The following is a 57,671-nucleotide window of genomic DNA, read 5'->3' on the forward strand; positions in this document are numbered from 1 at the left end:
TGTAGTCTCCATGGAGAAACTCCCTTTGTTCATCCATGGAAAGCCGATCACAGATCAGGGCAGGAAGGACAACGTGGGAGTGGAACATCGGTTACGTTTCACTGTCAATCAGCATCCAAAATTCACCCCTTATCGGCGTCCAATTTTGGCTCTGACGCACATTTGGTGCAATTCTCTCATGACGCGCCGATCAGGCGGGCTTGAAGCAGATCAAGCTTTCCGCGACCGTACATCTGGCGCTTCACCAGTTTAAGCTTGGTGATCTGCCCCTCAGTTTGTCCGTTGGACCACGGTGAGACGATCGCTGCCCGGACTGCCTGTACGTCTTTCGCAACGCCGTTGCCAAAGGAGGCTATCAGACTTTCGCGAGCGCGGTCGATCCACGGCGCAAGCTCGTTTTCCGCCTTGCGCCGGATCATGCGATGGAAGTCAGCAATGATGTCGCGAGCTTTAACCAGCAAGGGTACACCGCCTTCTATTGCAGCGATGGTGACGGTCTCGGATTTCGTCAGGTTGTCTCTGCTGGTTGTCAAAAGGCGGGCAATCGTTCGGGCAGAGGGGATGCGGGTCAACGATTCAGCATCGGCCTTTTCGGCCCGCTTCCGCCGAGTGACCCATTCACTCACGACCCGACGCGAACCACGAAAGCCCTGTGTTCTCAATCGCCGCCATAGCTCAGTGCCGTTCCGCTTGCTAGCCCATTGCGCGTCGAGCCATTCGAGATAGGGCTCCAACGAACTTTCTCTTGACCGAAAGACATCGTTGCGGTGCCCTCTGAGCACCTGGCGGACCAAGCCGCGGCTATGACCGGTACGGCGCACAATCTCCTTGATCGTGACACCGTCCTTTGCAAGCGCCTTGATCGCCGCGTTGGTCTGTTCGCGCTGGAGATAGCCTTCGTATTGAAGGCGTTCGGCCGCGGTCAGAAGTTTAGGATTGACGCGCGTTGAACCGAGCGTCTTGCGGATTTGCCGCATCGATTTGCGGACGGAATCCAGGAATGCACGGCTGGCATTCTCCATCAGATGCCATCGATCAGCGACTTGCACTGCATCGGGCAACGCCTTTGCCGCCGCCAGCCCGTAAGCGCCGCCGCGGTCGCGAGCAATGATTTGGATTTGGGGATTGCCGCGTAACCAGGCCTCTGCCGTCGCTGGCTCACGATCGGGCAGCAAACTGATCGGCCGCCGACGTTCCAGGTCACACACGATCGTGCCATAGCGATGATTGCGCCGCCAGGCCCAGTCGTCGATGCCAATCACCGCGGGCGGGATTGACGGCGGCAATCCTTGCCTGCGGATGACGCGGAGCAAGGTGTCGTTGCTTACGGGAAGCATGAGCCGCTGTGCAAAACGCGCCGCCGGGCGTCCTCCAAGCGCGAGGGCCAGATGGTGGACGAGATGCTCGAGACGCCCGGTTCGTCGGGCGTAGGGAGGTAGCACATCCCCGAACCGCTCGGCGAATATCTGCCTGCCGCAGAGCACCGCATCACAGGTGAACCTCCGCGTGCGGACGAGAAGTCTGACGCGCCTTCCCGACAGGGGGAGGTCCGCGACTTGGCGGCAATAGCGGCTTCGAACCGTTCGCGACATTCGTCCGCATGCCGGACATGACGCGGTAGTGCCGGCTCGGGAAAGCAAGATGCAGGTCTCATCGTCAATGTGGGTGATGCGTTCGGCAATGAAGCCAGCCGGTACCAAATCAGAGGGGCGAAACTTGGTGCTCATCAGGCTGATTCCTTTGTGGAAACCAGCAAAGCAGCATCGTTACAATTGCATCAAAACTGAGTCAGACCCAAAATTGCACGCCGAAACACACACAACATCATCCGGAGCGCGTTTGAGCGCGGGCTGACCTTCTATGACGCTGCCGAAGCCTACGGACCGCACGAAGTCGAGAGGATTCCCGGAGAGGGCGTGGAGCCGTTCCGCGACCAGATCGTCATCGCCACAAAGTTCGGTTGGAACATCGATCAGGAGACCGGGGAGCGCAAGCCGGGACTGAACAGCCGTCCCGAGCATATCAAGATCGTAGTCGAAGGCATGTTGAAGCGGTTGCGCACCGACCGCATCGATCTGCTCTATCAGCATCGCGTTGACCCCCAAGTGCCGATTGAGGACGTCGCCGGCGCGGTCAAAGACCTCATGTCGGAAGGTAAGGTTCTGCATTGGGGACTCTCGGAAATGGGATTGCAGACGCTGCGGCGCGCGAATGCCGCTGTACCCCTTACCGCTGTGCAGAGCGAATATTCCATGCTGTGGCGCGGTCCCGAGAATGGCGCGATTCCGGTTTGCGAAGAACTCGGCATCGGCTTTGTGCCGTGGAGCCCGCTTGGCGTCGGTTTCCTGAACGGAGCGATCGATGCCAAGACAACGTTTGCGCCAGGCGACATCCGGAGCATTGAGGGCCGCGTCTCCCCCGAAAACATCCCCCACAATCTGGCGCTCGTAGAACTCCTGAAGGTATGGGCCGACCGAAAGCAGGCGAGGCTCGGTCAAATTGCTCTGGCGTGGTTGTTGGCGCAGAAGCCATGGATCGTGCCGATCCCTGGCACCACCCAGATGGCCCACATGGTCGAAAACATCGGTGCTCCGGCCATCCAGTTCTCGCCATCGGAAATTGCAGAGCTGAACGCCTCCGTCGCGGCGGTCAAGATCGCCGGAGCGCGGCTGCCAAATGCGGTCCAAGCCTATTCGGATGTGGAAGCGCCACGGAGGTCGTAAGCCATCATTAAAACTGGCGACCATACTTGCGCCCAAAGCGATTGCCGCTTTGGGCCCAAAAGCCGGGAGTTATCGCCTTGAAAGGATCAGAACCAACGACCCTGTTATTGCAAATTTCCGTTGGAAGATCCGTAGTCGAGCTAATAACTTAGCCTGGTTGGGATGACTGATTTGGGGCCGGAGCAGACCGGCAGATTTTGGGCCGTGAAAGCACAATTGCAGCCATTCATGCGACGGAAAGATCAAGTTATCAACGGCAGCCGCTTCGCTGCTTCTCAGCTTTGCGTTCCCGAAGCCCCTCTCGACGATCATTCAGCGAACAATCTCGCCGTCATCGAAGAGAAAAGTGCTCTTTTGGATTAACTTAAGCTCATCGTAACTTTTTTCTCGACACCAAATTTTGACATCCGCTGTCCACCCCACCTTTAGCCCGAAACGATCCGCGGCGGTAATTATATCGACGGGCCGCATTTCGCTAACGGAACCGCAGCGCGTGTTGCCGCCCTTTGGATAAAGGTAAGTCCAGTGATCGTTCCAAGTCGTCCAGCGTCCAATTGTTTGACCATTCATCTCGGTGAGAATTCCACCGCCTCTGCAGTGATAAGAAATAACCTCATTGAATGCGTAGCTCGCTGGTAGGCTCAAACCGAGGTGAAATAGATCGCCCATCCAATAGCCGAAAGGGAATGGGAAAATGTCGACGCAAAAAGGCAATCGTGTGCCCCGCGAGGTCGGCGGAGCGTAGTCATCGACTCCGAGTTGGCGTGGCTGACCTGCAAAAAGCGATCCAGTTGGAAGATCCCAAGCTGTTGTGCGGAGATCTGCAATGTCCGTATCAGGGACGGGTACAAAGTCTTCGCTCAGGAGCGCGCATGACAGCGTCAGAGAGGAAAACTCCGAAATTTTCAATGAAAGCGGCGTCCTCAAGTGGACTGGAACTAAGCCATCAGATTTCGTCGCTGCCTTCAGAATCTCTTTCATGATGGACTTGAGCGGTGCATTGTCTGGAGCGCACTCATCCGGGAGTTCTCCGAGCCAGTGGGGCCGATCAACTGGTCCGATGTCGACTAGACCGCGATTGAGCGGCAAGCACTTGGTCGCGGCCTCGCAGGCCTCTTCCAAAGGCATGCGCCAAATATCGACCGCGCAATGAAGTGTTCGCAGATAGGCCGACCGATAGATGTCGCCTTGACGCTGATCTAGCTGGGCTGACACGCCAGATTGCTCCAACGCCGCCTCCAGGAAATGGTACGGAAATCCGGAAAGAGGTGCGTCCGTCGAGGTTTTCGTGTGCTCCCATTCAAAGGCCCATTGTTTCAAGAAGGGTAGACCGGACAACCGTTCTAGCCGGAGAAGTTCTGCCGCGAGCGACGGAGGTATTTGATCTCGTTGATGACGCAAGAAATATTCGCCAGGTTCGAACGAAGGAGGCGCTCGACCCGAATGACGTGAGGCCCAACTGCCGCTAGGAGCGGCCGGCCCATAGATCTCCTTGAGCATGTAATCGGCGAGTATCGACGGGCATGGTAGATTTTTCGAAAGGACGTCAACGCCCGGAAGGTAGTTGGTGCTCGCGGCGAGCAAAACAGCAAGCCCCGAGCAGACCTCGTTTTCGGTTTGACGCTCCGAAAGCCAGGTCAGGTACATCTGAAGCGCAACCGCTCCGAAGGATGGGTCAGCGAACAGATTTGCGTATTCACGCGCGGCTTGCAGCCTCGCAAGGCGAACGGGCCAATTCAGACGTTCGAGAAGAAAACGTGCCGAGTCCATCACCGATACCACGGGCACGGCGGGAGCGGCTGGTCTGAAACCTCGGCGACCAGGATTTCAACGAAGTTTTTCGTTAGATCGAAAGCGAGTTCCTTCTGTTCGACGAGAAGCAGAAAGCGCACCAGGTAGCGATAATCAATAGCAAATGAGAAGCCTGCGCGTTCCCAGTAGGGAGCTTGATCGGAAGTGTCGTGAATGTACTCCTTCCATTTTTCAGGGAAGTGTTTTGCGGCTGCATCAAGTCGACGATTGATCTCTGTCTCAGAGGTCCAATTCGATTGCCAACCGTGCCGGGCAACATGGGCGCGCACCAGCCAACGATACGACTCCTCACGGTCCTCCACGCCGAGACTGGCATCAAAAGCATCGTTGAGTAGCTCCTCAGCGATGCTGCTGGATTGGCTTGTACGTGTGGCGTCTAGATACCCGCGAATTGCATTGAGAGCTTGCATTGCGCGACCCTTGACCTTCCAGTGATGCAGCCAACGCTTCGCCGCCGCTCGTTGTTCTTCGTAGCCAATTCGGTGGTCTGACAAATCCGCAATCAACTTGTCGAACTCAGCTACTTTGTATTTCGTCGCATCCGGAGCGTCGATTCTCTGCAAGTCGGAGCTGCTGTCCTTCGGATGATACGTATGATCGGTGGGTATTCCACCGAGCAACCGAATTTGCTGGTTCGTGGCGGCCTGAGCTGCGGGATCGGTGCGCTTCGCAAGCGTCGCCAGATCACTGAACTCGACCAATGCTCGTGCGAGTGCACGTGAATCGGGTGCTGCGAAGTCAATTAGCTCGATGTGTTTCTGAAGGGCGACTTCCGCAAGATGATGGTCGTCGTTCGCAATGTGGTGTGAATAAAATCGAATGAGACGTTCGGCTAATACGAGCAACCTTCTCGATTAGGGCGACTCTCGCGTGGTTGGTGCCTTTCCCATCAGTGAACTCAGTAATCATCTCAATGATTGGGACAATCTTATCTAGCAGCGGTATGACATTCGCGCCGCCGAGGTGGACGTCCTCGATGCTATCCAAGACGTCGTAAATCCATGGATCCTTTCTCCATCCATAACCGATAAGACTGTTGGCGGCTCGTGCCAAAAGTGACGTTGCCGGCAACTCATACAGAAGTGCATACCTTGCAAGCTCGATCCACCGATCTGCCCGTTGGTTGGATTCAGTGACCGACCGAGCTTCCACCGCAACAGCGGAGTCCAACGCAAGCTGCGCCATCGAGGTTTCAAGCAGGGCAAGACCGCTCTCGATCTGAGCGGCCATCCACGAATCTTCGTTCCAATGTTTCGAGGAGCGAGCCGTGCGTATTTCATCCGAGGACACTCTCAGGGTACGACCCGCTGGGGTTTTTATCGCATGCAATCCAACGGCGATGTCACTGAGTGCATGGACAAAGGAAGAGTACTGCGTGCCTTCCGGATTGGTAATACGATCGTTGCGAACTGGCTCAATGTCGCGTGCTGCGTAATAGGGCGCAGCGAAGGATAATTGCGCGCGGCCCGCAGCAATGTCCTTCGCGAGATTTGTTAAATTCTCAAATGCCTCCCCCGCCCATCCATCGGGGGCCGTACCGGCGACCTCGTGGCCATGAAGGCAGTTCGCGAGAGCAGTGAAGAACACGGAAACGAAATAATTCTCGGCGTCTGGGTTACGTCCGTACTCGTGCTCTTTGCGGATAGAGGCGGATGGATCGGGAAGGCTTACATGGCGCTGTTTATCTGTCGATTTATGGAAATGGCGCCAGCACGATAGAAGTGGGCTGACCTGGGAGCGCGGAGCGTACGCCTTGGAGACATCTTGTCCCGTTGTCGATGCGACAATCACGAGAGCATCTTCAATTTGCAGACGCCAGGAAATGTCCTTCTCCCCGTTGAGTGCCTTCGCCGCACGAATGAGAAGGTCGCTCCTTTTCTCTCTGCGAAGGAAAGCCACAAAGGTCCTGAAGGAGCTATTTCGGCTTCCATCTACCCGAAATCCCTTTAGAAACCTGATCGCGCGGGTTACGTCGGTCTGCGGATAGATCGCTGCAACCTCAAGGAAGTGGCGGACCAAGAGCTCGAAGTCACTGTCAGGGCGATGGCGTAGCTCGATCCAAAGATTTACACGGCGCCGCAGTTCCTCAAAAGCATCCTCGATGATGTCGGATGAGCGATCAGGCGTTGTCTTAACTAAAGTGACGATCTCGTCAGATCCCAATGAGCCAAGTTGGTCTGCCGAAAAGACGACACTTTCAATGTTTGAGGCGGTGCGTATGGCGACCTCGCAGAACTGTCCAAAATTTTGAACCTGAAACTCTGGCCCGTTCTCGACCCGCGTTTTGAGAGTGCGAAGTTCGGTCGTGCGAACGAAGTCGTCGCGCGAGAAGGCCAGTTCCTCGGCGCGCGAGAGAATTTCTACAATTTGCTCGGACGGCCATCCTTCAACGAGTGAATTTATAGCCCACTGGCGCGTCGTAGCATTGAGCAGGTCCTGTTCGTTCCCATTCAGTGCCTGGATGATCCAGAGCCATCCCCATCTCTGAAACTTGGGTGCATCGCTCTTAAGCCACGTTTCGATTCTCGGCAGGAGAGCTTTAAACGACGCGGAATGGTCACTTCGCTCGCTAGCAAAGGCTAGCAAGCTTCCATGGAACGGGGCGACGCCAGAACGCTGAAATTCAAGGAGATGGTCAATCTCCTCAATGGGACCAAAGCATCTTCGCAACCCGTCTTCGGTCCATCTGAAGCCGGAACCGGCAATTGCGTGAATGGTCTGCTTGGCGGAAGGGGACAATTCGCGCCACAATCCCGCGTAGTACTTTCTGATATCGCCCTCAGGACAACTTGGAAGCCGTCCGATCTCTTCCGCATCGAATGCGAGACCTCCTCGAACCATCGCTTCGAACGAATATATCAAATGCAGCGGGTGGCCCATCGAGATGTCGTAGAATGCGTCTCCAATCGAGCCGAGCTCGTGTTGCTCGGTGCGGTTTGAATGTACGTCGCTCAGCAGAACACGCCCGGCTTTATGCTGCATGATGATCCAACGATGAACAGCATCGCGGTCCATCGACGGAACTTCGATCCACGACTCGTCGACAGAATGTTGCACCAGCCGAAAAGGAAGGTGGGAGTCAGCAACCTTCTGCGTACCGACCAGCACCGTGACGTTGGGCGGGCAAGGAAGCAGTGCGTTAAATAGCTGATTCATTTGACCGAGATCGGCATATTCCCTGGCTACGTGATCGAGCCCGTCGATAACGACGACAAACGGCTTCGCTTGCATCGCGAAATGTGCGCCACAGGCCTCCACCCATTTTCTCAGTTCGGTTGGAGCCTCCTCGAGACCCTTCACAGCCTCGCCATAGCGAACGACCATCTGGTCCATCAGCGAGGACGCGATGTCCGCGAAGTAGTTTCGATCACCACTATCGGCTAGCGATAAGAAGTAATGGTGACGTATTGCGGGGATGTCGTGCGCACGCAATTGATCCACGGCGTAGCTGAGATATGTGCTCTTTCCGCGGCCGGGTGAACCCCAGAGCACCCAGATGCCGGGCCGATCGGCCACACGCCTCATAAGGTCCTCATGGAACTGCAGACTGGGCGGCTCATATCCGGGCGGGATGCGAAAATCCTGCGAAAGAGGCTGGGGTCTGTTTCGGGAGATGATCTGCGTGAGATGTTTGTGCGTGATTCTTCCGTCGGGCTGCGGTTCGTTTCGTAGCGATGCCCATCGCCTTGCCTGATGAAGGAGAAGCAGCCAACCCTCGCTATTCGTAGATGACGGTACCAGTCGGCCACGGAGGGTGGCCTCCAACCGATCAATCATTTTCTCCGAATGCTTGAACTCAAAGTTGCTGAAAAAGCTTGAGGTCTGATCAACCCCGCCAAGCTGCCCCTCGATCTTCGTTCTCACCGAGGCGTCCAAGGCATCGAGATCGATAACCGTGTTGCGGAGCGATTTCTCGAAGTCGACGTCCGGCCGCCGGTTTGTTCTAAGGCAAGCGGATTTCACTTTGCCCTTAAGGGTTAGCGCCTGCAGGGACGCTGCCCACTTTTGAAGACGAGACGTACCCCTGGGCTTCTTTTCAAGAAGCCATTCCCAATTGAGCGGGTAGATATCGGGTCGCGGCGTGAATTTGACCTGGGCTAGTTCGAAAGTTCCGTCCGGCAACGCGGCCACTACGTCCTCCAGCGCGCCGAACTCGCTGTCTTCCGATTCCAGTTGCACCCATTCGTATCTATCCGGATCGCGATAGTACTCAATCAGGATCTCAATCCCGATTAGGTCCTGATAATCGTATCCAGTGCGCGTTATCGCTGCGTTTTTTATTGATAGCTCAGACAAGAATCATGATCATTGATGAGATTGCCGACACACAACCATTGTCTATTGACGATTGCATATCAACGACAGTTTTAAGGCAGTTTGACACAGCCACAAGCTTCTCCCCATCGGCTTTGCGCTCCTAGCGGAGGTGATTTCAAAAGGAGTCTGGGCATCTGATGCCGCCGCTCTAATAACCAACCTGACATTGAACAACCCCGGCACGCTCTTCGACGAGGTTCTGAATAAAGTCGATGAATGGGCGTCGGACACGTATTTTTCACCGACCGATCCCGGTCTCGGTGGAAGTGAGCGCCTCTGTGTCACTACACCCTAAAAAGACCCGCGGTCGGCCGACTAACCCGCCTTGACAAGAATCGAACCGGAGCTGCAACCATTCCGCACAATCGAATGTGGAGGCAGCTTCCCTAGCTTTCTCCACTTTGATACACCTGCAGCAAAAGCAGCGAGGCTCACAGTGCAGATCGAACGCGTTCAGGAGCTACTACTCACTGTCAGAAACCAGGCGACAGCCCGGTTTTCCGGCCTAGGGATAATCATAAGCGACATTCCTTGCCACCTGCCGATTACTCCTCTTCGCCCAAAAATCCAACTAGAACCATCCCTGCCGACCGTCGACGCGCTTTTGAAAGTCTCCGACCAAACGACTGAGTATCACGATGGATTTCACGTCCTTTCATCCAGTCTGCAGCTTCAGCTAATTTCTCAATATTTTTCTCCGCCGATCGCCGCGGTGTCTTTCCCTCCAAATGACCGCGTTGTTGGCGGACGCTATGCGGCTGCTATGTTCGGCTCGACCTTAACGGGCGTCATTGCAACTGGGGTGGTTAGCAAATCTTACGGAATCGCACTGTTCGTCGATGGTACAGAGGTATTCGTCGCGGCGCCAAATATTGTTGGGTCTCCCGAATGACTTCCGGCGAAAATCGCTCCAAGATTCAAAGCACGCTGCCCGATCTCTCCGGCGAGTGGAGCATGAAAATCCACTGGCAACGTGGCGAAGCAACCGGCACTGTCATCGCTTCAGCCAGTATAAGGCATAGTCCGGCGGGAGTGGCGCTAATTGTGCGCTCTCCAGGTTCCAATTCGCACACTGTCCTGTCTCAAGCCGGGTACGATGCGTCCGGCCTTCCAGTTTTGCACTATATATACGAGGTCGAACCCAAAGCGATTGGATCCGATGCTAAGGGCACCTACAAGGGGGCAGCAATTCTCCGCTTCTACGATAATGACGAAGAACTAAGCGGCAACTATTGGACCGACCAGCTGACAAAAGGTCACTTCCAACTCAACCGGAAGCCACCTGGAACTCAAGGCGTGACCGAAAAAATCGATGTTTTATTAGTTACGGCGATTCCCTTGGAGTATGAAGCCGCAAAAGTGGCCTTCTCAGAAACGTCTCCGGGCAACGGAGTGCTAAGCTGGGAAGAGCGAAATGACGTTAGCGCGCCTTATACGGTCGGCAACTACGTTAGAGGCGAAAAGGAGTTATTTCGACTCGCGCTCGCCAAGCCAGATCGCATGGGTTCAATTGAAACAGGCAGGTTGGCAGCCGCCTTGATCGAGCGCCTTTCGCCGCAGTGTCTAGTCATGTGCGGTGTCTGCGCAGGTAATCCTGGAGAAGTCGCGCTGGGAGACCTTGTTATATCTGAATTGGCGTACCAGCACGATGAGGGCAAGCGGGAGACCAACAGCTTTGTCGCTGATCACCGCCAGTTCCCTGTGTCTGTTGCGTGGAAGCGAGCCGCTGAAGATCTTAAGGCAGAGGATTTGCCTAGCTACGGCCCGCCGTCTGATCGTGACGCCCGATTTTGGTTGCTTGAGCGACTCCTCGCAGGCGACGATCCAAGGAATCATCCGGCCCATAATCGATACTTTAAGGACGGTGATTGGAAGAGGCTAATTGAGACCCTTGAAAAGCAAGGATTTGTCGAGCTCGTCGATGGAGTTCTCGAGCTCACCGCGCTCGGCAAGGAGGATGTCCAGCGATCAACTTACCTAGACACCGAACCACCAAAAAAACTCCCAATCGCACTGAAGGTGGGACCTATCGCTAGCGGCAACATGGTCGTGAAGGATGGTGTCACGTGGGAGCAATTAAAGCAGTTAGGAGTTCGCAGTGTCGTGGGGCTTGAGATGGAGGCCGCCACGATCGCCGCGGTTGCGCGGTCGAGTGGGGTTCCCGATTGGCTGGTGATCAAAGGCGTGATGGATCACGCAGATCCTCGGAAGAGCGACCGATACAAACCGTTTGCCGCCCGCGCCTCCGCTGAGGCGCTAAGATTGTTTCTGGATCGAAATTTCACAACATATCATCGTGACGGACAGCCCGTTCCAGCTGAGGTCGGAACGCGGACCTAAAGTGGAAGTAATCACATGTCGACGGTGTTATCGCACTTAAGTGAATTCTGGCGCCTCAGGCCGATGATCGAGAAACTCTATCAACCTGGGCGAAGCCGCGATATCTTGGTAGGAAGCGTCGGCAAGCGCGAGCAACGTTTCTCGACGATTCTCATTCGCGATGTCCAGTCCGAGGTCTGAAGACTGCTCAGTAGACGGTTCCCGATCGATCCGAAAATATCGATCACCTAATTGGTGCCCTATCATAAAGGTAACCAGTTGCTGCTGTGTCGTCATGACAGTCGAGAGCAAGCGGTCGTTTTTTAACCAGTCCAAGGCTCCGAGGTCGCGACCTATCGAATTCGGAAGCGAAAATTTCATCGACGTGGTGCCTATGCTGAGGACATGGACATTCTCGATGTTCTGCCCGCAAAACTGCATCGCTTCGTGAACCGCGCATAGATCGGGGGCGTTCGCCATTAGCCCTCCATCGACGTAGTTCGAATTTCCGATCCTTGCCATAGGAAAAAACGTAGGAGCAGCCGATGTTGCCATCGCGACATCCGCTGCCAATAGATGTTTGTCTTGGACGAGCCGCGAATTGTGCGGTGTCTTGAACATCTGAACCTGACCTTTGCTCATGTTTACGGCTGGGACAAGTAGTCTCGTCCTTGCATCGCCAAGCAATGCATCGCGGCCAATCACATCATCGATTGCAGAACGCAATTCGGCATTCTTGTACTTGGGTCCAGTCCTCAATTTCGACAGCAGTCTCAGCGCCCTGGATTCGCTCCTGGGAAAGATTTTTTCACCGCGTTCGAGGAAGACACGTTCGATATGGTCTGCTCGCTTACCAAGCGCCAAGCCAATGGCGATGATGCCCCCAATCGATGTGCCCGCGATCATGTCGAAGCAGTCCCCGATCGGCCTGCCAGCTTGCTGTTCCAAATGTCTGAGAATCGCGACACTATACAACCCGCGATATCCGCCGCCGCTGAGGGATAGGATTCTGAAGGCCACGTTTGATTTCCCTTCCGGTTTACACTAGATGATGTGTGTATATTGCTTATTTAACGAGTAACAGTACTATTGGTAGTTATTCCGAATCGAAGTGCCCGATCACCAGGACAGGGAATTTATGGCCAACGTATCAAAGCTGCTCTACACTACGGTTGCAAACGAATGTTTCCTTTTGGGGATCGATCCGGAAGATGAAGCCAAGAAGGCTCTACTGCAAGCCAGAACTAAAATCCGGCAACGGCTAAGGGAGGCGTTCGCAGAACGAAGCCACGATCTCTTCGGCAGGGCGATCACGCCTCGTTTTTTCACGCAGGGAAGCCATTCCTACAAGACGCTGAATGACCCTGCCTGGCCACCAGAACAACAGATGGATCTGGATGACGGGTGCTACTTGCCAATGTCGTTCGTAAAGGGCGCACGTCCCTCTCAAGCCTCTGCGCTGTTTTTTGAGTTTGTTGACCGCGTCCTTCGCGAGATGGCCACGGAAGAGGGCTGGGAGTACAAAGAGAAAGACACGTGCTGCCGTCTTGTCATCAGCCGCAACGCCCATATCGACGTGCCGCTTTACGCGATTCCGGATGCCGAATTCGTAGTGCTGGAAAAAGCGATGGATAGCCGTCACACCGCTTTCTCGGATCGCGCACGGCCAGATACCTGGGAAGCACTGCCCTCAGATTGCGTATTGCTAGCTCATCGGAAGGAAGACTGGAAAGTTTCTGACCCCAGGAAGATCAAGACCTGGTTTCTGGGTGCGGTGGACATTTACGGGGAAAAGCTTCGGCGTGTTTGCCGTTACCTCAAAGCTTGGCGCGATCACCACAACGCAGAACTTAATGAAGTGTCGTCCATATTGCTCATGATCTGCGCGTGGCAAGCGTTCGAAGCAACTCGGCGAGCGTTTATACCTGACCGTGAAGATGAAGCCTTGTTGACGGTGCTGGAAAAGCTCCCAGCCTATCTAGAGGGGAAGGTTGCGAATCCTACTGATCCGGATGAAGACGTAAATCGAATTTCTTCCGACGGCCGCAAGGTTGCGGTGCAGTGCGCGAAGGATTTCGCCGCTCAGCTTCGCAAGACAATCTTCAGCGTGACCGAAGAGAACGAAGCGGTTACTGCCATGCAGACATCACTCGGGAAACGTGTCCCATCACGTCCCGATTTGGTTAGCATTGCCGAAACTGCGAAGGTTACCATCCTGTCGCAACCTCAAAAGGTAGTGGCAGCGCCTGTGGTCGGAAGATCGCAGAGTGGATGAACACAATATTGGTTCCCTTCGTCAGGTGCACGACGCCTTAACCGAGCGGGGTTTCGAGCGCCTCTGGGGAATGGAACGGGTAGTCTATAGAGGCCTGCTTGATCCTACCGGCCTAAGGGTCCCTATCCGCGTCGATGTGACCGACATCGATTTCGTGCGCCCTCCGCGAATATTCGTCGAAGAAGGTTATGACGTAAAAGGGCGGCGTCTGCCGCACCTGCTCGGAGAGTCACGCTCGTTCTGCTACTATGCTAACGGCGTGGTGGTTCTGGATAGATACAATCCCGGCGGCACCATATTGCAATGTTTGGAGCAGGCAGACAGCGTTATTCGAGATGCCGTCCGCGGGCGGTCTGACGCAGACTTCGCTGACGAATTCAATAACTACTGGGCCTCGTCCTTTCTATTCGTGGACCTTCCGCCCGATTTCTCTGGAAAGGCCAAAATCAGATTTCTCGACATCGATCGGCGGGAAGAACGATCGCCTGTGCTTTGCCTCGATGATTCGTGGTTGGCCGATGTTCACCGAGCCAGCGGCAAGAAACTGCCAGAGGGCGAGGATTGCTTCGTAGTTTCGACCGGAGTGGCCTTGTCGCTTAACCCCAACGACCAGTGGCCACCAAACAACCTTCATGAGTTAAACCGATGGCTGCGATGGGTGGACCCGAATTTACCGGGATACCTTGAGCGATCGTTCGCATCTGGGCACGCATTGACTCGATGGGTAGCGATACGAGCCGCAAACGGAACTTACGTGTACAGCGCGACATTGCCGCCTGTGCTGCAAAAGGATGAGTTTCGGAAGTCGCGGCAGTCGAACCTACCAGTCATGCTCAATCGGTTTTCGAGCAAGGTCGAAATCAGTCGAGCAAATGGGGTACCAGCGGATACGGACTACATCTTCAGCCGAAACATGGGAAAAATGATCAATTTAGCTGGAAAACGTATTCTACTTGTGGGAGTTGGCACGATCGGAAGCTTTCTTGCCCAACAGCTCGCGCAATCTGGCGCGGGTACGGGCGGAGGCCAGTTGGCGCTTCTCGACACCGATGTTCTTCGTACTGCCAATCTGGGACGTCACCTGCTCGGCATCCCTTACATCGATCGCAACAAGGCCGAAGCCTGCGCCGAGTTCTTGAAGCAACAGTTGCCGATGCTCGATGTGGTCCACCGTCCCGGCGACGCTTTGGATCTAGCTGCCGGCGAAAGGTTGCCTTACGATCTGGTAATCGATGCAACGGGAGAGGAGGCGCTATCGCTTGCGCTCAACGAACGTGCCGTTCGTTCTAATGGCTTGTGGCCCCCGATATTATTCGGATATCTGATAGGAAACGGCGCGATGGCTCAAGCGCTGATGACCAGCGATCGGAATCATGCGTGTCTGAAGTGCCTGAAGCCGCAATTGTCCGGAGAGCCGCGCTTCCGCTCTCTCCGGCCGGATGTCGAGGTCATCAAAGTTTCGAATATGCAGTGCGCTGACCCGCTTCATATCCCGTACCCGGTCACCAGATCAGTAACGGCGGCCTCACTGATCTGCGAGATGGCACTTGCCTGGGCGGGAGGAGATGTCGGTCACCGCTTCCGTTCGCACCTGTTTGACCAAGCACGTGCGTTCTCCGTCAAAGACGGCAGCCCCACGCCATCGCGAGATTGCCCAGCATGCCAGACGATTTGATTTTCCGCATCTCCGGTGATGCATTCGTCCTGCTTCCCGCGAAAGTCTATGACACTATGAATGGCTTCACATTGGGGACTCAGGGTGATGCTGAGGCCGGCGGGATACTGATCGGCAGCTATCGTGGCAATCACGTTCAAGTCCGTCAATGCACAGTTCCGCTACGCCGAGACCTTCGCGAGCGATATCTCTTCGACCGCAAGGATCGCGGTCACCAATTGGCAGCCACGCTCGCGTGGACCAAGAGTTTTGGGACAGAGACGTTCGTCGGTGAGTGGCACACTCATCCAGAAGACTTTCCTACTCCCTCGATGATCGATCGCGCGACATGGGGCAAGATCGTCCGACGGCGAGCGTCCCCTATAGTGTTCCTTATCATGGGTCGGAAAGGCTTGTGGGCAGGATGTGGGCATCGTGGCGATGTCAAAAACATGAGTTTGGTTTCAGCCGACTCCCCGTGACGTTGCACCGCAGCATGGGCTCATTCGATCCAGCCGGCGCCAAGTGCTCGACGAGCCGGAATGGTACGTCCAGATCGACGATCAGTTCGAAGCGGAACTCACACGCATGGGAAACTACGACCAGGACGTTACGCCGAAAAGCGAGTACCGACTGAACAGCAGCGGCTTTTTCCTCAAATTAGTCAAGCACTATGCGTCAACCGGCTCTGCCAGCATCATAATGAGCTTGGGCCACTTCAACTATCTGCGTGAGCTCGGAATGTTGAAAGGGCCGCGTGGCGGCCTCCGACTGACCTACAGCGGCCTTGGCAACCAGTATCTACGAACCGAGGCGTTCGTGGAACTTGTGCGATCGGGGTATGTTAGCACTCGCGGAGCCACGACCGAGCACCTGAAGACCTTGGTAGACGCAACCCTCCATAGAGGGCGGAGCGTCATTGCTGCTATTCAGGCGGCAGTCGACGAGACGACACAACGCAACTACGACCCTGATCAGCCCGGCTCCCCCGGCTCGAATGGCAACCGTCGACGGGGCCGTCGACCTCCTTGATTGAAAAGATCGGCCAGTCGCCGCGTTAACCTTCGATCGCTCCTCTAAAATGAACTGTTACGCGCCTTTTGCGACCGAGCACGTTCTCAGGATCGAAAGCCGCTTCCGCGAACGAATAGCTGGAAAATAGGCTTCCCGACACGAGAGCCTGAGCCGAGCGTTCGACGCACTCACAGGCGTCGATAAGCCTTTGGGAATCCATAAACGACAAATGGCCGCGGCTCACGACGCGGCGCCAAAACGGCAGCTGTCCAACAGCAAACAACATAGTTGAAGTCAGCCTTGGAGCACCGAGGCTGGCCAATCGGCTGAAGTATTCTCTCGCTACCTCATACTCCGGAAGCGTTGCTGTGGCGAAAACGTCATCCTCCCTTATCACACGGCCTCGATCTCGCTTTGCAGTTCGAATTTTGGTCTCAGCCCAAAGAACGGACCCGTCCGGCAGCCAGTCATACCAATTCGCGAGATTTGCAGGCCAGTCGTGAACCGCATCAAGTTCGTTACTCCTGATCAGAATTGATGTCGCAATCGCGGCCGCGACGGGAGATTCACGCTTTCTCTTAAGCGTTTTTTCAAGAACCCTTTTATGGACTGCCATGCGGCCTGCACTGCCAAGATCAGCGAGCTCTTCGGTCTGCTGTATATCGAAAAGGCGGCGCCAGACCACAGTCGGCCGACCGTGGGTTTCGTTTGCGGCGAGCCAGGCGCTCATACTATCAACGACCCACAGACTGCTTGCAGCTTCAAATCCCATTTGAAGCTCGAGAAGAACCGGCATTGGCAACATGTAATCGCGCGGTAAAGTTATCCCGACCGAGGACCCATTTCGGCCTCTCGCTGACAACCAAATCACTTCGCCGGCGGCCGGTTGGATGGTGAGTTCAAGCTGCGTTGTCAGGCGGCCGTCCCCATGCTTGGTCTGCGCACTGCGGATGGAGATTGTGTTGGCGCCGATCTTTTCGCCGCTGTTGAGCTCGGTGAGATGCAGGTTCTGAAGCCAGGGAATCGTAATTGCCTCAGAACCGAAGATTTCGTGCATGACGCCGTAATCGGAAAGATCATTTACATCACGCTCACCCGCTCTGGCGGTCTCAATGACGCTTGGCAGCGTCACGTTGAAGCCATGGGATAGTGTATGTGATCGCGTCGCGACCAGATCCGGAAGCGATATTTCCGGGGTCGAGCCCCCGGCGGACAGGCCCCCGGTTCCTGGTCTGGGCTTTACCGCGACGACCATTTCACCGTCATATGGATCACCCGTCGGAGATACCGGTTGAAACTTGGCAGCCGTCTGCTGCGCCGGGAGCTCCTTTACCCGTTGCTTGACATGGCTTTCGAGCCGGCCAAACCTCAGCCTAAGCGGATCCGAAGAATTATCGTAAGGATCGAAGCTCGGAGGTGGTCCCTCCAAAGCTTCGAGAAGCGCCTCGCCGTAGATGGTCCGGGTCGCACCCGCGACCTGGTAGGATTGAAACAATTGGCGTGTCGACATGAGGCTGAGCATAGCTTCGGCTGATCGCGTTTGATCCGCATCAGGATCGATAATCTCGCGACCTACAATATGCAGCCGCTTAGCGATTTCTGGCGCATCCCGGCATGCATCAATCAAAAATAGGCCCCGGTCGATGCCAAGGGTTTTGACCGATCGCAGCAAGTGATCATGAGCGATCGCCAGGCTCCCTCGGTTCGGGTGGCTTGGATTGAGAATGTCGCTGGCCAACAGCGCAGGCGACCCAAGGTGCTCGACACCATGTCCAGAGAAGAAGAAGACAGCGACATTCTCGCCTCCGGCCCGACCCGATTGCAGAATATCGGCGCCCCACGCGTCTATCGCCGCGCGAATGTCATCAAACCGGGCGGTGCGGTAATTGCCGCCCGTGAGCGCGTCGACCTCCGCTTTCTCATCGGCCCCAGGTGAGAGACAAAGTCTGCATGACGCCACCTCACATCCGACAATTGAACTCATTTTTCGAATGGTATCAAAAACATGGGCTGCAGTCCGGGCAGAGGCCGACAGTTGCCCTAAGCCGCCATTGTCGGGCGCCAATGCTTTGGTTCCCCCATCGAGGTGCGGATACTCGCTGACCCCGACGACCAGAACATGAGCAGTGCCTCCCTTCACATCGGCATCAATCCATCGGCCTACTTCTGTTGCATCCTGAGTCAGCATCCCCTCTCCCCAGTCATCTATTTTTGTCCAATGCATCTGCGATTGCCTGGAAGAAGCTCGGTCTTCCAAGGAATCCGGTGTGTGCCAGCGCTAGCCCATACCCCGTGTCGTACGGGAGATCCTTGACGCCATCGAATACGGGTTCCATGATGAACCCGACCAGATCGTTAACGTCATAAAAATTCGTCCAAGCCGTAACTCTGGTAGGCAACGGAAGCTTTTTTGGTTTCTGAACGTCAGGTTGATCCTTTAATAGTCGAAGTTCTGCAAAAAAGGAAACCTGAGCACCACAGGATACCCAGTGATCGACCTGCAGATCCTGCAAGGACTCATCCCTGGATGCGAAGTGGGTGATCGCGTCGTAGAAGAGCTGACCGCCCATCGAGTGAGTGACCACAACAATCCTTTCACCCGTTTGCTTCTTGCGGTTATGCGCAATCCTCAAGGCCCGCAGCATGCGTTTCGGTATCTCCCCAGGCGCGTCGGCCGAGCCGCGCTCGTTGAGATAGGCCAGAACGTCTCCAATGAAGTAGGCCACAAATTCATTTACCGTGGGGCGCAGCTCTGCGAAAACCGTCGAGACAGCATCGCCCGGCCATGTCGCCGCGCGCCGAACGGTTTCACCAGCCTTCGTCAGCCAATCCGCCACTGCCCCCATGGCCAGGAGCTGGTCATCGTCCAGCCTCTGCTTCATGGCAACGAGTAACCGTTGAAGCCGGGCATCCTCTGTAGCCTCTTTGGCGACGAGGTCGTCCCAATTTCCAGCGACTTCGGCAGCTGCATCCGCAAGCGCGGCGATAGAGGGTTCATCGGCAAGGGGATCATTGCCTTGGTGTTTTTTCGGATAAAGCACGAGAAAAAGATCCGCCAGAAAGTCAGCGCGTTTCCCTCTCGGTATCGATGAAATCGGCGGTGCGGGTATGGTCTGGCCGACAGGTGCGCCGCCCAAAACCGGCCCTCCGGAACTGGGCGATTTCGGTCGATCCAGAATTGACGATGTTCCAGAGTTTCTCAGGGATCCTAAGCCGGCAAAACCGGGCGAGCCTCCCATGCCTAGAAGCTTTGTTTTCGGGCGCGACGCCAGATCCCAGCGGAAGTTGGCGGCATTTCCTCCCCAGAAAACGGGCTCGTAGCCAATTTCCGCGCCGCCGACCGCCAGCCGTTCCTGAAGCCAACGCCTAAATGGTTTCGCAAGTTCGACACCTTGCATTTCATCGCGCACCTTCACGCCATGTACGTAGATCACCGTCATGGAAGACCCCCTCCCCAGAGATGCAGCTATAGTAATGCAGCCACCCGCTTGAGGCGAGTTATTCTTTGGGCTACACGCGGCAAGCTGGACCCTCTGTGGGTTTTGCTTCACCATTTCAAACTGTCAAGCGGCACGAGGAATTGACCGGGCCATTTGTGCATGTCCCCCGACACAAACCGAAAGTTATTGTATGGCCGTTAGATTTAGATGATAAACGCCGACTGGTTTGCCGCAGCGAGCCACTTTTTTGTCGGGCCATCGCAATATCGAAGATCAACGGCAACTTAGGAAGTTTGCGACCAGGGGTCGTCGGTAAGCGTTCGATCTAGAACGCGGGCGTGCTAGCGTTGCCCAAACCACAGCGTCGACCGCCGCAATTGAATTCGCAAAGCAAAAGCCATAATCCGCCTCACTTACCCCTTCGCAGGGCGAAAACTGCTCCCTTTTATAGACCATTAACCATTTGAATTAACGCTGTTCTTTTCTGTAGTGGAAATGAACTTCCATCTTTCTTCCGTCAGCCGTGACGGTTGTTTGCGCGACGCGTCACTTCCGATAAGTATCGCTTATCAGAAGTGACCGGTTGTGTCGGGGGCATCTAGTGTCCGAACGAGTGAGAGCTGCTTGCTACGACATCAAAAATCCTCAAACGTCGCAGGGAGCAGCCCGAAACTGCCGGTGGACGATATCTAATGTTTCGCCTATCGATAGTGCAATGAAGTCGTCTCTCGATCATATTCCGCTCCGCAAACAACGTGAGCTCGAACGCGCTCTGGAAATCCTGCACGAGGAATTCGAAGACGTGCTGAGGGACGGCACGGCTGAGTTCAAAAAACGTGGGCGGATTCTAAAGATCATCCTTTTCGGATCATACGCCAAGGGCGGCTGGGTGGATGAGCCGTTCACCATCAAAGGCTACCGATCGGATTTCGATCTACTGATCATCGTCAACAACCGCAAACTCTGCGAGTTCGCCGAATATTGGTACAAAGCAGCAGACAGATTGATCCACGATAAGTCAATCGAGACACCCGTGAGCTTCATCGTTCATTCCAGACGTGAAGTGAACACCTACTTGAAGGAAGGCCAATATTTCTTTTCCGATATCCGCAAGGAAGGCATCGTACTTTATGAACTCGATGATGAGCCACTTGCGGAACCCAGGGTGCTGTCGTCCTCAGATCGGCTCAGGCTCGCCAGGGAACATTACGAGGATCGGTTTTCACTGGCAAAAACTTTTCTTAAAGGGTTCCGATTTTATGTCGGAGAAGATCAAATTCGCGTGGCCGCGTTTGAACTTCATCAATCGCTCGAACAGGCTTATTCTTGTGTTCTCCTTACGCTTACCAATTACGGCCCGCCTTCGCACAACATCAAATTTCTCCGCTCGCTCGCGGAAGAACAGGACCGGCGCTTGACCGAAGCTTTCCCTCGTGATCAGCATCGTGAACGTGCCTGGTTCAACACGCTGAACGAAGCTTATGTGAAGGCGCGATATTCTAAGCACTTCGAGATCAGTGAGGAGGCGCTAGCATGGCTCGCGGAGCGAACCGCTACGTTGCTTGAGTTGGTCAAGGCGGTATGCTCTGCCCATCTGGATGATCTGCAGCGGAAAGTCGGCTAGGTTCGCGCCGACAATCGGATAGCAAAGTTCCTCAACCCCTCATCGTCTCCGAAGACCAAGACGAAACGGGCGCTCGCCTCCAGCACCGAGCGCACTGGTCACTCCGCGCCGAGAGACCAGAATCTGATGGCCGCCTTCGCAATGAACCGACCCTCACGAACTGATCGTACCCAGTTAATGTTGCCACGCCTACTATCACAACTACAACACCCGCTTTCCTCAGTGGCCTTCTTCAACCTTCCTTCCCTGCCCATATTCTGCGCGAAGCACTGCGATTCGTGGAAATGCGATTCTCGATCTGCTTAGGAATACGGGGAAGGTTTCCACGACTTGGTCGTTTTGGGGCCTCTTTTGCAGGGCTCTACTACTGAACCTTTCGGCTTCGATACGTCTGATACAAATCGGGCAGGTTCTCAGACAGGAAATCCCCAAAACCGAGGGCGTCTTTGGCCTTTAAAGCAAGCGTGTACGTCCGCCCGTCGCTCTTCAAATCAACGGCGACGGACTTGTCCTCTGAAACCCATTTCGTAGCGCGAACCGGTTTTGTCGATGTCACCCGGCCCGAGGTTTTGACATGCGCGAGCAAGGCGTTGAAACGATCATCCCCTTTTTTTTCGCCGAATTCTTCAGACTTTACGAAAGCGAGCGCCTTCTCCAGATTTGTCGGCCGTTCCAACAACGCCTTCAGCTCGTACCAGCGATCCCGGCCGATGCCCTTCGCTGCGCCGACAGCGTCGAGCACCTCACCAGGCATACTCGCCACTGCCAGCATTTTCGATAGGGTGGCCCTGTCCAGGGAGAGCGCAGAAAGAATGATCGCGTTGTCTCCATCGACATGAAGCCGTGCAATCTCGCTTGCAAACATTGCCTTCTCAAAAAACGACAGGTTGGCACGCGCCGAATTCTCCTGGCCTTGAGCAACGAGATGGTCGCTATCCTGAAGCTCCTTGACGACAGCGCGGACTTTTCTTCCGAGCTCCCTCGCCGCGCGCAGCCGCCGGTGGCCAAACACGACCATGTAGCGTCCCGACGCCTTCGGATGTGGACGCGCGAGAATGGGACTGTCCTGACCTCGGTCCCGGATTGCCGAACGCAACTCTGCAAACTCCTGCTCGTCATCTTCGATTCGATCCCGGACAAAGGACGGATCGACCAGGTCGGGTTCCAACTCAACAACGGTTTCGCCTTCCAGCATTCGGTCCGCGCGAGCCGCAATCTCGTCGATAGAGCTCAGGATCGATTTGGACGCTCCCTTGATCGTATAGTCGAGCACCGCGCGGCTCTCATCGAGGCCTGCGTTATTCATGACGTTCATGAACGGGTTCTTGCGAGCCATCCTGTTATCCCCGAAAATCCGATATTACCTTGTTTCGACTGGCTAATTTGCCGGTTTTGACGGCCGTCAACATCGCTATAGTCTTCCCCATGCCCTGTGGATCAAGCCCTGAATCTCGAAGTTGACGGCATCCATGCATTCGATCGCGCGATCGTAGGTTTCGCGCGTGAAATTGGAGCGATCCAGCTCATAAAGGGTGCGTTTCGTCAGGCCAGCATCCGAAATCGCCGTCGTCTTCACCATCTGGCTCTTGAGAATTTCTTCGGCCAGCATCGATTGCATAAAGCCGAGCATCTGGACTTGAGGAATATCCGAAGGTTCGAACCGGGTGATCAGGTAACGCAGCCAATCCATGCGCACATTGGCGCCAGCCGTCTTGATCGTCTTCGTGATGTTGCCCAGCATCAGCAGGAATTGCGACATCGACATCAGGTCCAGCATCTGCGGATGGACCGTGATCAATACGGACGTGGCAGCCGTAAGCGCAGTCAGCGTGAGATATCCAAGCTGCGGTGGGCAATCGACCACGACGACATCGTAGCAGCTGTCTACCTCTTCGAGCGCCTTTCCGAAGCGGGTGAAGAACCGTTTTCCTTCGGAACCAGACTGCTGCATCGCCAGCGGCGTGTCGTACTCGTATTCCTGCAGTTCGAGATTTGCAGGAACGATATCGAGGCCTGGGAAATTAGTAGGCAGTATGATGTCCGAAATGGGCTTGCGATCATCATCGTAGCGGAGCGCATCGTAAAGCGACGGGTTCCTGTCTAGTTCGGGCTGAAAACCGTGCAAAGCCGAGAGTGACGCCTGCGGGTCGAGGTCGACCAGTAGAACCCGGTGCCCCGTCAAAGCAAGATGCTGCCCAAGATGCGCTGCAGTCGTCGTCTTGCCAGAACCGCCTTTGAAATTGACCACCGCAACGACCTGAAGTTTGTCGCCTTGCTTGCGGTGCGGAACATATCGCTTCGCTTCCGTCTTTCCCGTTCGGTCGAGAAAGAAGCGCAGCTCCATCATCTGCTGAGCAGTATAATACTTGCGGTTTCCCGACATCGTCGTTGGGGTTGGGCCCTTGCCGTCGAGATAGAGACGCTTCAGATTGCTGGGGGTGACGCCCAGATAGTGAGCAACTTCGGCCACAGAGAAATGACGAAGTGTCTTCCTCGCATCCGGCGGAAAATTCTCGAGACGCAATTGATCGAGCTTGCGCGATATCTCCGCGCCCTGCATCAGGATCTTGTCATCGAATTCGAATGACGGCAGCGAAGTGAACGCGTTCATGGTGCCTCTGGCCATTATGTCGATAGAATCGCCGAATTCAGCGAAATGTCGTCATTATCTGTGATTCTTGATTTCAGACAAGGATAAGAGAGACAACGACAGGTTAAAAACGGTGGAACAACAGGACGAACGGATTCCCGCTCGCGAGGGAAGCGGAGAGGCGGCCAGTTGAGATGCGTTGTGTTGACTGCCGTCAAAACGGGGAGTTTTCGAAACACTTGCAATGACTTAACGAATCTAGCGGCCTTCGCCAGTATGATAAGCCGCTGCGGCGTTCCCACCCCGCACAGGTTATTCACAGACCAGGCGCTGGGTTTGTTTCACTGGCCAAGATGTCGTTCCGAAAATGAAGAGGAGTTGCAGCCAGCGGGTGTGAATGCAGCAGCGAAGATCAAGAGATCTCCCCTAAGCTAACCCGAGGTGCGCTACCATCGGTTCGCTTTGGCAACGGTCGTGTGGCGGCCCATTCTCCTATGCGGGATTTCTCTGATATTTTTCGGCCGGCGATAGCGCGACGTGATGACTGCTGACTTTCGATCAGGTTCCGGATGAAGACCCGGGTTAGGAGCGGTTCCTGCAGGTCTGATCCGTGCAGGAAGCTCGATTGGGCCCCGGCCTTCCGCGGCCATGCCGGGATAGATTGCGGGACCGTGAGGGCGGGTGCCAACATTGCGCCAGCGATCGATCCTGCGCGGGGCAACCTCGAAGCTTGTCCGCTTCAGCAGGACCGCATCACCTTCCATCCAATTGCCCACGCTGCTTCCGTCATCGTTGAAAGTCAGCAATCCAAGGGTGATCAGTAGGAAGGGCCGGGCTGGAGATCCTCGTCTCTCGACGACCAGACCCGAGGGCCATGTTCAGCAGCGCGATCTCAAACATATGCGAGCGGGAGCACTATCTTGGCAGGCATCGATCAACCGTCGACAATAGACGTCGCAGACCCTCAGCAGCAGAAAAGTAGCAGCTCGTTTCGCGTCGGCCGCCGCTGGCGGCAGCGCGTGGCAAGCAGCGTAGCAACGGGTCCTTCATAGGTGAGCAACTGACGAGCAATCCGGTTGGCGATGATGCGCATCAGGTCGGAATTCGATGGATGATGGCGACCATGCCGGCGTCTGCCCCATCGAAAGCCTGCCTTTCGGCCGTATCCGGCGGGCGGCAATTGCACTCGTTAATCGGTCGGTGCCGCTCGGGCCGGAGCCAGTTGTTATTGCGGCAGTTAGGTAGCCCTCGTAAAACGAATGCATTCATGAATTGCTGCAGCTGGGGCGCACTCCCATTGGACTTCCCTCTGAGATATGATGGGGTCCCCTACGATCTGCGGCGACGCCGAGATGCACGCCATGTCGACTTTATTGGCTGCTTCGATGACGGGAGAGCGCGCCTTTCAATAGAAACGCACCAAATACGGAATGGCCGAACAGCGCCTGCTGTAGGGTGCAGCGATTAGAGTGGACCGAACTGCCCGCACGGCCCCAGAACGGCGAGATTCTTGACACCCATGTTGTTCGGTTTAATCATTGCCTTCTGGTATGGTTTGACTCGGAAGGCAGAAATCGCGGCCCACGACGTCGTAATGCTTGTCCTCCATGATCCAGCAGATCGCAGTAGCCCGGAAGGTCCAGCCGGTGTAACGGAAAGCAACTGGCTGTTAACTTCGTGTTGGTTTCGCGTTTGTCGTTTTTTCAACGGGTTAGCGAGTGGCGCGGTCTTTTCGGTAAGCATACACTAAGCTGCCGATTTCGCCATGACTGCAGGATTCCGAAGCGTCGAATTAGACCATATCAATGTCAGGCTAAAGGGCCTTTGGCCTAGAAATGGTCCAGCCAACAACCATGCCAAGAGCCGCCTCCCTCTCAGATATGCAGGGCGCTCCCTAAAGCTTTCGCCGCAGCTTCCATGATCGCCTCGCTGCGGGTCGGATGAGCGTGGATGGTACCGGCGATATCCTCCAGGCGCGCGCCCATCTCGATCGCCAGTGCAAAAGCCGCCGACAGTTCGGAAACGCCAGCCCCGACCGCCTGCAAGCCGAGAACGAGATTGGTGTCGGCGCGGGCGACGACGCGCACGAAGCCCTCTTCGGACAGCATCGTCATTGCCCGCCCATTGGCGCTGAACGGAAACTGACCGGTGCGGATTTCGTAGCCCTGCGCTCGCGCCTCCGCCGGCGAGAGGCCGGCGGAGACGATCTCCGGATCGGTGAAGCAGATGGCGGGGATGCAGCGCTTGTCCCAGGCGCGTTTCTTGCCGGCGATGATCTCCGCCACCATCTCCCCTTGCGCCATGGCCCGATGGGCCAGCATCGGCTCCCCGGTCACGTCGCCGATCGCATAGATGCCGCGCATCGAGGTGCGGCAGCGATCATCGATCCTGAGATAAGGACCGGCGCGATCGAGATCGAGCTCTTCGAGACCGGATCCCGCCGTCCGCGGCCGGCGACCGACGGTGATGAGGATGCGGTCGGCCGGCAGGCTCTCTCGCCGGCCATCGGAGGTTTCGACCATCAATGCCTCACCATTGTCGGCAAGGCCCATAGCCTTCGCAGCCGTCAGCACACGGATGCCGCTTTCGGTGAGCTTGCGCATGACGGGACGCACGAGTTCGGCATCATAGAGCGGCAGCACCTGCGGCGTCGCCTCGACCACCGACACTTCAGATCCCATTTTGGCGAAAGCCATTCCGAGTTCCAGGCCGATATAGCCGCCGCCGACCACGACCAGCTTCTTCGGCAGCTCCGTCAGCGACAGCGCCTCGGTCGAGGAAATGACGCGGCCGCCGAATGGCAGGTTGGAAAGCTCCACCGGGTCGGAGCCGGTGGCGATCACCACGGTTTCGGCGCGGATGATCTGCTGGCCGGTTTCCGTCTCGACCTCCACCGTCTTGCCGTCACGAAAGTGGGCGCGACCATGAACGATCTTGACCCGGGCTTTCTGCAACAGCCCCGAGACGCCGCCTGTCAACCGGCCGACGATGCCGTCCTTCCAGGCGATCGTTCTGGCGAGATCGATCGAGGCGCCTTCGACACGGATGCCCATCGGGTTCTTGCCAACGAGCATCTTTTGCGTGGCGTCGAACTCCTCGGCCGCATGGATCAGCGCCTTGGAAGGAATGCAGCCGACCGTCAGGCAGGTGCCGCCCGGCTTGCCGGCCTCGACGATGACGGTATCAATGCCGAGCTGCCCGGCACGGATGGCGCAGATATAACCCCCCGGGCCGGCGCCGATGACGAGGAGCTTGCAGACAATCTCTTTCATGGATCAGCTTTCGATGAAAATGAGCGCCGGCGTTTCGAGGAGCGTGCGGATGCGCTGCACGAAGGTCGCCGCATCCCAGCCGTCGATGATGCGATGATCGAAGCTGGAGGAGAGGTTCATCATCTTGCGCGGCACGAACTGGGTTCCATCCCAGACCGGCCGCGTAGCAATCTTATTGACCCCGATGATTGCCACTTCGGGATGATTGATGACGGGCGTCGAGACGATGCCGCCGAGAGCGCCCAGCGAGCTGATGGTGATGGTCGAGCCGGAAAGTTCGTCGCGCGTCGCCGTCCCCGACCGCGCCGCTTCCGCCAGCCGGACCATTTCGGCGGCGCAATCCCAGATGCCGCGCGCTTCCGCATGCCGCACCACAGGCACGGTCAGACCAGCCGGCGTCTGCGTGGCGATGCCGATATGCACGGCACTGTGGCGTGTGATGATGCCGGCATCGTCGTCGAAGGTGGCATTAACGTTGGGCTGTTCGGAAATCGCCTTGACCAGCGCCCGCATCAGGAAGGGCAACACCGTCAGCTTCGGATGACCCGGCCTCCGGTCGCCGTTCATGGTGGCGCGCAGTTCCTCGAGCGCCGTCATATCGACTTCCTCCACATAGGTGATGTGGGGAATGCGCGAGGTAGACAGCACCATCTTTTCGGCGATACGGCGGCGCAGGCCGGTGAGCTTGATCTCCTCGGTCGCCGTCTTTCTGGTGAGACCATTCTTTACCGTTGCGGGCGCTGCTCCCTGAGACAGAAACTGCTCGACGTCCTCGCGCAGGATACGACCGGCCGGTCCGCTTCCCTGCACCTGTCTTAGATCGACGCCGCATTCCCTGGCGAAAAGCCGCACAGAGGGGGCTGCCAGCGGCTTTTCGACCGGCGCAGGTGCCGGTGCGGGTGCAGGTGCAGGTGCAGGTGCAGAAACCGGCGCTGCCGGGACGGCCTTGGCAATCTCGGCCTTAGGCGCTTCGGCGACCGGCGCTTGCGAGATCCGTATGGGCTGAGCCTCGCCGGTTTCGCCTGCCGTTTCGATCCGCACCAGCGGCGCCTTGACCGCGATACGGTCTCCGATCTCGCCGGCGAGCCAGATGACGGTGCCGTTGACGGGAGAGGGAATTTCGACCGTTGCCTTGTCGGTCATGACGGCGGCGATCACCATGTCTTCGCGAACCGGATCTCCGGTCTTCACGTGCCATTCGACAAGCTCGGCCTCGGCGACCCCTTCCCCGACATCGGGCATCTTGATGATGAATTCGCCCATGGCTCAGGCCTCCATGACTTCAGCAAGCGCCCGCCCGACACGGCCGGGACCGGGGAAATAATCCCACTCCTGCGCATGCGGATAGGGCGTGTCCCAGCCGGCGACGCGCACGACAGGCGCTTCGAGGTGATAGAAGCAATGTTCCTGCACCAGCGACACGACCTCGGCGCCGAAGCCAGACGTCAGGGTCGCCTCATGGACGACGACGCAGCGCCCGGTCTTGGTGACCGATTGAACGATCGTATCAAGGTCGAGTGGCAAAAGGCTTCTCAGATCGATCACCTCGGCATCGATACCGGCATCTTCGGCCGCGGCAAGCGCCACATGCACCATGGTGCCATAGGCAACCACCGTCACCGCAGAGCCGGCGCGCCGGATCTCGGCCTTGCCGATCGGGATGGTGTAGTGGCCGTCGGGCACCTCCCCCAGATCGTGTTTCGACCAGGGTGTGACCGGCCGCTCGTGATGGCCGTCGAAGGGGCCGTTATAGAGCCGCTTCGGTTCCAGGAACATGACAGGATCGGGATCCTCGATCGCCGCGATCAACAGGCCTTTGGCGTCATAAGGATTGGAGGGAACGATCACCTTCAGGCCGCAGACATGGGTGAACAGCGCTTCCGGGCTCTGGCTATGAGTCTGACCGCCGAAAATGCCGCCGCCGGTCGGCATACGCACGACGATCGGGCAGGTGAAATCGCCGTTGGAACGATAGCGGATGCGCGCTGCCTCCTGCGTCAGCTGGTCATAGGCCGGATACATGTAGTCGGCGAACTGGATCTCGACGCAGGGCTTCAGCCCGTAGGCCGCCATGCCGATCGCCGTGCCGACGATGCCGGATTCGCTGATCGGCGTATCGAAGCAGCGCGTCCTGCCGTATTTTGCCTGCAGGCCCTGGGTGCAGCGGAAGACGCCGCCGAAATAGCCGACATCCTCGCCGAAGACCACGACATTGTCGTCCTTCGCCATCGAGACGTCCATGGCGCTGCGCACGGCCTCGATCATCGTCATCCTGGCCATGTCAGTACCCCGCCTTCTGCCGCTGGCGGCGGATATGCGCCGGCATCTCGGCATAAACGCCCTCGAAAATGTCGCGCACCGAAGGTCTGCCGCCGGCATGCAGCGTGCCGTGCGCCTCTGCCTGGCGCTGCGCCTCGATCACCTCGTCCATGATTTCGGCTTCCGCCTGGACGTGGCGCTCCTCCGACCAGACGCCCTTGACGATCAGATGTTTCTTCAGCCGCAACACGGGATCGCCGAGCGGCCAGGCCTCCGATTCCGTCTTCGGCCGATAGGCGCTCGGATCGTCGGAGGTCGAATGCGCGCCGACCCGATAGGTGACATGTTCGATCAGCGTCGGGCCGAGATTGCGCCGGGCGCGTTCGGCCGCCCAGCGGGCGACGGCATGAACGGCGAGATAATCGTTTCCATCGACCCTGAGCGCCGGAATGCCGAAGCCGAGGCCGCGGGCGGCAAAGGTGCCGGAGCCGCCGCGGGCAATGCCCTGGAAAGTGGAGATCGCCCACTGATTGTTGACGATGTTGAGGATCACAGGCGCCTTGTAGGTCGAGGCAAAGACGAGCGCCGAGTGGAAATCCGATTCCGCCGTCGAACCGTCGCCGATCCAGGCGGCGGCAATGCGGCTGTCGTTCTTGATCGCCGAGGCCATCGCCCAGCCGACGGCCTGCACATATTGGGTGGCGAGATTGCCGGAGATGGTGAAGAAGCCGTGTTCCTTGGAGGAATACATGATCGGCAGCTGCCGGCCGTGCAAGGGGTCACTCTCGTTCGAGTAGATCTGGTTCATCATCTCGACCATCGGATAGTCATCGGCGATCAACAGGCCCGCCTGGCGATAGGTCGGGAAATTCATGTCGCCCTTGTTGAGCGCCTTGCGGAAGGCGCAGCTGACGGCCTCTTCGCCGAGATGCTGCATATAGAAGGAGGTCTTGCCTTGGCGCTGCGCCATCAGCATGCGGGCGTCGAAGGCGCGCAGCTTCATCATGTTGCGCAGCCCGGTCAGCAGCTCCTCATCGGTGAGCGACCCGGCCCAGGGACCGACCGCCTCGCCGTCACGGTTCAAGACGCGGATGATCGAATAGGCGAGATCGCGGATATCCTCGGATGCGACATCGACCTCCGGCCGCGGCACGGAACCGGCCTTGGCGATCTTGACATTGGAAAAGTCGGGCTGGCCGCCCGGGCGGACGGCGGGTTCGGGGACATGCAGGCTCAAATGAGCGGAATCCACCATGTCTCTTCTTTCCTCCCTTTGCAGGCCGTGCGTCCCTCCCCGGAAACAGGGCCGGTATGGTTCTATAGATTGCGGGCGATTACCATGCGCTGCACGTCGCTCGTTCCCTCATAGATCTGGCAGATGCGCACATCGCGGTAGATGCGCTCGACCGGGTAATCGGCCATATAGCCGTAGCCGCCATGGATCTGGATCGCATCGGAGCAAACGCGCTCGGCCATCTCGGAGGCAAAGAGCTTCGCCATCGAGGCTTCCGACAGGCAGGGTAGCCCGGCTTCCCTGAGGGAAGCGGCATGGAAGACCAGCTGGCGCGCCGCCTCGATCCGCACCGCCATATCGGCCAGGCGGAAGGCGACGGCCTGATGCTCAAAAATCGGCTTGCCGAAGGCGGTACGTTCCTTGGCGTAGTCGCGCGCCGCCTCGAAGGCCGCCCGTGCCATGCCGACGGCCTGCGCGGCGATGCCGATCCGTCCGCCCTCGAGATTGGCGAGCGCGATGCGGTAACCCTCGCCTTCCGCCCCGAGCCTCAATTCTGCAGGAATGCGCATCGCGTTGAACGCGATCTGGCAGGTGTCGGTAGAATGCAGTCCGAGCTTTTCCTCGACGCGGATCACCTCGTAGCCCAGCGTCTCCGTCGGCACGATAAAGGCGGTGATGCCCTTCTTGCCGGCATCCGGATCGGTGACGGCAAAGACGATGATGACGTTGCCGTTCTTCCCCGAGGTGATGAATTGCTTGGCGCCATCGATCACGTAGTCGTCGCCGTCACGCCGCGCCCGGGTCTTCAGGTTCGAGGCGTCGGACCCCGCCTGCGGCTCGGTCAACGCGAACCCGCCGATCCATTCGCCGCTTGCCAGTTTCGGCAGGAAGCGCTGGCGCTGCTCCTCGGTGCCGAATTTCAGGATCGGCACGCAGCCGACCGAGGAGTGCACGCTCATGATCGTCGAACAGGGTCCGTCGCCGGCGGCGATCTCCTCGAGCGCCGCGGCATAGGCGAGAACGCCCGTATCCGAGCCGCCATAGGCCTCCGGCACCAGCATGCCGAGCAGGCCGAGTTCTCCCATCTCCTTGAGTTCTTCCCTGGGGAAGAGATGCTCGCGATCGCGTTTGGCCGCTCCCGGCGCCAGCCGGTCGCGGGCAAAGTCGCGGGCGACATCTGATATCTGCTGCTGGAGGTCGGAAAGGATCATCTGTTCCTCCTCCCGTTAGTGCCGCTCGATGGCGACGGCCGTCGCCTCACCGCCGCCGATGCAGAGCGCCGCCATGCCGCGCTTCAGATCGTAGCGCTGCAACGCCGCAAGCAGCGTCACCATAATCCGGGCGCCGGACGCGCCGATCGGATGGCCGAGCGCACAGGCGCCACCATGCACGTTCACCTTTTCATGCGGCAGGTCGAGATCGCGCATCGCCGCCATGGCAACGACGGCAAAAGCCTCGTTGATCTCGAAAAGATCGATGTCCGAAAGCGCCAGCCCGGTCCGGTCGGAGAGTTTCTGCAGGGCGCCGATCGGCGCGGTGGCGAAAAGATTGGGCGCCTGCGAATGGGTGGCGTGGCCGAGGATTGTGGCGAGCGGCGTCAGGCCGCGATGCTCCGCCTGCGAGCGGCGCATCAGCACAAGTGCTGCCGCGCCGTCGGAGATCGAGCTGGAATTGGCCGCGGTCACCGTGCCGCCGTCGCGGAAGGCGGGCTTCAGCGTCGGGATCTTGTCGAGCTTGGCCTTGCCCGGCTGTTCGTCGCGGCTTGCCACCTGCTCGGCTTTGCCTGATTTGACGGTGACCGGCACGATCTCGCTTTCGAAACGGCCGTCCGCGATCGCCTTCTGCGCCCGCGTCAGGGAGGCGATGGCGTAGTTGTCCTGCGCCTCGCGCGTGAACTGATAGGCCTCGGCGCAATCCTCCGCGAAGCTGCCCATCAAGCGCCCCTTGTCATAAGCATCCTCCAGCCCGTCGAGGAACATATGATCCACGACACGCCCATGGCCCAGCCTGTAGCCGCCACGAGCCCTGTCGAGGAGATAGGGCGCGTTGGTCATGCTTTCCATGCCGCCGGCAACCGCCACCGAGGCACTGCCGGCGGCGATCAGGTCATGCGCCATCATCACCGCCTTCATGCCGGAGCCGCACATCTTGTTGACGGTGCTGGCGCCGGTCGAATACGGCAGGCCGGCATGGATGGCCGCCTGGCGTGCCGGCGCCTGCCCCTGGCCGGCCGGCAACACGCAGCCGAAGACGACCTCCTCGATCGCCTCGGCATCGACGCCGCTGCGCTCGAGTGCGGCGCGGATCGCCGTTGCGCCAAGCTCGGGTGCCGCCGCCTCCTTCAGCTCTCCCTGAAAGCTGCCGATCGGGGTGCGTGCCGCACCGACGATGACGATAGGATCCTGCAATGCCATTTTTCCTCCTCGGGCGACGCTCACCGCGCACCCATCCGCAATGCGCCGTCGAGGCGGATGACCTCGCCGTTCAGCATGTTGTTTTCAAAGACATGGCGCACCAGTCCGGCAAATTCCGTCGGCCGGCCGAGTCGCGGCGGAAAGGGTACGCTCTTTCCGAGCGCTTCCTGAACCTCCGCCGGCATATCAGCCATCATCGGCGTCTCGAAGATGCCGGGCGCGATCGACACGACACGGATGCCGTGCCGTGCAAATTCGCGGGCGATCGGCAAGGTCATCGCCGCCACCCCGCCCTTGGAGGCGGCATAGGCTGCCTGACCAATCTGTCCGTCGAAAGCAGCGACCGAAGCCGTGTTGACGATGGCGCCGCGTTCGCCTTCCGCATCCGGTTCCGAATTCTGAATCGCGGCGGCGGCAAGCCGGATCATGTTGAATGTGCCGATGAGATTGATGCCGATGGTGCGGGCGAAACTCTCCAGCCGGTGCGGTCCGTCGCGGCCGATCACCTTTTCGGCCGGTGCGACACCGGCGCAATTCACCAGTCCGCGCAAACCGCCGAAAGCTTCGACCGCCGCGGCCACCACCGCCGCTCCGCCCTCGCCATCGCTGACATCGGCCTTGACGAAGCGAACTTCGCTGCCGAACTCCCGGGCAATCGCTTCACCTGCTTCCGCATTGAGATCAGCAATCGTTACGCGCCCGCCGGCTTCGACGAGCATGCGCGCTGTTGCGGCGCCGAGACCGGAGCTGCCGCCGGTGACGATGAAACTTGCTCCCGCGATCAGCATGGATCCAGTCCTCCCTGCCGGCTCACCCTCCTCCAGGCGCAACCGGCAGCGGCGATTCTATTCGCTCCACCTATTGCAAGCGATGACAAAACTGCTCCATAATTTCGGACAATTTTGCCATAGCAAGGATTGGCATGGTCGAGATCGAGCGACGTATGATCGCGCCGGGTTTCGTCGAGGAAGCGCTCGACAGCCTGCGGCGGCTCGGCAAGCCGACGGCACCGATCCTCGCTCGCGTCGGCCTGCCTGCTGTCATCGACCAGCCGGTTTCGGCGGAGACTTACGGCGCGCTGTGGCTGGCAATCGCTGCCGAGCTTGATGACGAATTCTTCGGCATGGGCGCCCGCCCGATGCGCAGCGGCAGCTTCACACTGCTCTGCCATTGTGTGCTGCATGCGCCGACGCTCGGTCAGGCGCTGCGCCGGGCCTTGCGCTTCCTCGATGTCGTCCTCGACGACCCCAGGGGGCAGCTCGTCATCCGCGATGGTCTCGCCGAAGTCGAGCTCAGGGATGCCGGCGGCCCACGTTCGGCCTTCGCCTATCGAACCTACTGGATCATCCTGCACGGCATCATCTGCTGGCTGGTCGGCCGGCGCATTCCGATCCGCCTCGTCGATTTCCGCTGCGCCGAACCCAAGCAAGGCGCCGACTACCGGCTGTTCTTCGGCGCGCCCGTACGCTTCTCCCAACCAATCAGCCGCCTCGGCTTCGACAGCGCCATGCTCGACCTGCCGATCTCCCGCAGCGAGCAGGCTCTCAAACAGTTCCTGCGCGGCGCACCCGCCAATATTCTGGTGCGCTACCGTTACGACGCCGGCATCGCCGCCGCCGTCCGCCGGCGCTTGAACCAGGCGACGCCCAATGCCTGGACGAGTTTTGCAGCACTTGCCGCCGATATGCGCATGCCGCCCTCGACGCTCCGCCACCGCCTGCACGACGAGGGACAAAGCTATGCCGCCATCAAGGACGACATCCGCCGCGACCTGGCTGTCGAGCTTCTGCTGAACTCAAGGAAGACAATCGGCGAGATCGCCGTACAGCTCGGCTATTCCGAACCCAGCGCCTTCTTCCGAGCCTTCCGCAAATGGATAGGCAAGAGCCCGGAGACATTCCGGCGAGAGGAAGCGGGGGAACACGGTCCCGAGCTGTAAAACGAGATTCGCGGTTGGAATTCACCCTGCTTTTTGGCGCTGGTCGCCCAACACACTCACTCATGCCTGTGCTCGTCACAGGCATAAGGGGGTGTAGTAAGAGCGGCCTCACTGGCGACGCGTTTTGCCGAGAATGCCAACCACACTTTCCGTCATCCCAGGCCTTGAGCCTGGGATCCATGCGACTGCTGCTTTTGGACGCGGTGTGGATGCTCGGCTCAAGCCGAGCATGACGGAGAGTGAGGGTGGGCAGGAGACCCCGTTCACAGCGCAGACGCGCGTGACAGCGGCGCCATCTGCATAACGTCGAATGGTAGGACCCTCACCCGCATCAAAATCAAGAGCACTTTGAACCTTTCGCAACCCGCGCTACATATTTTAGCGGGAGGAGTGCCATGTTTGATTTTTCGCTCGGCGAAACCGCGGATGCGATCCGCGATACGACGGCGCGGTTTGCCGCCGATCATATTGCTCCACTGGCAGCGGAGATCGACGAAAGCAATACGTTTCCGCGCCAGCTCTGGCCTCAGATGGGCGCGCTCGGCCTGCATGGGATCACCGTCGAGGAGGAATTCGGCGGCGCCGGTCTCGGTTATCTCGAGCATGTCGTCGCGATGGAGGAGGTTTCGCGCGCCTCGGCTTCGGTGGGCTTGAGCTACGGCGCCCATTCCAATCTCTGCGTCAACCAGATCCGCCGCTGGGCCTCACCGGAACAGAAGCGTCGCCATCTGCCGAAGCTGATCTCCGGCGAGCATGTCGGCTCGCTCGCCATGTCGGAGGCGGGCGCCGGTTCCGATGTCGTCTCGATGCGGTTGCGGGCCGAGAAAAAGGGCGACCGCTACATCCTCAACGGCACCAAGTTCTGGATCACCAATGCGCCGCATGCCGACGTGCTCGTCGTCTATGCCAAGACCGATCCCGCCGCCGGTCCGAAAGGCATTTCTGCGCTCATCATCGAGAAGGACATGCCCGGCTTCAGCGTCTCCAAGAAGCTCTCCAAGCTCGGCATGCGCGGCAGCGATACCGCCGAGCTGGTCTTTGAGGATTGCGAGGTGCCGGCCGAGGCACTGATGGGCAGGGAAGGCGAAGGCGTGAAGATCCTGATGTCCGGCCTTGATTACGAGCGCACCGTGCTTGCCGGCGGCCCGCTCGGCATCATGCAGGCCTGCCTTGATGTCGTGCTGCCCTATGTGCGCGATCGCAAGCAGTTCGGCAAACCGATCGGCGATTTCCAGCTGATGCAGGCCAAGATTGCCGACATGTATGTCGCGCTGAATTCGGCGCGCGCCTATGTCTATTCCGTCGCCCGCGCCTGCGACGCCGGCCGCACGACCCGCACCGACGCGGCCGCCGCAATCCTCTTTGCCAGCGAGAACGCCGTGAAGGTGTCGCTGGAGGCGATCCAGGCGCTCGGCGGCGCCGGTTACACCACGGAATGGCCCGTCGAGCGTTTCCTGCGCGACGCCAAGCTCTATGATATCGGCGCCGGCACCAACGAAATCCGCCGCTACCTGATCGGCCGGGAGCTCATCGCATCATGACGGTGATTTCGACTGCGATCGATCGCGACAGCGAGGACTTCAAAGCCAATGCCGTCAAGAACAAGGCGCTGATCGACGAGCTCATCGAGCGTTCGGCAAAGGCGCGCGAGGGCGGGTCGCAATCGGCACGTGAGCGTCACACGGCCAAGGGCAAGCTCCTGCCGCGCGACCGTATCCAGCTGCTCATCGATGCCGGCAGTCCCTTCCTGGAGATCGGCACGCTGGCGGCCAACGGCATGTATGGCGGCGAGGCGCCGGGTGCCGGCATCATCGCGGGCATCGGCCGCGTTTGCGGCCGCGAGGTGATGATCGTGGCGAATGACGCGACGGTAAAGGGCGGCGCCTATTTCCCGATGACCGTCAAGAAACATCTCAGGGCGCAGGAAATCGCCATGCAGAACCGGCTGCCCTGCCTCTATCTGGTCGACAGCGGCGGCGCCAATCTGCCGCATCAGGCCGAGGTCTTCCCCGACCGCGATCATTTCGGCGCGATCTTCTACAACCAGGCGCAGATGTCGGCCGAAGGCATTGCCCAGATCGCCTGCGTCATGGGAAGCTGCACCGCAGGCGGCGCCTATGTTCCCGCCATGTCCGACGAAACGGTGATCGTGCGCAATCAGGGCACGATCTTCCTCGCCGGCCCGCCGCTCGTCAAAGCCGCGACCGGCGAAATCATTTCGGCCGAAGAGCTCGGCGGCGCCGAGACCCATGGCCGCCGCTCCGGCGTTGTCGACCATGTCGCCGAAAACGACGAACATGCGCTGCTTCTGGTGCGCGATATTGTCGCCAGCCTCAACAGCGTCAAATCGGTCGATATAGACATTCAGCCTCCACGGCCGCCGAAGCTTGATCCTGGCGATCTCTGCGGACTCATTCCGGATGACGTGCGCTCGCCTTATGACGTGCGTGAAGTGATCGGCCGGATTGTCGACGGCTCGCAACTGCATGAGTTCAAGCCGCTCTACGGCGCGACGCTCGTATGCGGCTTCGCCCGCATCTGGGGCATGCCTGTCGCCGTTATCGCCAATAACGGCGTGCTCTTTTCCGAAAGCGCGCTGAAGGGCACACATTTCATCGAGCTTGCCTGCCTGCGCCGCGTGCCGCTGCTCTTCCTGCAGAACATCTCCGGCTTCATGGTCGGCGGCCGCTACGAGGCCGGCGGCATCGCCAAGGATGGGGCGAAGCTGGTGACCGCAGTTGCGACCGCGACCGTGCCGAAAGTCACCGTCATCATCGGCGGCAGCTTCGGCGCCGGCAATTACGGCATGTGCGGGCGCGCCTATCGCCCGCGCTTCCTGTTTACCTGGCCGAACAGCCGCATCAGCGTGATGGGCGGCGAACAGGCGGCCTCGGTGCTTGCCACTATCCGCCGCGACGCGATGGAGGCACGCGGCGAGGATTGGCCGGCCGATGAGGAGGAGGCCTTCAAGGCGCCGATCCGCGCCGGCTACGAGGCGGAGGGCAATCCCTATTATGCCACCGCCCGCCTCTGGGACGACGGCATCATAGACCCGCGCCAGACGCGCGATGTGCTGGGCCTTGCCTTTTCCGTCTGCCTGAATGCGCCGATCCCGGAAGGGCCGCGCTTCGGCCTGTTCCGGATGTGAGGCGGGTCATGATGGAAAGTCTTCTCATTGCCAACAGGGGCGAAATCGCCCGCCGCATCATCTGCACGGCGAAGATACTCGGCATCCGCACCATCGCCGTCTATTCCGAGGCCGATGCCGGCCTGCCCTTCGTCAGGGAAGCCGACGAGGCGATTGCCCTCGGCCCGCCGCCGGCCCGCGAAAGCTATCTCTCCGAGGCACGCATCCTGGAGGCCGCCCAAAAAAGCGGCGCTGCCGCGATCCATCCCGGGTACGGGTTCCTGTCGGAAAACGCCGATTTTGCCGAAGCGGTTGAAAAGGCCGGCATGATCTGGGTCGGCGCGCCGCCGGCCGCAATCCGCGCCATGGGGCTGAAGGACGCCGCCAAGCAATTGATGCAGGCGGCCGGCGTGCCCGTCACCCCTGGCTATCTCGGGCCGGACCAGAGCGAGGCAAGGCTGACGACCGAGGCCGATGCCATCGGTTATCCCGTGCTCATCAAGGCCGTCGCCGGCGGCGGCGGCAAGGGCATGCGTCGCATCGACCGGCCGCAGGATTTTGCCGAGGGTCTCGCCTCCTGCCAGCGCGAAGCGGCTGCCGCCTTCGGCGACGACCGCGTTCTGATCGAGCGCTATATCGCCAATCCGCGCCATATCGAAGTTCAGGTCTTCGCCGATAAGCTCGGAAATTGCGTCCATCTCTTCGAACGCGATTGCTCGCTGCAGCGCCGGCACCAGAAGGTCATCGAAGAGGCTCCCGCCCCCGGTCTTGATGCCGTCGCCCGCGCGGCGATCTGCGATGCGGCGGTCAAGGCCGCAAGAGCGGTAAACTATGTCGGCGCCGGCACGATCGAATTCATCGCCGACGCCTCCTCGGGCCTCGATCCCGACCGCATCTGGTTCATGGAGATGAACACGCGCCTGCAGGTGGAGCATCCCGTCACCGAGGCAATATCAGGCGAGGATCTGGTGCTTTGGCAGCTGAAGGTCGCCAGCGGCGAACCGCTGCCGAAAGGCCAGGGCGAGATCACCATGAACGGCTGGGCCTTCGAAGCCCGACTCTATGCCGAAAATCCCGCCGCCGGCTACCTGCCCTCGACCGGCCGGCTCGACCATCTCAAACTCCCGACGTCCGTCCGGGTCGATAGCGGCGTCGTTGAGGGTGATGAGATCACCGCCTTCTACGATCCGATGATCGCCAAGATCATCGCGCATGGGCCGAACCGCGAGACAGCACTTTCGAAGCTCGCAGCCGCCTGCGCCGAGATCGAGGTCTGGCCGGTCAAATCCAATGCCGGCCTTCTCGCCCGCATCGCCATCGAGCCGGATTTTCGCGCCGCACGGATCGATACCGGCTTCCTCGACCGCCATGGCCAAAGCCTCGTGGCCAGCGAGCCTGATGAAACCGTCATCGACAAAGCGGCCACGGCACTTTCGAAGGCTGCACATGGCGATCCCTGGTACGCGCTGACCGGCTTCCGCATCGCCGGGCCAAGCGACAGCCGCGTGCGCCTGCGCATCGACGGTCATCTCCATTGGGGACACGCGCGCGCCGGCCTCGAAGCAAAGACGATCGAGATGGACGAGACGACGGTGCTTTTCGATGCTGGCAATGCCTGGTCGATCGGCTTGCCCCATGCGGGCGAGGTCGAGGCAAATCACGGCGTGGGCGATGGCGCCATCCTGTCGCCCATGCCGGGCCTCGTCATTTCGGTGGAGGTCACTGAGGGTGATCGTGTCGCCAAGGGGGACCGCCTGCTGACGGTCGAAGCGATGAAGATGGAACATTCGCTGCGGGCGCCCTTCGACGGCATCGTCGGCAAACTGCAGGTTTCCCCCGGCGTCCGCGTCTCGGAAAACCAGCTGGTCGTCACCGTCATGAAGGGAGAGGAGTAATGGCCGGCCGCTATTTCGACGAATGGATGGTCGGCGACCGCATCGCCCATGACATCCGCCGCACCGTCACCGAGACCGACAACCTGCTTTTTACGACGCTGTCCCACAATCCGCAGCCCCTACATCTCGACGCCGAATATGCGGCCGGCACCGAGTTTGGCCGGATCGTCGTCAACGGCACCTTCACCTTTGCGCTGACCGTCGGCCTTTCGGTCGGCGACACCACGCTCGGCACGCTCGTCGCCAATCTCGGTTATGACAAGGTGACGATGCCGAAACCGGTCTTCATCGGCGATACGCTGCGGGTGGAAACGGAGGTGATGGAGCTGCGCCGCTCGAACTCCCGCCCCGATGCCGGCATCGTCACCTTCCGTCATGTCACGCTGAACCAGCGCGACGAGATCGTCTGCCAGTGCCTGCGTACCGCCATGTTGAAGGGGAAGCCATCATGAGGCTGCGCTCGCTGCTTTTCGTGCCCGGCGACCGGCCGGAGCGCTTTGCAAAAGCGCTCACATCGGGCGCCGATGCCGTCATTCTCGATCTGGAAGATTCCGTCGCGCCGGCCAACAAGCCAAAGGCCCGCGACAGCGTGCATGAATTCGTCCAACGCCATGCCGGCAAGACCAAGCTCCTGATCCGCATCAATCCCCTCGCCTCGCCGGAATGCGAGGATGACCTCGCCGCCCTGACCGGTCTTCAGCCTTTCGGGCTCATGCTGCCGAAGGCCGAAGGCGCCGCTTCGGTGCGCAAGCTTGCAAGCTCGCTCGCGGCGGCTCTTCCCATCCTGCCAATCGCGACCGAAACGCCATCGGCGATCTTCGAGATCGGCAGCTATCACGAGGTCTCGGACAAGCTCTGCGGCCTGACTTGGGGCGCCGAAGATCTGCCGGCTGCAATCGGGGCTTCGACCGCGCGCAGGACGGACGGACGCTACACGCCGCCTTACGAGCTTGCCCGCTCGCTCACGCTATTTGCAGCCCATGCCGCAGCCGTTCCGGCAATCGATACCATCTATCCCGATTTTCGCGATTTCAATGGTCTACGGGCCTATGTCGGGCGCGCCCGGCGCGACGGCTTTTCCGGCATGATGGCCATCCATCCGAGCCAGGTCGAAACAATCAACCACGCCTTCACGCCGGATGCCTCCGAGATCGCCTGGGCGCAAAAGGTCGCCGCCGCTTTTGCCGCTCAGCCCGATGCGGGTGTCATCCAGGTGGACGGACGCATGCTCGATTTGCCGCATCTGAAACTCGCGACCCGCATTCTGGAGAGCGCCGGACGATAGAGTGCAGGTTAGCCCGACTTCGCCGTTGGCTTGGCGGCGCCCTGTTTCGGGTCGAGGTAACCTGCGCCGATGGCGACGTAGAGATCCACATAGTCCTTGGCGACCTGCTGCACCGTGGCGGCAAGACTTGCCTCAGCATCGGAGACCGAACGCTGCGCGTCGAGGACATCGAGCAGCGACGAGGCGCCATCCTTATAGCTCGTGGTCGAAAGCGCGAGTGATTCCTGCGCCGTCTGCACCTGCCGGCGCAACGGTTGCAGCGTCTGCGTGTCGCGGCGGACCGCCGTCAGCGCGTTTTCGACCTCTTCGACGCCGTTCAGCACCGCTGCTTTCCAGGCGAGATACTGGGTCCTGGCATCGGATTTTTCGATCTCGACATTCGCCCGCAACGTGCCGCCGTCAAAGATCGGCAGGTTGAGCGATGGCCCGAACGACCAGCTGGTCAGACTTCCGCCGCTGGCGCCCGACGATTTGACCCAGCTCGGCGAGATCGAGCCGGACAGGGTGATCGACGGATAGAGCTGGGCTTCGGCCGCGCCGATATCGGCAACGGCGGCCGCCAGTTCGCGTTCGGCCTTGCGAATATCGGGACGGCTGCGGATGAGGTCGGCCGGAATACCGGCGCGAATGTCGCCGCGGAAGACCGGCTGGCCGGCGCTCTTCTGGAGCTCCCCCATCAGCGAAGACGCCGGCATCCCGATGAGCGTGGCGATGTGATGAGCCGAATCCGTGAAGCTCTGCTGGAGGCCGGGAATTTCCGACTTCGTCGACTGCACCAGGCCCTCGGCCTGGACGACATCGAGGCGGGAGGCCGCACCAGCTTTCACCTGCAGCTGCGTGAGTTCATACGTCTGCTGGCGGGATTTCAAACTCCCTTTTGAAAGCGCAATGCGCTCCTGGTAGTAGCGGGCGTCGATATAGCTCTCGACAAGGTCCTTCAGGAAGGTGAGCTTGGCATTGTCAGCCGTCGCATAGGCTGCGCCGAGCGAGGCGATGGCACTTTCCCTGGAGCGACGATACTGGCCGAAAAAGTCGAGCAGCCAGGACAGGCTGGCTTCGCCGCCTGTCGTGTTCGTGGTGCCGACGCTCGTACGCAACCGCCCTTTCTCGCCGGACAGCGTATGCGATGGGCCGACAGTCAGGCTCGGCAGACCGCCGGCGCCGGCAACGGTGACATTGGCAGAGGCCGCGTTGATGTTTTCGAGCGCCTGCTCCACGTCGAGGTTCTCGCGGAGGCCATGGGTCACCAGTCCATCGAGCCGCTTGTCGCGATAGGCCGTCCACCACTCGGCCGTCACGACTTTGCCGTTGCTCTTGCTACCACCCTCTTCGAATTTGGCGGGGAGCGGCATTTGCGGGGGAACGTGATCCGCGCCGCTGACGCAGCCTGCCAGCAGAAGTATCAGTGCGGATGCGGCGTAGTTGAGGGATGATAGTCTTGTGCGAAGCGACGTACTCACGGGCGAGCCTCTTGAACCGGGACCGTGGGTTCAGGCTTAGCGACGCCAGCGTTAATGGCGGTTAAGAAACTGTAAAGTTAGGTAAAATCCGGCACCGCCCTGTCGAGCGATGCTGATCAGCTTTCACCGCCGGCCGCACCATAAGGCATCGGCCGCCTCGGAAGCTCGAGCGTGATCGCCAGGCCGCCGGCTTCCGGCAGCCAGGCATGCACGCGCCCGCCGTGACGCTCGATCGCCTGCCTGGCGATAGCAAGGCCGAGACCATATCCGCCGCGCGGCATGGCATCCTTGCCGCGGGAAAACGGCTGGAAGATGCGTTCGATCTCATCCCGCCCGACGCCTGGCCCCTGATCGGTGACGCAGATCCTGAGGCGGTCGGCCATCGTTTCGCAGGATACGGCCACACGCGAATGCTCGGCGGTATATTTGACGGCGTTGCGGACGACATTTTCGAGCGCCCTGTAGATCAGTTCGCCTTCCACCTCGGCACGGAAGATGCCATCGACGCTCGCCGTGATCGCTACCCCGCGCGCCTGGGCTTCGAATGCCGCGTCGCCCAAGATTTCGTTGAGGAGCTCGATGATGTCGAGGGTCTGCGTCTTCAAGGGCCGGCCGGATCCCGCCGTCAGCCTCGCAAGGGTCAGAACCTCGTCCACCAGCGTATCGAGCCGTTCGACCTCCCGGTCCATACGGTCCAGCATGGCGCCGAGTTTGGCCGGGTTCTGCCGGAGCACGCCGACGCCAGCCTGCAGCCGGGACAAAGGCGAACGCAGCTCATGAGAGACGTCATGGAACAGCCTCTGCTGCGCATCCTGAAGCTCCTGAAGCCGGGCGGCGCTCGCATCGAAATCATAGGCAAGTGCAGTCACTTCATCCTTTCGCCCCGCCATTTTATCGCCGATGCGAAAGTCGAAACGACCATGGGCGAGCGCGCTCAGGCCGTCGCGCAGATGCACGACGGGACGAATGAGATATCGCGCCAGCGCGCCCGCCGCGATCGTGCTGGCGACCAGGATGGTGAGCCACGGTAAGAATGGGCCAAGGCTGTCGAAGGTGGAACCGGCCGGAGCCGACACGGAAAGCCGATAGCAGACTCCATCCTTCGGCACGGATCGGGTGGTGACCGTGTTCTTCTCGGCGCAGGCATCGGCCTCGGCAGGCTTCGACAGGGTCAGGCCGAGCGGTTGCGTCTTTTCGCTTGTGGTCACGAAACGCGCCGCGGCCGCTTCGCCGTCCTCAGCCAGAATATTTGCAGTCAGGTTGAGCACAAGCGTCCGCCGCTCATGTTCCAGCTCGCTTGCGAAGGGAACCGCCTGAAGGAGTTTGACGACAAGGATAATGGCAGCAAGACTTGCCGCCAGAGTCAGCCAGATAATCCTGAAGAACTTCCAGAAAAGCCGGGGCATGGTCAGTCCACGAGAAGTTGATAGCCCTGGCCGCGGACGGACTGGATCCAGGATTGCCCGTCTTCCCGCAGCCCGAGCTTCTGGCGAACGCTGCTGATATGGACGTCGATACGGCGATCGAACGGCGTGAGCGGTTTTCCGAAGGCCCGCTTCGAAATCTCCTGCTTCGATACCAGCTGGCCGGCGCTGCGGGCGAGGACCTCGAGCAGGCTGAATTCGGTACCGGTCAGCTCCAAAATCTCGCCGTGCCATTCGGCGCTTCTGTTACCGGAATGGATCACGAGCTGCCCCACCCTGATCGTGTCGGTCGATACACCCGCCGCTGGCTGGCTCGCGCGGCGCAGGATGGCGCGCAGCCTTGCCGCCAGTTCGCCCGGGGAGCAGGGTTTCGGCACATAGTCGTCGGCGCCGAGATTTAGGCCCGATATCCTGTCGACGTCATCGCCTCTTGCTGTCAGCATCAGGACGGGAACCTGGCTCAGCTTCCTGATCCGCTGCAGCACCTCGATCCCGTTCATCCGCGGCATCATGATGTCGAGCACGATGATATCGACCGTATTGCCGGCAGCCGCGGCAATGGCGGCGCGGCCGTCCGTATCCGTTGCGACGTCATACCCTTCCTCGACCAAATATTCCTGCAGAAGCATCGTCAGCTCGGCATCGTCGTCGATGAGGAGAACCTTGTTCATTCGCATTATCCGTCATTAATCGGGGCAAGCCATACCGCACAAACACGCTAACCCGGCCAAGTTTTACCTAACTTAACACTAACTTGACCGCGCTTAACGTTCGTCCCGTTACTTATCCTGCCATGACATGGATGCGCACCAGGACGGGTCGCCTCGACATCAGCGGCAGTCCTTTGTCGCGTTCGCGCGGAACGCGAAGGCCACCCATGCCTTTGACCACAAGGAATGCTTTGTTGAGAAAACCATGCAAAATACTTGCCGCTGCCGTTGTCGCGGCAGCTCTTGTCTCCCCCGTGTGTTTTGCCATGGCGGAACAGGCCGCTGCAACCGCTCTCACCGTCTCTTTGACGGCGCCGGCGCAGCGGAACTGGCCGGAAACGTTCCGGCGAGCGGATGGCTGAAGCCCTGGCAGGAGGCGGTCATCGCTTCCGAAACCAGCGGCCCGCGCATCACCGATGTCCTGGTCGATGTCGGGTCCGTGGTCACGAAAGGACAGACGCTCGTCCGGCTTTCCCAGGAGAGCGTGATGGCCGATCTCCGCAAGCAGGAAGCCGCGGTCGAGACCGCCACGGCAAGCCTTGCAAAGGCCAAGGCCAATGCCGACCGGGCGCGGCAGCTGCGTCCTTCCGGCGCGCTTTCCGACGAGAAGATCGTCGAATACCTGGCCGACGAGCAGACGGCGACGGCAAGCCTTGCATCCGAAGAGGCCGCACTCGACAGCGAAAAGATCAAGCTTGCACAGACCACGATCATGGCCGTCGACGACGGCGTCATCACGTCGCGTTCCGCCAATCTCGGCGCCGTCGTCTCCCCCGGCACCGAGCTGTTTCGCATGGTTCGCCAGCAGCGTGTCGAATGGCAGGCCGAAGTGTCGGCACGCTACCTCCCGCGCATTTCGGAAGGTTTGAGCGTCAGGATCAACGGACCGGACGGCCAGGCGATCGACGGCAAGGTGAGACTTGTCGGGCCTTCGGTCAGCACCGATACCAGCCGGGCAATCGTCTATGTGGCGCTTCCCACCGGCATCCGGCCGCGCACCGGTCTCTATGTCACCGGCAACATCGAATTGCAGACCTCTCCGGCGCTGACCGTACCTGAGACGGCGATCGTGTTCCGGGACGGGATCTGCTACCTCTTCACTTCAGGTGAGGATCAGCGGGTGCAAAGGGTCAGGGTGGAAACAGGCCGCCGCAACAATGGCGAGGTTGAAATCGTCTCCGGCATCGACCGCTCGTCGAAGGTGGTGACCTCGGGCGGCGCCTTCCTGTCGGACAATGACCGCGTGAAGATTGCGGAGAAAAACTGATGAACTTCTCATCCTGGTCGATCCGCAATCCTGTACCGGCGATATTGCTGTTTGTGATGCTGACCGTCGGTGGACTGTTGGCCTTCAAGCAGCTGCCGATCCAGAACTTCCCCGATATGGACCTTCCCACGATCAACGTCACCGCCACGCTCGAAGGCGCCGCACCGACGCAGCTCGAAACCGAGGTCGCCCGCAAGATCGAGGATGGTCTTGCCGCCCTCAGCTATCTCGACCATATCACCACGACGATCACGGACGGCACCGTCTCGATCAAGGTGTCCTTCAAGCTGGAAAAAGACAGCGAAACGGCCCTGAACGAAGTCCGCAATGCCGTCGACAGCGTCAAGGGCGATCTGCCGGCGCAGATGGAAACACCCAGCGTCAGCAAGGTCACGGTGCAGAGCTCCCCTTTGGTCACCTATGCCGTCCGCTCCACCGCTCTCAACGAGACCGAACTTTCCTGGTTCGTCGACAATGATCTGACCAGGGCGCTGCTGTCGGTATCCGGCGTCGGGCAGGTCAACCGCATCGGCGGGATCGATCGCGAGGTTCATGTGGATCTCGATCCCGCGACGATGGCGTCGCTGGGTGTCACTGCGGCCACGGTATCGTCGCAGCTGAAGGCGGTGCAGACGGATACGTCGGGCGGCCTCGGCGAAATCGGCGGCACCCGCCAGACCTTGCGCACGCTCGGCGCCCTGCCGTCGGTCGAGGCGCTGAAGGGGCTCAAAATTCCCCTGGCGACCGGCCAGCAGGTTCGCCTCGATGACGTGGCATCCGTCACCGACAGCTTCGCCGAGCGCTCCTCGATGGCTTATCTCGACGGCAAGCCGGTGATCGCGGTCGAGATCGAGCGTTCGAACGGATTTTCCGACAGCGGTGTTGCCGCCGACGTCGACAACGCGATCAAACAGTTCGCCGCCAAGCATTCCAACGTCGAGATCGACGAGGCTTACAGCACGATCGGACCGATCATCGGCAATTACGATGGTTCGATGCATATGCTCTACGAAGGTGCGATCTTGGCGATCATCGTCGTCTGGCTTTTCCTGCGGGACTGGCGGGCGACGATCCTGTCGGCCGTGGCGCTGCCCTTGTCTGTCATACCGACCTTCCTTGTGATGTATTTCGCCGGCTTCAGCCTGAATATCGTCACGCTGCTTGCCCTGTCGCTGGTGGTCGGCATCCTTGTCGACGATGCCATCGTCGAGATCGAGAATATCGCCCGCCACTTGCAGATGGGCAAACGGCCGATCGATGCCGCCCTCGAAGCAGCCAACGAGATCGGGCTTGCCGTTATCGCAACCACCTTCACGCTGGTCTCGGTCTTCCTGCCGACGGCCTTCATGAGCGGCATCCCGGGCCTCATTTTCCGCCAGTTCGGCATCACCGCCGCCGTCGCCGTCCTCGCCTCGCTCGTGGTCGCGCGCCTGCTGACGCCGATGATGGCCGCCTATTTCATGAAGGCCCATCCGACCGAGGAGAAGGATGGCCGGATCATGCGTGCCTATATATCAATCGTAAAGGCTGCCATGAACCGCAGAAAGACGACCGTGGCCGTCACCGCCATCCTCGTGGCGCTGTCGCTTGCGACCATCCCGCTGCTGAAATCGGGCTTCCTGCCGGCGTCCGACGACGCGCGAACCCAGATTACGCTGACCATGCAGCCGGGCGCCACCATCGAGCAGACGGATGCCACTGCCAGGAAGGCCGCGGATATTATCGGCAAGCTTCCCGACGTGACGCATGTCTTTTCCGCCGTCGGTTCGACCTCCTCGGACGGCGGCCCGGACGCCAGCACCACGAGCGATGTCGGATCGGCGACAATCGTTGCCGTGCTGCCGCCCATCGACGAGCAATCGGAAATCGAAAACGATATCCGACAGGCGCTTTCCGTCCTCCCCGGCGTGCGTGTGGAGGTCGGCGGCGGCGGCAATGGCACGAAGCTCGAGATCACGCTCGCAAGCGACGATGCGAATGTCCTCGACAGCGCCAGCACGGCGCTTGAGGAACAGCTCCGCTCGCTGCAGGGCATCGGCGCCGTGACGTCAACCGCGGCCCGGCAGGCGCCCGAGATCCAGATCACGCCAGACTTTCCACGCAGCGCCGCGCTCGGGGTCACGTCGAGCGCTATCGCCGAGGCCGCGCGCGTGGCGACGAACGGCGAATATTCCTCCGATCTGCCGAAGCTCAACCTGCCTCAGCGGCAAATCCCCATCGTCGTCCGCTTCTCGCCCGAGACGCGCACCAATCTGGACGACATCAAGAACATGCGGTTGGCGGGAACGAACGGCAACGTCGATCTCGGATCGATTGCCGATGTGAAGATCGGCGGCAGCCCCTCCGAGATCGACCGCATCGATCGGATGCGCGATGTCACCCTTTCCGTCGAACTCAACGGCCGCATCCTCGGCGACGTCAACCGCGAAGCGCAGGCGCTGCCCGCTCTCCAGCACCTGCCGGCGGGCGTCACCCTGGTCGAACAGGGCGAACTTCAGCGCAGTTCGGAGCTGTTCCAGAGTTTTGCTCTTGCCATGGCGATCGGCGTGTTCTGCATCTACGCGGTCCTCGTTCTGCTCTTCCACGATTTCCTGCAGCCGCTCACCCTTCTGATGGCTCTGCCGCTCTCGCTCGGCGGCGCGCTGGTGCCGCTGGTGCTGACCGGAACGAGCTTCTCCATGCCTGCGGTCATTTGATAGGCGTGGTGACAAAGAACTCCATCCTGCTGATCGAATATGCGATCATGTCGCGTCAGCGGGGCATGACCAGATTCGACGCCCTGGTGGATGCCTGCCACAAGCGCGCACGGCCGATCGTCATGACTACCATCGCCATGGCCTCAGGCATGCTGCCGGCGGCGCTCAGCCTGATGGGCGGCGATTCGAGCTTCCGCCAGCCGATGGCGATCGTGGTGATCGGCGGCGTGGTGATGTCGACGCTGCTCAGCCTGATCGTCATCCCCGTCATCTTCACCTTCGTCGACGATTTCGAACAGATCCTCAAACGGGTCCTGCGCCGGCTCGGACTGGCCCAAAACATCGCCGGGGATAAACCGCATGCATCCAACGATCACGCGGCGATCGCCTTCCAGCCCGAGCAGGCAAGACGAGGGCAAGGTCAGAGATGATGTCCGCTGCCCGACAAGGCAACAGCCAGTGACGGGCAACCTCTTCGGTCGCGTTCTCTCCCCCACGGGAACAAGACCGCGGGACGTACTCCCCCGCAGGCGGCCTCAAGCCGCCTGCGCGTCCTGCATTCCAATCAGGAGGTACAGAAATGGTTCGGAAAGAGCGTGATGCCCTGTCGGGAGCAGCGCTGCTGCCTATGCTTTATGTTGCCAAGTCTCACGACAATGGCTTCATCGATCCGAAATCGGGTAAAGCGCCGCTCGCGTAGCCGACGGCGCCGAGCGTAGCGATGGCGATTCGGCCGTCGCGGATCGACAGCAGCGGCCCGTCCCGCGCCTGTTCGTAGAGATCGGGATGGGCAGCGGCAAAACGCGCCTTCTCGGCCTGCGGCGCGCCTGCATGCCGGCCACATAGTGATGGCCATTGCGCTCGACATGGGAGAGGCCGAACAGCGAAACCAGCGCCAGATCCTGCTGCACGGCAAGCCCGGCCTGGCAGGTCAGATCCTCGCCGGAGAGAAACAAGGCCGGCACGCCTTCCGTTCTGATGCGGATCGCCTTCATGAGCGAGCGGTAAATGCCCTTGCAGGTTTTCGAGGAGACGACGGTATAGCCGAGCGCCCGGGCGCGGGCGAAGGCGCCATCGCCTTCATCGCTCTCATCGATCAGGAAAGGTCGTTCCGTTATGGAGGTCAAGCTCAAGGCAAGGGTGCGACTGCCATGCAGGATTGATGAATTCACTCTGCCTGATCCCGTGCTTCAGGACAGGCTGATCGCTGCCGACCTATCGAGGTCGCGGGCGAGATAGTCCTGGATCTGGCGAACGATCTGGCTGGCATGGGCGATTGCCAGCCGGTCGGCCCGCTCGGCATCGCCCGCCTCGATCGCGGCGATGATTTCCTCGTGTTCGTCGACATACTGGCGCGGCAGGCGGTCGTCGAAGGTCGAATAGTAAAGGCGAAGGATGCGCCGGCCTTCGTCGAGCAATTTGGCAAAGAAGGCCGTGTAATAGGCATTGCCGGCAAGCTCGGCGATCGCCACGTGAAATTCGCGGTTCGCCTCGATCATCGCATAGGCATCGCGCGCGGCGACGGCATCGGCAAAATCCTTCTGATGCTGGCGGATGCTCTTCATGATTCCGCCGTTCCGCCTCTCGGCCGCCCCGCGCGTCGTGACACGGTACATCAGCGTCAGCGCTTCGAAATAGGTAGGAAGGCTTGCAAAATCGATCGGCGCGACGATCGTGTTTCGGTTCGGCAGGGTCGTGACCAGCCCATCGGCGACAAGCCGCAGGAGCGCCTCGCGAATGGGCGTCCGCGACATCCCGAAACGCTCCGACAGCCGGACCTCATCGAGCGGGCTACCGGGCTCCAAAGCCATCGACAGGATCTCCCGGCGCAGCGTCACATAGACGCTCTGCGTGCCGGAGCCGCGCACCCGTACATTTTCCGTCTCATTCTGCATATGTCCTGCCTCTGTCCTGAAGCCTTGTATTGCGTTCCGGCCGGTTTCTGCAACGGTCCTGATAAAGCGGGTTGAGTCCTGTCGACAGTTTGTATATAACACTCCTGACTTCAAAGGGGTTCAAGCGATGACGACAGGATGGAAGGGCGTATTTCCCGCCGTAACGACACAATTCAACGAAGATCTTTCCGTGGATCTGCCCTCGACCCAGCGCGTTCAGGACGCGCTCGTCAATGACGGCGTCAACGGGCTGATCGTCATGGGCACATGCGGCGAGAACAACTCGCTCGATCCCGATGAGAAGCGCACGATCCTCAAAGCCGCCATCGAGGTCGTCAACGGCCGCGTTCCCGTCGTCACAGGCGTCTCCGAATTCGACACGCGGCGCGCCGTCGCCTATGCCCGCGACGCCGAAAAGCTCGGCGCCGACGGCCTGATGCTGCTGCCGGCCATGGTCTATGTGCCCAAGCCGGAAGAGCTGATCGCGCATTTCCGCACCGTGGCCGAGGCAACCTCGCTGCCGATCATGCTCTACAACAACCCGCCGGCCTACCGCGTCAACATCGGCGTCGACGTGCTGAAAGTGCTTGCCGACGTGCCGAATATCAAGGCCGTCAAGGAAAGCGCGCCAGATCCGCGCCGCTTCACCGACCTCATCAACGCCTTCGGCGACCGTTTCGATATCTTTGCCGGCCTCGACGACGTCGCGCTCGAGGGTCTGATGCTCGGCGCCAAGGGCTGGGTCTCGGGCCTCACCAGCGCCTTCCCGGAGGAATCCGTGCAGCTCGTTGCTGCCGCCGAACGCGGAGACTGGGAAGAGGCCCGCAGGATCTACCGCTGGTTCATGCCGCTTCTGCATCTCGATGCCGAGCATGACCTCGTGCAGTCGATCAAGCTCGCCGAACAGATCATGGGCCGCGGCTCCGAACGCGTCCGCATGCCGCGCCTGCCGCTTTCAGGGGCACGGCGCACCGAAGTCACCGCCATGGTCGAGAAGGCTGCCGCGACGCGTCCATCGAAACTCGGCAAGGCCGCCTGAGATTGCGAGGCCGGCAGCGCACATGAGCTGCCGGCCTTTCCATGCCTCGCTTTAAGTGACCGGCGCCATGCCGGAGCGGCTCAAGCTGTTGCGGCTGACCAGCGACGGCATCTGGAAAATATGCTCGGCGCCGGTGCGGCCCTCTATTCTCGAAATCAACGTCCGGGTGGCGACCTGACCGAGCTCTCTGCCCGACTGATCGATGCTTGCGAGATTGACGAGGCCGAGCGCTGCGGTCGACGAATTGTCATATCCGACAACGGCAAGATCCTCAGGCACACGCACACCCATTTCCATCGCCAGGCTCAGAAGGGTGACGGCGTCCAGATCGCTCCAGCAGAACACGGCGCGCGGCCTGTTCTTCCTCGACAGGAACTTTCGCATCGTTTCCTCCCGCTTTGGCGGGGCGATCGGAATTTTCGTGATCGGCGCAGACGAGCCCAATCCGCCACGCTGGATCGCCCGGCGGAAGCCGATCTCACGCTGGCGAACGACGGAAACCTGGTGCCCCTCACGCTCGCCGAGGCTCAGCATTTCGATGTCGCGATAGCCGCAGGCAAGCAACGCTTCAACCGCAATCTCGGCTCCACGCTGGTCGTCGGCATTGACCGTATCGAAGGCCGTAGCGCCGGCATCGTGATAACCGACCGCGACGATCGGTATCTGAGCAGCAAACTTTGCGATGATGTCAGAGGGCAGGCGCGGCGCAACCAGGATCAGGCCGTCCATCTTGTAGTCGATCATCGACTCGATCAGCGACGTCTCCAGCTGCACGCGCGCATCGCTGACGCCGATCATCGCTTGGTAATGCGAAGGCGCCAGCACGCCGTTCACCCCGGCAATCACCTCCGGAAGGAAGGGATTGCGGATGTCGATCAAAAGCACGCCGATGGTGAAACTGCGGCCCCGCAACCCGCGCGCCGCGCGTGAAGGACGATATCCAAGCACTTCAATAGCGTCGGTCACTTTCGCCCGTAGCGCTTCACTGACGCCGTAGGCGTTTCGCATCACCTTCGAGACCGCGGCGACCGATACGCCTGCATGCGTTGCCACTGTCCGGATCGTCACGCGATCATTTCGTTGCAGTCTTTTCTTCTCTTCGATCGACATGAAATCTCTGGGCTACTCTGCGAGCCGTCACAATCGCTCGCAAAACCAACATGGCAGACTGGCGACGAAATTTCTATTGCGCTTCCGAAAAAAATGTAGAACGTTATATGGAGAACGTTCTACATTATCCGGGAGGGACTTGATGAACTTTCAGCCGGCAGCCATCAGCGGCGATCGCGTTTCGCGCGCCTGGTCTGGAGACATGATCGCGCCACTGTCGGACGGCGGTCAGGGAACGCAGGCAAGTTTCGTCTCCAAGAGCTTCGATTACGATGGCGCCGGACGTCCGGTCGAGCTCTTCATCTCCGCGCTCGGCCTCTACCGCTGCTTCATCAACGGTGGGCGCGTCGGCACCGATCTCTTGACGCCGGGCTGGACGAACTATGACGATCGCATTGCCTATCAGCGATACGAGGTCTCGAGCCTACTCAAACCAGGCCGCAACCGGATCGAGATCTGGCTCGCCGACGGATGGTACCGATCGCCGATCATGTGGGGCGTCAGCGCGATCCCGAATTGCTGGGGCGACAGGATCGGCGCCATTGCCGATCTGGTCGGAGAGGACGGCACCATTCTGTCCACCGATCCGAGCTGGCGGAGCGGCCTTCTGCCAATTCTGAAGTCGGGGATCTATTTCGGCGAGATCTATGACGCGCTCCGGGAAAACCTGGACGAAACCCATGGGACCGAGAGACTGCCGTTCGACAGGGGGCTGCTCGTCGCCCATGAGACCGCGGCAGTGCGGGAGTTGCAGCCGCTCGCCCCCATCGACAGCTGGAGCGATGATGAAGGCAGGACGATCTATGACTTCGGCCAGAATGCCGGCGGTTATGTCAGATATACGGTCCGCGGCGTCCGTGGCAGCGAAGTGCGGGTCGAGCATTCGGAAGTCCTCGGGCCGGGTCGCCATTTCGACAATCGCAACTTCCGTACGGCCGCAGCGCACACGCTTTACACGTTGCGCGGAGACGGCGACGAGACCTATGCGCCGCACTTCACCTTCCACGGTTTCCGCTATGCCAGAGTGACGATTACTGGAAACGCAGAGATCCTCGAAATCACATCGATCCCGATCTCGTCGGTGCCGGAACCCGCCGGCGGCTTCACTTCAGGCAATTCTCTCGTCAATCGCCTGGTTGAGAATACCATCTGGTCGCAGCGCGCGAATTTCGTCGAGGTGCCCACAGATTGCCCGCAGCGCGACGAACGGCTTGGGTGGACCGGTGACGCCCAAGTGTTTGCCGCAACCGCCTGCTGGCTGAGCGACAGTCAATCCTTCCTCAGGAAATATCTGCGGGATGTGATGGCCGACCAGCGCGATGACGGCGCCATCTCGCATTTCTCGCCGGACCCGACGCGTCTGCACCCCGCCAACTTCCCTGGTTATGCCGGCTCGACCGGCTGGGGCGACGCGATCGTCGTCATTCCCTGGGTTCTCTATACCCATTACGGCGATCGGGCCGTTCTTTCGGAATGCCTGGATTCCATGGTGCGCTGGGTCGATTTCGTCTGGTCCATTTCGGATGGCCCGATCGTGCGCCCGCCGTCACGCTGGGGTTCGCGCGGCTTCACCTTCGGCGACTGGCTGCAGCCGGTCGGCGACAACAGAAAGCCGCGCCCGACGATCGCCGACGATTGTGCAGCTACCCTCTACCACTTCATCTCGACAGATCTTCTGGCAAAAATCGCCGCCGTTCTCGGCGAAGAAACGCTTGAAGAGCAGATGAAGCGCCGCGCCGAAGAAATCAGGCACGCTTTCGCAAACGAGTTCATCACGCCGGCGGGACGACTCGCTCACAACGACCAGACCTCTTATGCACTCGCTTTCCTCTACGACTTGATACCTGCAGAGCATGATCAGGCGGCCCGGCAGCATTTCAGGCAGGTGATCATCGATGCCGACTACAAGATCGGCACCGGCTTCATCGGCACCCCTGCCCTGCTGCCGGCGTTGACGAAGCTCGGAATGGACGACCTTGCCGAAAAAGTCTTCCTGCAGGAAGACGTGCCGGGCTGGCTCTACCAGGTCTCCAAGGGAGCAACGACGATCTGGGAGCGCTGGGACTCCATGGCGCCCGACGGCACCATCTACGAACCCGAGATGAACAGCTATAACCACTATGCCTATGGGGCGGTCTGCCAATGGCTGTTCGAATGCGTCGCCGGCATTTCGCCGAGCCCGGCAGCACCCGGCTTTGCCGAAGTGATCATAAACCCGGCACCAATCCCGTCGCTCTCGCCTGTTTCAGCCTATCATGACATCAGCAAGGGCCGCATCGAGGCCGGCTGGCAGTGCGCTGGAAACGAGGTCACCTACGTGCTGACGCTTCCGGAAGGCTGCATCGGCCGCTTCCGGCCGGGACGGCGACACCGGAACCCTTTGCTCAACGGAGAGCCTGTCGTCGAGGAGGCCGTTCTTCCTCCGGGCACGCACGTGCTGGTGTTTTCCCTACGCGATTCTTGAGGAGCATATAGGTCACACCGTTCAGAGGAGGAACGTCATGACACATCGGATAAGGTACATTCTTGCCGGCGCATCCGCGCTTCTGGCCTTGGCCGCGGCCAGCCCGTCTCATGCAGAAACCACATTGTCTTTCCTGATCGACAACAACCCCGACACGGTCGCGGCGGCCGAAGCACTGGTTGCGGCCTACCAGGCCAAGGCGCCCGACGTGACGATCGAAATCGAGCCGCGGGCAGGTGGTGGCGAGGGTGACAACATCATCAAGACGCGCCTGGCGACGGGGGAGATGTCCGATGTGTTCCTCTATAATTCTGGATCTCTCTTGCAGGCGCTGAAGCCGGCGCAGACACTTGTCGATCTGAGCGGACTTGCGTCGCAGGCGAAGGTGGATGAAGGCTTCAAGTCGGTCGTCCGTGCCGATGGCAAGCTTTACGGCGTTCCCTTCGGCACGGCGATGGCGGGTGGCATCCTCTACAACAGGAAGATCTATCAGGACCTCGGCCTCACCGTTCCGAAGACGTGGGCGGATTTCATGGCCAACAATGCCAAGGTCAAGGCTTCGGGCAAGGTCGCCGTGGCGCAGACCTATCGCGATACCTGGACATCGCAGCTGTTCGTTCTGGCCGACTATTACAATCTGCATGCCGCCGTGCCGAACTTCGCCGCCGACTATACTGCCAACAAGGCGAAATATGCGGAGACGCCCGCCGCCACCAAAGGCTTCGAACGGCTGAAGGATGTTCACGACGCCGGCCTTATGAACGAGGATTTCGGCGCGGCAAGTTATGACGACGGCCTCAGAATGGTGGCGACCGGCGAAGCAGCGCATTATCCGATGCTGAGCTTCGCCATCGGCGCCATCAAGCAGAATTATCCCGAGAATCTTGCAGATGTCGGTTTCTTAGCGCAGCCGAGCGACGATGCGGCGACGAACGGCCTGACGGTCTGGATGCCGCCCGCCCTCTATATTCCCCTGACCAGCCAGCACGCAGAGGAAGCGAAGAAGTTCGTGGATTTCGCCGGAAGCGTCGAAGGCTGCAAGATCATGGTGGAAACCAACACCGTGCAGGGGCCTCCGCTGATAGACGGCTGCGATCTGCCTGCCGACGTACCGCCTGCCGTAAAGGACATGCTCCCCTATTTCGACGCCAAGGGAAAGACGACCCCGGCACTGGAATTCGTATCGCCGGTGAAGGGTCCGGCTCTCGAGCAGATCACCGTCGAAGTCGGTTCAGGGATTCGCCAGCCCGCCGAGGCAGCGAAGCTCTATGACGAGGATGTGCGCAAACAGGCCAAGCAGCTCGGCCTGCCCAACTGGTAGCGGTCGTTCGGGCCAGCTAACCTCGCTCCTGACGGGGCGAGGTTTCCCCCGATCGAAGAGGTAGTCATGACCGAGACACGCCCGCACTCGCGCAAATCGCCCTACCCGCTGTGGTTTTTCATCCCCGCCGCCATTATTTACGGCGTGCTGTTCCTTTTTCCGACCATATCGTCTCTCTGGTACAGCCTGACGCGCTGGGATCTCTCGACGGCCCAGTTCATCGGGCTCGAAAATTTCCAACAGTTCTTTTCCGAACCCTTCCTGATCAAGGGGCTGATCAACACGCTGATCTACGCGGTGACGACCTCAGGCCTGAAAACGGTCTGCGGACTGCTGCTGGCCGTGCTGCTCACCAGCAATATCTTCGCCCGTGGCTTCCTGCGCACGCTGGTTTTCTTTCCCGTGCTGGTCTCGACGATCGGCATCGGCATAACCTTCACGGTCATGATGCATCCGACCAAGGGCATCATCAATGTTACGCTCGCGACGCTTGGAATACCGGGGCCGGGATGGCTGACCAATCCGACACTTGCGCTTTTTTCGGTGGCCCTGGTCGATGTCTGGAAGGGCGTCGGCCTCGCCACCCTGATTTTCATCGCCGGTCTTGCTGCGATCAGCCCGGATTATTACGAGGCGGCGAGGATCGACGGCGCCACGCGGCTCCAGCAATTCATTCGGATCACCCTACCGCTCGTGCGTCCCGCCACCGTCATCGTGGTGACCTTGTCGCTGATCGGTGGGCTCCGTTCCTTCGATCTCATATGGGCCATGACCCGCGGCGGACCCGGTTTCTCTTCCGATGTGATCGCCTCGGTCATCTACAAGCAGTACCAGGCTGGTTTTTATGGGCTGTCAACGGCCGGCAACGTCATTCTGTTCGCACTGATTGCCGTGATCATCCTGCCCTTCACCCTGTGGTTCAACCGGCGCGAGGTCGAGGAATGAGAAGCGTCCGCCCCTATGTGACGGGCGCGATAGCCCTTGCCGTCGCGGCCGTCATCTTCGTCATGCCTTTCGTTTTCGTCGCCCTGCAGGCGGTGAAATCCAAATCGGAGGCCTCCCGGCTCGATTTCGAATTCCCGGAGCATTGGC

The 57,671-nt window shown here is 59.7% G+C and carries 39 protein-coding genes and 4 pseudogenes (1 of these 43 running past the window's edge); 21 read left to right on the top strand and 22 right to left on the bottom strand.

All coding sequences use genetic code 11. The features are described 5' to 3' along the window. Positions 1-176: 176 nt before the first annotated feature. Positions 177-1,727 (bottom strand): ISL3 family transposase, encoded by a 1,551-nt coding sequence (locus tag GGI60_RS20490; protein ID WP_183918551.1) that lies wholly within the window; start codon positions 1,725-1,727, stop codon positions 177-179. A gap of 87 nt (positions 1,728-1,814) precedes the next feature. Between GGI60_RS20490 and GGI60_RS20495 the strand changes: the two are divergent. Beyond that, positions 1,815-2,723, top strand: a pseudogene (locus GGI60_RS20495) (aldo/keto reductase); the annotation flags it as partial. 312 nt (positions 2,724-3,035) lie between these two features. On the opposite strand, the gene GGI60_RS20500 reads toward GGI60_RS20495, so the two are convergent. The 3 genes from GGI60_RS20500 to GGI60_RS20510 are packed head-to-tail and all read right to left on the bottom strand — an operon-like array spanning position 3,036 to position 8,831. Next, positions 3,036-4,493, bottom strand: a complete 1,458-nt coding sequence (locus GGI60_RS20500) for a hypothetical protein (RefSeq protein ID WP_183918550.1) — start codon at positions 4,491-4,493, stop codon at positions 3,036-3,038. Next, positions 4,493-5,236, bottom strand: a complete 744-nt coding sequence (locus tag GGI60_RS20505) for a hypothetical protein (protein WP_183918549.1) — start codon at positions 5,234-5,236, stop codon at positions 4,493-4,495. The genes GGI60_RS20500 and GGI60_RS20505 overlap by 1 nt, the downstream gene beginning before the upstream one ends. A 37-nt stretch (positions 5,237-5,273) precedes the next feature. Further along, a complete protein-coding gene (locus GGI60_RS20510; RefSeq protein ID WP_183918548.1) occupies positions 5,274-8,831 on the bottom strand; it encodes an NACHT domain-containing protein in 3,558 nt (1,185 codons plus the stop codon). Between the two features lie 457 nt (positions 8,832-9,288). Between GGI60_RS20510 and GGI60_RS20515 the strand changes: the two genes are divergently transcribed. Both GGI60_RS20515 and GGI60_RS20520 read left to right on the top strand, forming a co-directional pair. Then, a complete protein-coding gene (locus tag GGI60_RS20515) occupies positions 9,289-9,744 on the top strand; it encodes a hypothetical protein (RefSeq protein WP_183934849.1) in 456 nt (151 codons plus the stop codon). Further along, positions 9,741-11,192 (top strand): hypothetical protein, encoded by a 1,452-nt coding sequence (locus GGI60_RS20520; protein ID WP_183918546.1) that lies wholly within the window; start codon positions 9,741-9,743, stop codon positions 11,190-11,192. Before GGI60_RS20515 ends, GGI60_RS20520 begins: the two co-directional genes overlap by 4 nt. A gap of 36 nt (positions 11,193-11,228) precedes the next feature. Here the strand turns inward: GGI60_RS20520 and GGI60_RS20525 are convergent, their stop codons facing one another. After that, on the bottom strand, positions 11,229-12,191 hold the full coding sequence (locus tag GGI60_RS20525) for a CBASS cGAMP-activated phospholipase (protein WP_183918545.1): 963 nt from the start codon (positions 12,189-12,191) through the stop codon (positions 11,229-11,231). A 118-nt stretch (positions 12,192-12,309) separates the two neighbouring features. Between GGI60_RS20525 and GGI60_RS20530 the strand changes: the two genes are divergently transcribed. From GGI60_RS20530 to GGI60_RS20545, 4 genes are read left to right on the top strand one after another with little or no spacing between them, the layout of a single operon-like run. Next, on the top strand, positions 12,310-13,446 hold the full coding sequence (locus GGI60_RS20530) for a CBASS cGAMP synthase (protein WP_183918544.1): 1,137 nt from the start codon (positions 12,310-12,312) through the stop codon (positions 13,444-13,446). After that, the gene (locus GGI60_RS20535; protein WP_183918543.1) at positions 13,439-15,121 is read left to right on the top strand and encodes a ThiF family adenylyltransferase; all 1,683 of its coding nucleotides are present in this window, start codon (positions 13,439-13,441) and stop codon (positions 15,119-15,121) included. The genes GGI60_RS20530 and GGI60_RS20535 overlap by 8 nt, the downstream gene beginning before the upstream one ends. A 56-nt stretch (positions 15,122-15,177) precedes the next feature. After that, complete coding sequence (locus GGI60_RS32790) at positions 15,178-15,582, top strand: Mov34/MPN/PAD-1 family protein (RefSeq protein ID WP_409527272.1); 405 nt, start codon at positions 15,178-15,180, stop codon at positions 15,580-15,582. 43 nt (positions 15,583-15,625) lie between these two features. Then, complete coding sequence (locus GGI60_RS20545; RefSeq protein WP_183918541.1) at positions 15,626-16,132, top strand: hypothetical protein; 507 nt, start codon at positions 15,626-15,628, stop codon at positions 16,130-16,132. 25 nt (positions 16,133-16,157) lie between these two features. On the opposite strand, the gene GGI60_RS20550 is transcribed toward GGI60_RS20545, so the two are convergent. Continuing rightward, a complete protein-coding gene (locus GGI60_RS20550; protein ID WP_183918540.1) occupies positions 16,158-18,338 on the bottom strand; it encodes a caspase family protein in 2,181 nt (726 codons plus the stop codon). Further along, positions 18,316-19,554 carry a hypothetical protein gene (locus GGI60_RS20555; protein WP_183918539.1) on the bottom strand — a complete coding sequence of 413 codons (1,239 nt, stop codon included), beginning with the start codon at positions 19,552-19,554 and terminating at the stop codon, positions 18,316-18,318. The genes GGI60_RS20550 and GGI60_RS20555 overlap by 23 nt, the downstream gene beginning before the upstream one ends. A 715-nt stretch (positions 19,555-20,269) precedes the next feature. Here GGI60_RS20555 and GGI60_RS20560 point away from each other — a divergent pair. Then, entirely contained in the window at positions 20,270-21,178 is a 909-nt protein-coding gene (locus GGI60_RS20560) for a nucleotidyltransferase and HEPN domain-containing protein (protein WP_183918538.1), read from the top strand. A 364-nt stretch (positions 21,179-21,542) separates the two neighbouring features. On the opposite strand, the gene repB is transcribed toward GGI60_RS20560, so the two are convergent. The 9 genes from repB to GGI60_RS20605 form a co-directional block, all read right to left on the bottom strand. Then, positions 21,543-22,514 (bottom strand): plasmid partitioning protein RepB, encoded by a 972-nt coding sequence (gene repB, locus GGI60_RS20565; protein WP_183918537.1) that lies wholly within the window; start codon positions 22,512-22,514, stop codon positions 21,543-21,545. Positions 22,515-22,589: 75 nt separating this feature from the next. Next, on the bottom strand, positions 22,590-23,789 hold the full coding sequence (gene repA / locus GGI60_RS20570) for a plasmid partitioning protein RepA (protein ID WP_183918536.1): 1,200 nt from the start codon (positions 23,787-23,789) through the stop codon (positions 22,590-22,592). 1,853 nt (positions 23,790-25,642) lie between these two features. Beyond that, positions 25,643-27,040, bottom strand: coding sequence for a dihydrolipoyl dehydrogenase (gene lpdA / locus GGI60_RS20575; protein ID WP_183918535.1), 1,398 nt, complete (start codon positions 27,038-27,040; stop codon positions 25,643-25,645). A 3-nt stretch (positions 27,041-27,043) separates the two neighbouring features. Beyond that, positions 27,044-28,303, bottom strand: coding sequence for a dihydrolipoamide acetyltransferase family protein (locus tag GGI60_RS20580; RefSeq protein ID WP_183918534.1), 1,260 nt, complete (start codon positions 28,301-28,303; stop codon positions 27,044-27,046). A gap of 3 nt (positions 28,304-28,306) precedes the next feature. Then, the gene (locus tag GGI60_RS20585) at positions 28,307-29,320 is read right to left on the bottom strand and encodes an alpha-ketoacid dehydrogenase subunit beta (protein ID WP_183918533.1); all 1,014 of its coding nucleotides are present in this window, start codon (positions 29,318-29,320) and stop codon (positions 28,307-28,309) included. A 1-nt stretch (position 29,321) separates the two neighbouring features. After that, the gene (locus GGI60_RS20590; RefSeq protein ID WP_183918532.1) at positions 29,322-30,554 is read right to left on the bottom strand and encodes a 3-methyl-2-oxobutanoate dehydrogenase (2-methylpropanoyl-transferring) subunit alpha; all 1,233 of its coding nucleotides are present in this window, start codon (positions 30,552-30,554) and stop codon (positions 29,322-29,324) included. Positions 30,555-30,616: 62 nt separating this feature from the next. Continuing rightward, positions 30,617-31,744, bottom strand: a complete 1,128-nt coding sequence (locus tag GGI60_RS20595) for an acyl-CoA dehydrogenase family protein (RefSeq protein ID WP_183918531.1) — start codon at positions 31,742-31,744, stop codon at positions 30,617-30,619. Positions 31,745-31,759: 15 nt separating this feature from the next. Then, complete coding sequence (locus tag GGI60_RS20600; protein WP_183918530.1) at positions 31,760-32,947, bottom strand: acetyl-CoA C-acyltransferase; 1,188 nt, start codon at positions 32,945-32,947, stop codon at positions 31,760-31,762. 20 nt (positions 32,948-32,967) lie between these two features. Further along, positions 32,968-33,735, bottom strand: a complete 768-nt coding sequence (locus tag GGI60_RS20605; RefSeq protein WP_183918529.1) for a 3-hydroxyacyl-CoA dehydrogenase — start codon at positions 33,733-33,735, stop codon at positions 32,968-32,970. A 134-nt stretch (positions 33,736-33,869) separates the two neighbouring features. Between GGI60_RS20605 and GGI60_RS20610 the strand changes: the two genes are divergently transcribed. From GGI60_RS20610 to GGI60_RS20635, 6 genes are all read left to right on the top strand, one after another. Next, positions 33,870-34,886, top strand: a complete 1,017-nt coding sequence (locus GGI60_RS20610; RefSeq protein ID WP_183918528.1) for an AraC family transcriptional regulator — start codon at positions 33,870-33,872, stop codon at positions 34,884-34,886. A gap of 395 nt (positions 34,887-35,281) precedes the next feature. Continuing rightward, positions 35,282-36,427, top strand: coding sequence for an isovaleryl-CoA dehydrogenase (locus GGI60_RS20615; protein ID WP_183918527.1), 1,146 nt, complete (start codon positions 35,282-35,284; stop codon positions 36,425-36,427). Further along, complete coding sequence (locus GGI60_RS20620; RefSeq protein ID WP_183918526.1) at positions 36,424-38,034, top strand: carboxyl transferase domain-containing protein; 1,611 nt, start codon at positions 36,424-36,426, stop codon at positions 38,032-38,034. Before GGI60_RS20615 ends, GGI60_RS20620 begins: the two co-directional genes overlap by 4 nt. A gap of 8 nt (positions 38,035-38,042) precedes the next feature. Beyond that, the gene (locus GGI60_RS20625; protein WP_183918525.1) at positions 38,043-39,908 is read left to right on the top strand and encodes an acetyl/propionyl/methylcrotonyl-CoA carboxylase subunit alpha; all 1,866 of its coding nucleotides are present in this window, start codon (positions 38,043-38,045) and stop codon (positions 39,906-39,908) included. Next, positions 39,908-40,360: a MaoC family dehydratase gene (locus tag GGI60_RS20630; protein WP_183918524.1), complete on the top strand. Its 453-nt coding sequence runs from the start codon at positions 39,908-39,910 to the stop codon at positions 40,358-40,360. Before GGI60_RS20625 ends, GGI60_RS20630 begins: the two co-directional genes overlap by 1 nt. After that, complete coding sequence (locus tag GGI60_RS20635) at positions 40,357-41,193, top strand: CoA ester lyase (protein WP_183918523.1); 837 nt, start codon at positions 40,357-40,359, stop codon at positions 41,191-41,193. The genes GGI60_RS20630 and GGI60_RS20635 overlap by 4 nt, the downstream gene beginning before the upstream one ends. Positions 41,194-41,201: 8 nt before the next feature. Here GGI60_RS20635 and GGI60_RS20640 read toward each other — a convergent pair whose 3' ends face one another. The 3 genes from GGI60_RS20640 to GGI60_RS20650 form a co-directional block, all read right to left on the bottom strand. After that, a complete protein-coding gene (locus GGI60_RS20640) occupies positions 41,202-42,653 on the bottom strand; it encodes an efflux transporter outer membrane subunit (protein WP_183918522.1) in 1,452 nt (483 codons plus the stop codon). Positions 42,654-42,769: 116 nt separating this feature from the next. Continuing rightward, positions 42,770-44,059, bottom strand: coding sequence for a sensor histidine kinase (locus GGI60_RS20645; protein ID WP_183918521.1), 1,290 nt, complete (start codon positions 44,057-44,059; stop codon positions 42,770-42,772). A 2-nt stretch (positions 44,060-44,061) separates the two neighbouring features. After that, positions 44,062-44,748 carry a response regulator gene (locus GGI60_RS20650; RefSeq protein WP_183918520.1) on the bottom strand — a complete coding sequence of 229 codons (687 nt, stop codon included), beginning with the start codon at positions 44,746-44,748 and terminating at the stop codon, positions 44,062-44,064. Positions 44,749-44,954: 206 nt separating this feature from the next. Here GGI60_RS20650 and GGI60_RS20655 point away from each other — a divergent pair. Both GGI60_RS20655 and GGI60_RS20660 read left to right on the top strand, forming a co-directional pair. Further along, positions 44,955-46,054 (top strand): annotated as a pseudogene (locus GGI60_RS20655) (efflux RND transporter periplasmic adaptor subunit). After that, positions 46,054-49,181: pseudogene (locus GGI60_RS20660) on the top strand (efflux RND transporter permease subunit). The pseudogenes GGI60_RS20655 and GGI60_RS20660 overlap by 1 nt, the downstream one beginning before the upstream one ends. Before the next feature lie 217 nt (positions 49,182-49,398). Here GGI60_RS20660 and GGI60_RS20665 read toward each other — a convergent pair. Both GGI60_RS20665 and GGI60_RS20670 read right to left on the bottom strand, forming a co-directional pair. After that, a pseudogene (locus GGI60_RS20665) lies at positions 49,399-49,856 on the bottom strand (mandelate racemase); the annotation flags it as partial. A gap of 84 nt (positions 49,857-49,940) precedes the next feature. Continuing rightward, entirely contained in the window at positions 49,941-50,645 is a 705-nt protein-coding gene (locus GGI60_RS20670) for a GntR family transcriptional regulator (RefSeq protein WP_183918519.1), read from the bottom strand. Positions 50,646-50,772: 127 nt separating this feature from the next. On the opposite strand from GGI60_RS20670, the gene GGI60_RS20675 reads away from it, so the two are divergent. Further along, entirely contained in the window at positions 50,773-51,684 is a 912-nt protein-coding gene (locus tag GGI60_RS20675) for a dihydrodipicolinate synthase family protein (protein WP_183918518.1), read from the top strand. A 51-nt stretch (positions 51,685-51,735) separates the two neighbouring features. On the opposite strand, the gene GGI60_RS20680 is transcribed toward GGI60_RS20675, so the two are convergent. After that, positions 51,736-52,794: a LacI family DNA-binding transcriptional regulator gene (locus tag GGI60_RS20680; protein WP_183918517.1), complete on the bottom strand. Its 1,059-nt coding sequence runs from the start codon at positions 52,792-52,794 to the stop codon at positions 51,736-51,738. A 142-nt stretch (positions 52,795-52,936) separates the two neighbouring features. Between GGI60_RS20680 and GGI60_RS20685 the strand changes: the two genes are divergently transcribed. From GGI60_RS20685 to GGI60_RS20700, 4 genes are all read left to right on the top strand, one after another. After that, the gene (locus GGI60_RS20685; protein WP_183918516.1) at positions 52,937-55,258 is read left to right on the top strand and encodes an alpha-L-rhamnosidase; all 2,322 of its coding nucleotides are present in this window, start codon (positions 52,937-52,939) and stop codon (positions 55,256-55,258) included. A 37-nt stretch (positions 55,259-55,295) separates the two neighbouring features. Next, positions 55,296-56,579 carry an ABC transporter substrate-binding protein gene (locus GGI60_RS20690; protein ID WP_183918515.1) on the top strand — a complete coding sequence of 428 codons (1,284 nt, stop codon included), beginning with the start codon at positions 55,296-55,298 and terminating at the stop codon, positions 56,577-56,579. Positions 56,580-56,645: 66 nt separating this feature from the next. After that, positions 56,646-57,524 (top strand): carbohydrate ABC transporter permease, encoded by an 879-nt coding sequence (locus GGI60_RS20695; RefSeq protein WP_183918514.1) that lies wholly within the window; start codon positions 56,646-56,648, stop codon positions 57,522-57,524. Continuing rightward, on the top strand, positions 57,521-57,671 hold the start of the coding sequence (locus tag GGI60_RS20700; RefSeq protein WP_183918513.1) for a carbohydrate ABC transporter permease. Its footprint extends 677 nt past the window's final position; only the first 151 of its 828 coding nucleotides appear in the window; its start codon is at positions 57,521-57,523; its stop codon lies beyond the right edge, outside the window. The genes GGI60_RS20695 and GGI60_RS20700 overlap by 4 nt, the downstream gene beginning before the upstream one ends.

Origin of the sequence: Rhizobium lentis (assembly GCF_014200175.1) — a bacterium.
In the GTDB taxonomy this organism is placed as follows: domain Bacteria; phylum Pseudomonadota; class Alphaproteobacteria; order Rhizobiales; family Rhizobiaceae; genus Rhizobium; species Rhizobium mulingense.

Coding starts and splice junctions, on each gene's coding strand:
- GGI60_RS20580 (WP_183918534.1), bottom strand. CDS start 28,303: ATGGGCGAATTCATCATCAAGATGCCCGATGTCGGGGAAGGGGTCGCC.
- GGI60_RS20625 (WP_183918525.1), top strand. CDS start 38,043: ATGATGGAAAGTCTTCTCATTGCCAACAGGGGCGAAATCGCCCGCCGC.
- GGI60_RS20605 (WP_183918529.1), bottom strand. CDS start 33,735: ATGCTGATCGCGGGAGCAAGTTTCATCGTCACCGGCGGCAGCTCCGGT.
- GGI60_RS20630 (WP_183918524.1), top strand. CDS start 39,908: ATGGCCGGCCGCTATTTCGACGAATGGATGGTCGGCGACCGCATCGCC.
- GGI60_RS20520 (WP_183918546.1), top strand. CDS start 9,741: ATGACTTCCGGCGAAAATCGCTCCAAGATTCAAAGCACGCTGCCCGAT.
- repA (WP_183918536.1), bottom strand. CDS start 23,789: ATGAACGCGTTCACTTCGCTGCCGTCATTCGAATTCGATGACAAGATC.
- GGI60_RS20490 (WP_183918551.1), bottom strand. CDS start 1,727: ATGAGCACCAAGTTTCGCCCCTCTGATTTGGTACCGGCTGGCTTCATT.
- GGI60_RS20550 (WP_183918540.1), bottom strand. CDS start 18,338: ATGCATTGGACAAAAATAGATGACTGGGGAGAGGGGATGCTGACTCAG.
- GGI60_RS20620 (WP_183918526.1), top strand. CDS start 36,424: ATGACGGTGATTTCGACTGCGATCGATCGCGACAGCGAGGACTTCAAA.
- GGI60_RS20635 (WP_183918523.1), top strand. CDS start 40,357: ATGAGGCTGCGCTCGCTGCTTTTCGTGCCCGGCGACCGGCCGGAGCGC.
- GGI60_RS20560 (WP_183918538.1), top strand. CDS start 20,270: ATGAAGTCGTCTCTCGATCATATTCCGCTCCGCAAACAACGTGAGCTC.
- GGI60_RS20555 (WP_183918539.1), bottom strand. CDS start 19,554: ATGACGGTGATCTACGTACATGGCGTGAAGGTGCGCGATGAAATGCAA.
- GGI60_RS20685 (WP_183918516.1), top strand. CDS start 52,937: ATGAACTTTCAGCCGGCAGCCATCAGCGGCGATCGCGTTTCGCGCGCC.
- GGI60_RS20670 (WP_183918519.1), bottom strand. CDS start 50,645: ATGCAGAATGAGACGGAAAATGTACGGGTGCGCGGCTCCGGCACGCAG.
- GGI60_RS20500 (WP_183918550.1), bottom strand. CDS start 4,493: ATGGACTCGGCACGTTTTCTTCTCGAACGTCTGAATTGGCCCGTTCGC.
- GGI60_RS20695 (WP_183918514.1), top strand. CDS start 56,646: ATGACCGAGACACGCCCGCACTCGCGCAAATCGCCCTACCCGCTGTGG.
- GGI60_RS20600 (WP_183918530.1), bottom strand. CDS start 32,947: ATGGCATTGCAGGATCCTATCGTCATCGTCGGTGCGGCACGCACCCCG.
- GGI60_RS20595 (WP_183918531.1), bottom strand. CDS start 31,744: ATGATCCTTTCCGACCTCCAGCAGCAGATATCAGATGTCGCCCGCGAC.
- GGI60_RS20590 (WP_183918532.1), bottom strand. CDS start 30,554: ATGGTGGATTCCGCTCATTTGAGCCTGCATGTCCCCGAACCCGCCGTC.
- GGI60_RS20615 (WP_183918527.1), top strand. CDS start 35,282: ATGTTTGATTTTTCGCTCGGCGAAACCGCGGATGCGATCCGCGATACG.
- GGI60_RS32790 (WP_409527272.1), top strand. CDS start 15,178: ATGAATGGCTTCACATTGGGGACTCAGGGTGATGCTGAGGCCGGCGGG.
- GGI60_RS20610 (WP_183918528.1), top strand. CDS start 33,870: ATGGTCGAGATCGAGCGACGTATGATCGCGCCGGGTTTCGTCGAGGAA.
- lpdA (WP_183918535.1), bottom strand. CDS start 27,040: ATGAAAGAGATTGTCTGCAAGCTCCTCGTCATCGGCGCCGGCCCGGGG.
- GGI60_RS20645 (WP_183918521.1), bottom strand. CDS start 44,059: ATGCCCCGGCTTTTCTGGAAGTTCTTCAGGATTATCTGGCTGACTCTG.
- GGI60_RS20675 (WP_183918518.1), top strand. CDS start 50,773: ATGACGACAGGATGGAAGGGCGTATTTCCCGCCGTAACGACACAATTC.
- GGI60_RS20690 (WP_183918515.1), top strand. CDS start 55,296: ATGACACATCGGATAAGGTACATTCTTGCCGGCGCATCCGCGCTTCTG.
- GGI60_RS20680 (WP_183918517.1), bottom strand. CDS start 52,794: ATGTCGATCGAAGAGAAGAAAAGACTGCAACGAAATGATCGCGTGACG.
- GGI60_RS20650 (WP_183918520.1), bottom strand. CDS start 44,748: ATGAACAAGGTTCTCCTCATCGACGACGATGCCGAGCTGACGATGCTT.
- repB (WP_183918537.1), bottom strand. CDS start 22,514: ATGGCTCGCAAGAACCCGTTCATGAACGTCATGAATAACGCAGGCCTC.
- GGI60_RS20585 (WP_183918533.1), bottom strand. CDS start 29,320: ATGGCCAGGATGACGATGATCGAGGCCGTGCGCAGCGCCATGGACGTC.
- GGI60_RS20530 (WP_183918544.1), top strand. CDS start 12,310: ATGGCCAACGTATCAAAGCTGCTCTACACTACGGTTGCAAACGAATGT.